This window comes from Streptomyces macrolidinus (genome assembly GCF_023887685.1).
In the GTDB taxonomy this organism is placed as follows: domain Bacteria; phylum Actinomycetota; class Actinomycetes; order Streptomycetales; family Streptomycetaceae; genus Streptomyces; species Streptomyces macrolidinus.
The window spans coordinates 57,672-115,342 of record NZ_JAMWMR010000010.1 but is presented as its reverse complement, the minus strand read 5'-3'; the positions used below and the strand labels follow the sequence as shown (position 1 = coordinate 115,342).

51 protein-coding genes and 1 tRNA gene (1 of these 52 only partly in view) are annotated in these 57,671 nt (G+C 70.1%); 23 read left to right on the top strand and 29 right to left on the bottom strand.

Translation table 11 applies throughout. From position 1 onward, the window contains the following. The 9 genes from NGF19_RS14385 to NGF19_RS14345 form a co-directional block, all read right to left on the bottom strand. A protein-coding gene (locus tag NGF19_RS14385; protein ID WP_252425266.1) for an NAD(P)-dependent oxidoreductase crosses the window boundary here: on the bottom strand, positions 1-657 show its 5' portion. It extends 234 nt beyond the left edge of the window; only the first 657 of its 891 coding nucleotides appear in the window; its start codon is at positions 655-657; the stop codon falls past the left edge of the window. A gap of 124 nt (positions 658-781) precedes the next feature. Continuing rightward, positions 782-1,627, bottom strand: coding sequence for an EamA family transporter (locus NGF19_RS14380; RefSeq protein WP_252425265.1), 846 nt, complete (start codon positions 1,625-1,627; stop codon positions 782-784). Then, positions 1,624-2,130: a YbaK/EbsC family protein gene (locus tag NGF19_RS14375; protein WP_252425264.1), complete on the bottom strand. Its 507-nt coding sequence runs from the start codon at positions 2,128-2,130 to the stop codon at positions 1,624-1,626. Before NGF19_RS14375 ends, NGF19_RS14380 begins: the two co-directional genes overlap by 4 nt. A gap of 312 nt (positions 2,131-2,442) precedes the next feature. Further along, a complete protein-coding gene (locus NGF19_RS14370) occupies positions 2,443-4,113 on the bottom strand; it encodes a penicillin-binding transpeptidase domain-containing protein (RefSeq protein ID WP_252425263.1) in 1,671 nt (556 codons plus the stop codon). 90 nt (positions 4,114-4,203) lie between these two features. Next, positions 4,204-5,832 (bottom strand): penicillin-binding transpeptidase domain-containing protein, encoded by a 1,629-nt coding sequence (locus tag NGF19_RS14365; protein ID WP_252425262.1) that lies wholly within the window; start codon positions 5,830-5,832, stop codon positions 4,204-4,206. A gap of 63 nt (positions 5,833-5,895) precedes the next feature. Further along, positions 5,896-6,813 (bottom strand): GNAT family N-acetyltransferase, encoded by a 918-nt coding sequence (locus NGF19_RS14360; protein ID WP_252425261.1) that lies wholly within the window; start codon positions 6,811-6,813, stop codon positions 5,896-5,898. 87 nt (positions 6,814-6,900) lie between these two features. Next, on the bottom strand, positions 6,901-7,065 hold the full coding sequence (locus NGF19_RS14355) for a hypothetical protein (RefSeq protein ID WP_252425260.1): 165 nt from the start codon (positions 7,063-7,065) through the stop codon (positions 6,901-6,903). A 4-nt stretch (positions 7,066-7,069) separates the two neighbouring features. Then, positions 7,070-8,185, bottom strand: coding sequence for a radical SAM protein (locus tag NGF19_RS14350; RefSeq protein ID WP_252425259.1), 1,116 nt, complete (start codon positions 8,183-8,185; stop codon positions 7,070-7,072). Between the two features lie 238 nt (positions 8,186-8,423). Then, on the bottom strand, positions 8,424-8,756 hold the full coding sequence (locus tag NGF19_RS14345; protein WP_252425258.1) for a hypothetical protein: 333 nt from the start codon (positions 8,754-8,756) through the stop codon (positions 8,424-8,426). Between the two features lie 413 nt (positions 8,757-9,169). Here NGF19_RS14345 and NGF19_RS14340 point away from each other — a divergent pair, with 413 nt between their 5' ends. The 3 genes from NGF19_RS14340 (at position 9,170) to NGF19_RS14330 (ending at position 14,133) form a co-directional block, all read left to right on the top strand. After that, a complete protein-coding gene (locus NGF19_RS14340) occupies positions 9,170-10,423 on the top strand; it encodes a helix-turn-helix domain-containing protein (RefSeq protein WP_252425257.1) in 1,254 nt (417 codons plus the stop codon). Positions 10,424-10,437: 14 nt separating this feature from the next. Further along, entirely contained in the window at positions 10,438-10,803 is a 366-nt protein-coding gene (locus NGF19_RS14335) for a hypothetical protein (RefSeq protein ID WP_252425256.1), read from the top strand. A 228-nt stretch (positions 10,804-11,031) separates the two neighbouring features. Then, complete coding sequence (locus NGF19_RS14330; RefSeq protein WP_252425255.1) at positions 11,032-14,133, top strand: NACHT domain-containing protein; 3,102 nt, start codon at positions 11,032-11,034, stop codon at positions 14,131-14,133. 144 nt (positions 14,134-14,277) lie between these two features. On the opposite strand, the gene NGF19_RS14325 is transcribed toward NGF19_RS14330, so the two are convergent. After that, positions 14,278-16,017 (bottom strand): dolichyl-phosphate-mannose--protein mannosyltransferase, encoded by a 1,740-nt coding sequence (locus NGF19_RS14325; RefSeq protein ID WP_252425254.1) that lies wholly within the window; start codon positions 16,015-16,017, stop codon positions 14,278-14,280. A gap of 62 nt (positions 16,018-16,079) precedes the next feature. Between NGF19_RS14325 and rsmI the strand changes: the two genes are divergently transcribed. The 10 genes from rsmI to NGF19_RS14275 all read left to right on the top strand — a co-directional run bounded on the left by rsmI (position 16,080) and on the right by NGF19_RS14275 (position 28,663). After that, on the top strand, positions 16,080-16,970 hold the full coding sequence (gene rsmI, locus NGF19_RS14320) for a 16S rRNA (cytidine(1402)-2'-O)-methyltransferase (RefSeq protein ID WP_252425253.1): 891 nt from the start codon (positions 16,080-16,082) through the stop codon (positions 16,968-16,970). A gap of 208 nt (positions 16,971-17,178) precedes the next feature. Beyond that, on the top strand, positions 17,179-17,526 hold the full coding sequence (locus NGF19_RS14315; protein ID WP_252425252.1) for a hypothetical protein: 348 nt from the start codon (positions 17,179-17,181) through the stop codon (positions 17,524-17,526). A gap of 65 nt (positions 17,527-17,591) precedes the next feature. Next, on the top strand, positions 17,592-18,473 hold the full coding sequence (locus NGF19_RS14310) for a TatD family hydrolase (RefSeq protein WP_252425251.1): 882 nt from the start codon (positions 17,592-17,594) through the stop codon (positions 18,471-18,473). Positions 18,474-18,631: 158 nt separating this feature from the next. Further along, positions 18,632-19,951: a resuscitation-promoting factor gene (locus NGF19_RS14305; protein WP_289734854.1), complete on the top strand. Its 1,320-nt coding sequence runs from the start codon at positions 18,632-18,634 to the stop codon at positions 19,949-19,951. A 73-nt stretch (positions 19,952-20,024) separates the two neighbouring features. Then, the gene (gene rsmA, locus NGF19_RS14300) at positions 20,025-20,936 is read left to right on the top strand and encodes a 16S rRNA (adenine(1518)-N(6)/adenine(1519)-N(6))-dimethyltransferase RsmA (protein WP_252425250.1); all 912 of its coding nucleotides are present in this window, start codon (positions 20,025-20,027) and stop codon (positions 20,934-20,936) included. Then, positions 20,933-21,826: a 4-(cytidine 5'-diphospho)-2-C-methyl-D-erythritol kinase gene (locus tag NGF19_RS14295; RefSeq protein ID WP_252425249.1), complete on the top strand. Its 894-nt coding sequence runs from the start codon at positions 20,933-20,935 to the stop codon at positions 21,824-21,826. The genes rsmA and NGF19_RS14295 overlap by 4 nt, the downstream gene beginning before the upstream one ends. A gap of 133 nt (positions 21,827-21,959) precedes the next feature. Further along, positions 21,960-23,771: an ABC-F family ATP-binding cassette domain-containing protein gene (locus NGF19_RS14290; protein WP_252425248.1), complete on the top strand. Its 1,812-nt coding sequence runs from the start codon at positions 21,960-21,962 to the stop codon at positions 23,769-23,771. A 254-nt stretch (positions 23,772-24,025) separates the two neighbouring features. Then, positions 24,026-25,738 carry an outer membrane protein assembly factor BamB family protein gene (locus NGF19_RS14285; RefSeq protein ID WP_252425247.1) on the top strand — a complete coding sequence of 571 codons (1,713 nt, stop codon included), beginning with the start codon at positions 24,026-24,028 and terminating at the stop codon, positions 25,736-25,738. Between the two features lie 61 nt (positions 25,739-25,799). After that, the gene (locus tag NGF19_RS14280; RefSeq protein WP_252425246.1) at positions 25,800-27,731 is read left to right on the top strand and encodes an outer membrane protein assembly factor BamB; all 1,932 of its coding nucleotides are present in this window, start codon (positions 25,800-25,802) and stop codon (positions 27,729-27,731) included. 245 nt (positions 27,732-27,976) lie between these two features. Then, a complete protein-coding gene (locus tag NGF19_RS14275) occupies positions 27,977-28,663 on the top strand; it encodes a helix-turn-helix transcriptional regulator (protein ID WP_252425245.1) in 687 nt (228 codons plus the stop codon). 64 nt (positions 28,664-28,727) lie between these two features. On the opposite strand, the gene NGF19_RS14270 is transcribed toward NGF19_RS14275, so the two are convergent. Together NGF19_RS14270 and NGF19_RS14265 are read right to left on the bottom strand one after the other, a co-directional pair. After that, positions 28,728-29,048, bottom strand: a complete 321-nt coding sequence (locus NGF19_RS14270; protein WP_252425244.1) for a hypothetical protein — start codon at positions 29,046-29,048, stop codon at positions 28,728-28,730. Positions 29,049-29,068: 20 nt separating this feature from the next. Continuing rightward, positions 29,069-30,748 (bottom strand): sodium:solute symporter family protein, encoded by a 1,680-nt coding sequence (locus tag NGF19_RS14265; protein ID WP_252425243.1) that lies wholly within the window; start codon positions 30,746-30,748, stop codon positions 29,069-29,071. A gap of 193 nt (positions 30,749-30,941) precedes the next feature. Here NGF19_RS14265 and galT point away from each other — a divergent pair, with 193 nt between their 5' ends. Genes galT through galK form a run of 3 tightly spaced genes read left to right on the top strand, consistent with a single transcriptional unit; the run spans position 30,942 to position 34,120 of the window. Next, a complete protein-coding gene (gene galT / locus NGF19_RS14260) occupies positions 30,942-32,003 on the top strand; it encodes a galactose-1-phosphate uridylyltransferase (RefSeq protein WP_252425242.1) in 1,062 nt (353 codons plus the stop codon). Further along, entirely contained in the window at positions 32,000-32,968 is a 969-nt protein-coding gene (galE, locus tag NGF19_RS14255) for a UDP-glucose 4-epimerase GalE (protein ID WP_252425241.1), read from the top strand. Before galT ends, galE begins: the two co-directional genes overlap by 4 nt. Positions 32,969-32,971: 3 nt before the next feature. Next, entirely contained in the window at positions 32,972-34,120 is a 1,149-nt protein-coding gene (galK, locus tag NGF19_RS14250; RefSeq protein ID WP_252425240.1) for a galactokinase, read from the top strand. A gap of 34 nt (positions 34,121-34,154) precedes the next feature. Here galK and NGF19_RS14245 read toward each other — a convergent pair whose 3' ends face one another. The 4 genes from NGF19_RS14245 to NGF19_RS14230 form a co-directional block, all read right to left on the bottom strand. After that, positions 34,155-34,301 carry a hypothetical protein gene (locus NGF19_RS14245; RefSeq protein ID WP_252425239.1) on the bottom strand — a complete coding sequence of 49 codons (147 nt, stop codon included), beginning with the start codon at positions 34,299-34,301 and terminating at the stop codon, positions 34,155-34,157. Then, complete coding sequence (locus tag NGF19_RS14240) at positions 34,298-34,459, bottom strand: hypothetical protein (protein WP_252425238.1); 162 nt, start codon at positions 34,457-34,459, stop codon at positions 34,298-34,300. The genes NGF19_RS14245 and NGF19_RS14240 overlap by 4 nt, the downstream gene beginning before the upstream one ends. Then, positions 34,456-34,746, bottom strand: coding sequence for a hypothetical protein (locus NGF19_RS14235; RefSeq protein WP_252425237.1), 291 nt, complete (start codon positions 34,744-34,746; stop codon positions 34,456-34,458). Before NGF19_RS14235 ends, NGF19_RS14240 begins: the two co-directional genes overlap by 4 nt. Positions 34,747-34,822: 76 nt before the next feature. Then, positions 34,823-35,278, bottom strand: coding sequence for a GNAT family N-acetyltransferase (locus NGF19_RS14230; RefSeq protein WP_252425236.1), 456 nt, complete (start codon positions 35,276-35,278; stop codon positions 34,823-34,825). Positions 35,279-35,529: 251 nt separating this feature from the next. On the opposite strand from NGF19_RS14230, the gene NGF19_RS14225 reads away from it, so the two are divergent. Continuing rightward, positions 35,530-36,291 carry a LuxR C-terminal-related transcriptional regulator gene (locus NGF19_RS14225; protein ID WP_252425235.1) on the top strand — a complete coding sequence of 254 codons (762 nt, stop codon included), beginning with the start codon at positions 35,530-35,532 and terminating at the stop codon, positions 36,289-36,291. Positions 36,292-36,307: 16 nt separating this feature from the next. On the opposite strand, the gene NGF19_RS14220 is transcribed toward NGF19_RS14225, so the two are convergent. Continuing rightward, on the bottom strand, positions 36,308-36,805 hold the full coding sequence (locus NGF19_RS14220; RefSeq protein ID WP_252425234.1) for a MarR family winged helix-turn-helix transcriptional regulator: 498 nt from the start codon (positions 36,803-36,805) through the stop codon (positions 36,308-36,310). A gap of 157 nt (positions 36,806-36,962) precedes the next feature. On the opposite strand from NGF19_RS14220, the gene NGF19_RS14215 reads away from it, so the two are divergent. Together NGF19_RS14215 and NGF19_RS14210 are read left to right on the top strand one after the other, a co-directional pair. Beyond that, a complete protein-coding gene (locus NGF19_RS14215) occupies positions 36,963-37,769 on the top strand; it encodes a trans-aconitate 2-methyltransferase (RefSeq protein WP_252425233.1) in 807 nt (268 codons plus the stop codon). Positions 37,770-37,772: 3 nt separating this feature from the next. Beyond that, positions 37,773-38,144: a VOC family protein gene (locus NGF19_RS14210; RefSeq protein ID WP_252425232.1), complete on the top strand. Its 372-nt coding sequence runs from the start codon at positions 37,773-37,775 to the stop codon at positions 38,142-38,144. Here NGF19_RS14210 and NGF19_RS14205 read toward each other — a convergent pair. From NGF19_RS14205 to NGF19_RS14195, 3 genes are all read right to left on the bottom strand, one after another. Beyond that, entirely contained in the window at positions 38,141-38,743 is a 603-nt protein-coding gene (locus NGF19_RS14205; protein WP_372505656.1) for a Uma2 family endonuclease, read from the bottom strand. The genes NGF19_RS14210 and NGF19_RS14205 overlap by 4 nt on opposite strands. A gap of 97 nt (positions 38,744-38,840) precedes the next feature. Next, positions 38,841-39,515, bottom strand: a complete 675-nt coding sequence (locus NGF19_RS14200; RefSeq protein WP_252425230.1) for a TetR/AcrR family transcriptional regulator — start codon at positions 39,513-39,515, stop codon at positions 38,841-38,843. Beyond that, entirely contained in the window at positions 39,512-40,522 is a 1,011-nt protein-coding gene (locus NGF19_RS14195; protein WP_252425229.1) for an acyl-CoA desaturase, read from the bottom strand. Before NGF19_RS14195 ends, NGF19_RS14200 begins: the two co-directional genes overlap by 4 nt. Before the next feature lie 310 nt (positions 40,523-40,832). On the opposite strand from NGF19_RS14195, the gene ppc reads away from it, so the two are divergent. Next, positions 40,833-43,565 (top strand): phosphoenolpyruvate carboxylase, encoded by a 2,733-nt coding sequence (ppc, locus tag NGF19_RS14190; RefSeq protein ID WP_252425228.1) that lies wholly within the window; start codon positions 40,833-40,835, stop codon positions 43,563-43,565. A 69-nt stretch (positions 43,566-43,634) separates the two neighbouring features. On the opposite strand, the gene NGF19_RS14185 is transcribed toward ppc, so the two are convergent. Then, positions 43,635-44,126, bottom strand: a complete 492-nt coding sequence (locus NGF19_RS14185; protein ID WP_252425227.1) for a hypothetical protein — start codon at positions 44,124-44,126, stop codon at positions 43,635-43,637. A gap of 133 nt (positions 44,127-44,259) precedes the next feature. Between NGF19_RS14185 and NGF19_RS14180 the strand changes: the two genes are divergently transcribed. Both NGF19_RS14180 and NGF19_RS30680 read left to right on the top strand, forming a co-directional pair. Beyond that, complete coding sequence (locus NGF19_RS14180) at positions 44,260-45,447, top strand: lipase family protein (RefSeq protein WP_252425226.1); 1,188 nt, start codon at positions 44,260-44,262, stop codon at positions 45,445-45,447. Beyond that, positions 45,444-49,925 (top strand): caspase family protein, encoded by a 4,482-nt coding sequence (locus NGF19_RS30680; protein ID WP_308288484.1) that lies wholly within the window; start codon positions 45,444-45,446, stop codon positions 49,923-49,925. Before NGF19_RS14180 ends, NGF19_RS30680 begins: the two co-directional genes overlap by 4 nt. A 21-nt stretch (positions 49,926-49,946) precedes the next feature. On the opposite strand, the gene pth is transcribed toward NGF19_RS30680, so the two are convergent. The 6 genes from pth to NGF19_RS14145 all read right to left on the bottom strand — a co-directional run bounded on the left by pth (position 49,947) and on the right by NGF19_RS14145 (position 55,053). After that, complete coding sequence (pth, locus tag NGF19_RS14170) at positions 49,947-50,552, bottom strand: aminoacyl-tRNA hydrolase (RefSeq protein WP_252425225.1); 606 nt, start codon at positions 50,550-50,552, stop codon at positions 49,947-49,949. A 69-nt stretch (positions 50,553-50,621) separates the two neighbouring features. Continuing rightward, on the bottom strand, positions 50,622-51,218 hold the full coding sequence (locus tag NGF19_RS14165; protein WP_252425224.1) for a 50S ribosomal protein L25/general stress protein Ctc: 597 nt from the start codon (positions 51,216-51,218) through the stop codon (positions 50,622-50,624). Between the two features lie 188 nt (positions 51,219-51,406). After that, positions 51,407-52,381 (bottom strand): ribose-phosphate diphosphokinase, encoded by a 975-nt coding sequence (locus NGF19_RS14160; protein WP_252425223.1) that lies wholly within the window; start codon positions 52,379-52,381, stop codon positions 51,407-51,409. Between the two features lie 143 nt (positions 52,382-52,524). Continuing rightward, entirely contained in the window at positions 52,525-53,973 is a 1,449-nt protein-coding gene (gene glmU, locus NGF19_RS14155) for a bifunctional UDP-N-acetylglucosamine diphosphorylase/glucosamine-1-phosphate N-acetyltransferase GlmU (protein ID WP_252425317.1), read from the bottom strand. A gap of 122 nt (positions 53,974-54,095) precedes the next feature. Further along, positions 54,096-54,169 (bottom strand) — tRNA-Gln (locus tag NGF19_RS14150). 11 nt (positions 54,170-54,180) lie between these two features. Further along, a complete protein-coding gene (locus NGF19_RS14145; protein ID WP_252425222.1) occupies positions 54,181-55,053 on the bottom strand; it encodes a hypothetical protein in 873 nt (290 codons plus the stop codon). 167 nt (positions 55,054-55,220) lie between these two features. Here NGF19_RS14145 and NGF19_RS14140 point away from each other — a divergent pair, with 167 nt between their 5' ends. Continuing rightward, a complete protein-coding gene (locus tag NGF19_RS14140; protein WP_252425221.1) occupies positions 55,221-56,537 on the top strand; it encodes a sensor histidine kinase in 1,317 nt (438 codons plus the stop codon). Between the two features lie 15 nt (positions 56,538-56,552). On the opposite strand, the gene NGF19_RS14135 is transcribed toward NGF19_RS14140, so the two are convergent. Next, the gene (locus NGF19_RS14135) at positions 56,553-57,053 is read right to left on the bottom strand and encodes an SUKH-3 domain-containing protein (protein WP_252425220.1); all 501 of its coding nucleotides are present in this window, start codon (positions 57,051-57,053) and stop codon (positions 56,553-56,555) included. 64 nt (positions 57,054-57,117) lie between these two features. After that, entirely contained in the window at positions 57,118-57,636 is a 519-nt protein-coding gene (locus NGF19_RS14130) for a YwqJ-related putative deaminase (RefSeq protein ID WP_252425219.1), read from the bottom strand. Positions 57,637-57,671 lie beyond the last annotated feature (35 nt).

The following is a 57,671-nucleotide window of genomic DNA, read 5'->3' as shown; positions in this document are numbered from 1 at the left end:
CAGATAGCCCATGTCGAGCCCGCCCCCGGCGATGATGTCCAGGAAGTTCTGCGGGTCGACACCGAGGCCCCGCGCCAGGGCCAGCACCTCGCCGGTCGCGGCGGTGACCGCGAGGACCCAACTGTTGGCCACCAGCTTCAGCCGGGTGCCACCGGCCTCGGCGCCGTCCTCACCGGCCCAGACCGTACGGCTGCCGACGGCGTCGAAGACCGGCGTCACCACCGCCCGGCCGCTCGACGGGCCCGCGGCGAGGACGGTGAGCTGTCCGGCCTCAGCGGGCTGGCGGGTGCCGAGCACGGGGGCGTCGTAGAAGACCAGACCGTGGTCGCGGGCGAACCCGGCCAGCTCGCCGACGCCCTCGATCCCGGCGGTGGTCGACTGCACCCAGGCGGCACCGGTCCGCAGGGCGGGGGCGGCCTCCCGCATGACCTCCAGGGTGGCCGGGCCGTCGTACAGCATGGTCAGTACGACATCGGCGCCCTGCACGGCCTCGGCGGGGGTGTCCGCGATCTGTGCGCCGTTGGCGGCGAGGGGCTCGGCCTTGGCGCGGGTGCGGTTCCAGGCGCGGACGGTGTGTCCGGCACGGGCGAGGCTGCGGGCCATCGCGGCCCCCATGATCCCGGTGCCCAGGACACTCACGGTGAGCTGGTCGGTCATCTCGTCCCCTTCTTGATCCATGGTCGGTGGTGGTGCGCTGCGACGCGCCCGCCCAGGATGCTCGCTCGCGGAGCGAGGTATGCGAGGCCACCGGACGCCCGGCGCGCCGCGTCCGACCGACCCGCTAACCGGTGTGCAGCATCAGGCCGATGCCGACGACCAGCAGACCGGCCGCCGCGATCCGCGGGAGACCGAACCGCTCCTTGAAGAAGACCGCGCCGATGGCCGCGCCGACGATGATCGAGGACTCCCGCAGGGCGGCCACGGGGGCCAGCTCCGCACGGGTCTGCGCCCACAGGACCAGGGTGTACGCCGCCACCGACAGGGCCGCGCCCAGCAGGCCCAGCTTCGCGTACGGCCGCAGGACGCCGATGAGTTCGCCCTTCCACCGGTGGGCGGCGTACACGGGGATCACGATTCCCTGGGCCGCCATCAGCCACGCGATGTACCCGAACGAGGACCCCGACGCCCGGACGCCGAGCCCGTCCACCACCGTGTACGCCGCTATCGTCCCGCCCGTCGCGAGCGCGGCGCCGATGGCCGCCCAGTTCGGACGGCGCCCGCGCAGCCCCCACAGCGCCACGCCGGTCAGCCCCGCGCACGACACGGCGACGCCCGCCGCCGCCCAGCCGTCCGGCACCTCGTGCGCGAAGACCGCGGCCAGCACGGTGACCAGCAGGGGCGCGGTGCCGCGCGCGATCGGGTACGCCTGCCCGAAGTCACCGAGCTGGAACGAGCGCATCAGCAGCAGGTTGTACGCGATGTGGATGACGGCGGAGGCGAGGAGATACGGCCAGGCCCGCGCCGCCGGGAACGCCACGAACGGGGTCATCACCAGCCCGATGAGCAGCCCGCCGCCCGCGATCAGCGTGAAGCCGACCAGCTTGTCGGTGATGCGGTGGGCGATCGCGTTCCACCCGGCGTGCGTGAAGGCGGCGAGCAGAACCGCGGCGGTGACCGCCGGGGTCATGCGGACTGCTCGCGGACGTCCACCAGCGTGCCGCCCGCGTGGGCGATCAGCGTCTTCGGGTCCATCGGGAACACGGTGTGCGGCGTGCCCGCCGCGGCCCACACGGTGTCGTGGCCGAGCAGCGAACGGTCGGCGAGCACGCGCGTCTTCGTACGGTGCCCGAAGGGCGGCACCCCGCCGATCGCGTACCCGGTGGTCTCGCGCACGACCTCGGCCGCCGCCCGGGTCACCTTCTCGGCCCCGAGCACCTCCCGGACCCGCTCCACGTCCACCCGGGACGCCCCGTCCATGAGGACGAGCACCGGCACCTTGTCCGCCGCGAAGATCAGCGACTTGCAGATCTGGCTCAGCTCGCAGCCGATCGCCGCGGCGGCCTCGGCGGCGGTCCGCGTCGCGTCCGGGAAGCGGCGGATCCGCCCCCGCAGTTCACCGAGTCCCAACTCCTGAAGGGCTTCGGCGAAGCGGGGGTGAGCTGCGGAGTCTTGGGTGGGGGGCGTCGTCATCGGAACTCCTTGGCGGGGGAGACAGCGAGAACGCCACGCTAGTGCCCCGGCAGGCAACGCTCGCCCCGTCGCGACGCCCGGCACGTGCTCTCGCCGCACCGGACGAAAGCCCACGTACGTCCAGTACGAGGGCTTCCGTCCGGCACTCCCCCAAGCTCTGTGAGCAGGGGGTACCCCCAGAGCACGCACCGGACGCCGCTCCTGACGGGCAAACGTTGCCTGCCGGGGCACTAGCGAGGGGCACAGGAGCCACGCGAACCGATTCCGGATGCCGGTCAGCGCGCCCGCGTCACCCCCGGCCCCCGGCCCGCCTCAGCCCCCGGCCCGCAGCAGGGCCGCCACGATCGGGCCCGCCGAGTCGCCGCCGTGGCCGCCCTCCTGGACCACGCCCGCGCCGGCCAGGTCGCCCTTCCAGGCCGCGAACCACCCGTTCGGGTCCTCCTGGTTGTCGACCTCCGCCGAGCCGGTCTTCGCGCCGAAGTCCGGGCCGAGGCCCGCCATCGCCTTGGCGGCCGTGCCCGCCGCGGCCGTGTACTGGAGGACCTCCTTCAACTGGGCGTGGGCCGAGGCCGACATCGTGCGGCTCGCCTTCGCCAGTGTGCGGTGGTCCACCGACGGGGAGACCAGGTACGGCTGGTGGAAGACGCCCGTCTTCGCCGTCGAGACCACCGAGGCCATGTTCATCGGGTTCATCCGGACCCCGCCCTGGCCGATCAGGGACGCCGCCATCGGGGCCGCGCTCTGCACCGGCACCGCGCCGTCGAAGCTCGGTACGCCGATGGACCAGTTGTTCAGGCCCAGACCGTAGACCTGCTGGGCGACCTTGGTGAGATCGTCGTCGTCCAGCTTCTTCGCCTGGCTGATGAAGGCCGTGTTGCAGGACGCCGCGAAGCTCGCCTTGAACGTGCCCTTCTTGATCTGGAACTTGTTGACGTTCTGGAACTTCCAGCCCCCGTACGTCGAGTACTTGGGGCACGGATGCACCTTGTCCGCCGACGCCAGATGCTTCTCGAACAGCAGCGTCGACGTCACGATCTTCATCGTCGAGCCGGGGGCGAGAGAGCCCTGCAAGCCCACGTTGAAGCCATGGCCCGAGTTCGCCACCGCCAGGATCTCGCCCGTCGACGGACGCATGACGACCACGGACGCCTTGGGCGTCTTGGCCACCTGCTGCTCCGCCTTCGCCTGGAGCTTCGGGCTCAGCGTCGTCTTCACCGTGCCCGGCGTGCCCTTGCTCAGCGTGACCAGCGTCTTGTCGGGCGTCTTCTGCGTGCCCTTGGCCGGTGCCCTGCGGACGATCCGCAGCTCCACGCCCGCCGTGCCGCCGCCCGACTTGCCGTACTTCTCGCGCAGGCCGTCGAGGACCGCGCCGAGCGACGGGTAGGCGGCCGTGGTGAGTTCACCGCCGTCCCGGTCCAGGGCCTTGATCGGGGGCGCGCCCGCCTCACCCGTCACCAGCCGGTCCCCGTCGGCCAGATCAGGGTGCAGCACCGAGGACTGCCAGCGCACCAGCGGCACCCCGTCCTCCGCGCGGCGTACCACCGTCAGCTTCGACGCGTAGGCCAGCGGCTCGCTCTTGCCCTCGTACGACACCGTGCCCTTGACCGAGAACGGGACGGACGCCCCGGACGGCGTGCCACGCGTCAGGGTGACACCCTTGATGTGCGCGTCCTTGCCGTACCCGTTAAGGGCCCGGGTCGCCGCCGCCGTGTCGTCCGTGGTGGCCGCCGCCTTCGCGAGGTCGCCGTGCTGCCAGGCCGTCAGGAACGCCGTGGCCGCCGAGCGGACCTCGGACTTCGACAGCGGGCCCGTCGGCACGTCCTTGTGGTCGGCCGTGGCCGCCGTACGGTCGTCGGCCGCCGAGCCCCCCGTCACGCTGTAGCCGACGATCGCGCCCCCCACACCGATGGCGGCGATCGCTCCCCCGATCACCAGCGGCCGGTTCGTCCTACGACGCTCGGTGACGCGCCTTCTCTTGCCCACAGCTTTCGACCCTCCAAGTCCCCAGGCCCCCCGTGCCCCACGCTCCTCAACGCGAGCGACCAGCCTAAAGGCTGGACGACACAGGCGATTTCAGCCGCCCGCGCGCAGCACGGCCGCGACGATGGGCCCGGCCGCGTCACCGCCGTGGCCGCCCTCCTGGGTCATGGCCGCCGCCGCGATGTCGCCCCGGTAGCCGGTGAACCAACTGTTGGACTTCATCTGCCCGTCGACCTCCGCGGACCCGGTCTTCGCGCCGACGTCCCCGCCGAGCCCGGCCATCGCCTGCACGGCGGTGCCCTGGGTCGCCGTCAGCCGCATCATCGCCTTGAGCTGCGCGACGGTGCCCGGCGCGAGGCCCCGGGCGGTGGCCGGTTGACGGTCGTCGAGCCGTGGTGAGACCAGATAGGGCTGGCGGAACGTGCCGGTGATCGCGGTCGCCGTGACGGAGGCCATGTTCAGCGGGCTCATCTGGACCTGGCCCTGACCGATGGCGTTCGCCGCGCGGTCCGGCCCGGTGGAGGCGGGGACGCTGCCGTCGAAGGAGACGATGCCCGTCTTCCAGTTGTCCCGCCCGAGCCCGAACCGCTCCTCGGCCTCGGCCTTCAACGACGCGTCCGTGAGCGGCTTCTCGTCCACCAGCTTCACGAACGCCGTGTTGCACGACCGCATGAAGCTGTTGGCGAGGGAGGCGCTCTCATTGGGGGCCATGCCCGGGAGGTTGTGGAAGGTCTGGCTCTGCCACACCGCCGTGTCCGGGCAGGGCGCCGGGCCGTTCATCGAGCTGACGCCGTTGTCGATGAGCATCGCCGCCGTGATGATCTTCATCGTGGAGCCGGGGGCCAGCCGCCCCTCGAAGGCCGCGTTGAAGGCGTCCTTGCGGTGGTTGGCGACCGCGAGCACCTCACCCGTGCTCGGCTTCACGGCCACCACGGACGACTCCGCGTACTGCGCCACGGCCCGCTCGGCCGCCGCCTGCGCGCCCGCGCCGATCGTCGTCCGCAGCTTGCCGGGCTTGCCCTTGGCGAGGGTGACCAGCGTCTTGCCCGGGGTGTCGTCGGCGTGCACGACGGACAGTTCGATGCCTGGACTGCCACCGGCCGCGTCACCGTACTTCGCGCGCAGCGAGTCGAGGATCGGGCCGAGGGAGGGGTACTTCTTGCCCGTCAGCACCACGCCGTTGCGGTCCACCGCCTCGATGGGCGGGGCCTTGGCCTCACCGGTGGCGAGCGTATCGCCCTTCTGCAGATCCGGATGGACCACGGACGGCTGCCAGTCGACCAGCGCGCGCCCCGTGCTCACCCCGCGGACGACGGTCAGCGTGCTGTCGTACGCGAGCGGCTCGGACCTGCCCTTGTACGACACCGTCGCCTTCACCGAGAACGGCACCGAGCCCCCGCTCCGCACGCCCGGCGTGATGTGCACGTCCTTGATGCGCGCGTCGGTGCCGTACGCGGTCAACACCCGCTCCGCGTCCTGGGAGTTGTTCGTGAGAGACGCCGCGGTCGCCGCGTCGCCCTTCGCCCAGGCGGCGAAGAACTTCTCCTCTACATCCTTGACCTCGTCCGCGGACGGCGGCCCGGTCCTGTGCGCCGCGGGCTCACTGCTGGCCGCGGGACCGCTGTTCAGCGCACTGAGGATGTTGTACGCCCCGTACCCGGCACCCCCCACCAGCACCGCGAACACTCCACCGATGACCCCGACCCTGACCCCCGCGCGCATGACGCCCCCTCCAGGTAGGCCTCGCACTGTAGGCGGAGTGAGGGGATCCGATGGAGACTGTGATCAGTTGTTGTCCGAACAGTGACCACCGGTGACCAAAGGCCGAGGCGCCCGCTGGGCCTGCGTGGTGTGGCTGAAGCCGAGGGAGGTCAGCCCTTCGATCTGGCACAGCCTGTCGGAAGGACCGCCGACCTCGGTCTGGAGCAGTTGGTAGGAGGCGCCGTAGGACTGACCCCAGTGCATCGCGGCCCGCCACAGGACGCGGCCCAGGCCCTGCCCTCGGGCCTCGGGCAGGACGGCGAAGTACTGGGGCATGAGCTGGGGGCGTCCGATCGCGTCGGGTCGTACTTCCAGAGAGCCGATCGCACCCACGATGCGGTCCTCGACGGCGACGGCGAGAACCGGGCCGCACCGGCCGACCTGCATCTGGGTGTGCAGGAAGGCCAGGCCGTCGGCGGCCATGGCAGCGGCGAACGGGGCGAAGGTCTCCTGTACGGCGGCCGGCCAGTCGGGCAGGGGGCGGACCGGGCCGTCAGGGGCGGGGCAGGGGCCGGTGGTGAAGTCCTTGAGCTGGATGCGGGTACCGCGCGGGTGTGCGGTCTCGGGGCCGAGGGGGCGTACGACCCGGGCGTTGGCCGCGTCATGCGCGGCTGCGAGCTTCGCGGCCAGTTCGGCTGCTTCGTCCACGACGCGGCGGTGGTGCCCGTAGGCGAATACCTTGACGGTGCCGCGTCCACGCCGGGTCAGGGTGGGGACGAGGGTCTGCTCGGGTTGGTGAACCACGTACCCGCGGAGGACAGTCTCGTTCTTCTCCCCGCCCCAGCGCCGGTCCTTGTCGTAGGGCAAGAAGTCCCCGGTGACGGCCGCTCGCATGACGTCCTCGAAGACATCGACGGTCAGTGCGTCGGGATGGACGGGACCGAGGGTCGGCACGATCGGCGCGGTCAGTACGGGCCGGAGCCAGTCCCAACGGAAGAACATGACCGGCACCCTAACGGTCGCCCGGCAGGGCTCAGGCCCCGACGCGAAGCACGCCAGGGCCTGAACGGAACCGATTGGTTCTGTCGGTCAGTGGGGGTTGTCGTCTCCGGCATCGCAGGAGCACTCCGCGCTCTCCACGACATCGTCCAGATCCAGGACGGCGGTCACCGTGAGGGCTGCGACGGGCGGCGCCGCAAGGCGGGCCGAGGTCGGTGGGCCGGGCAGAAGGTCCACCGGTACAGGTGCGGCCATGCATTCACTCCTTGTCTCCGTGTTGGCAGTAGCTGTGCAGCGGCGCCTTCGCCTCCTGGTAGTGCTTGGCCAGGGGGCGGCAGACCCGGCAGGTGCCGGACAGGGCGCAGCCTTCGCACCCTCCGGTGCGAAGCATGAGGCGGTCGGCGATGACGCCGAGCCGGGTGAGGCCGTTGATTCCTTCGGCCATGAGGTCGATCTGCTCGTCCCGGCCGACCTTGCAGATCGACACCTTGGCGTGCGGGTCGGCGTGGAAAAAGGTGTGCCCCGCGTTGCAGCCGGCGAACGGCTTGCGCTGTCGTAGGTGGGCGGCGGACTGGGCGAGCAGCGGCTCACCGCCGCCATAGATCGTGGGCGTCATGTTCGTGTACGCGTGGTTCTCGACGTTCCACTCCTTGGCGAGGGCAGTCATCTCGTCGGCCTCAGAGGCGTTGTCCTCGGTCACGACGACATTGATGCGCAGTGGCAGACCCGCCTCGCGTGCGGCGGCCATGCCGCGCCGGAACGCCTTCCACGCGCCACGGCGCCGGGTGAGCGTGTCGAAGGACTCCTCGCTCGCCCCGTACATGCTGACGACCAGTCGGTAGGGCGGGCAGTCCCGGAAGAGCTCGAGAAGGTCCGGCCGCCAGAGCAGCGAGCCGTTGGTGGAGAGGGTGAGCATCATTCCGGCCTGCCAGGCGTACCGGTAGGCGCCCCGGAAGTGCGGGTCCATGGTGGGCTCACCGCCGGTGATCTGGAGCCAGAGGACACCGGCCTCGCGCATGATGTCCAGCAGCCGCACCTTGTCCTCCCAGCCGAGGCCGGAGAAAGGGCGCTCGCCCAGGTAGCAGTGCTTGCAGCCGAAATTGCAGCCGAGGTTGACCTCCCAGGAGGCACGGCAGTAGCCGTACGAGGACGGCTCGCGCACCAGCACCGTGCCCTGCGCGGGCCGACCGTTCAGGTCGACGCCCCAGACGTCAGCGGCGGTCTGCACCGCCCAGGCAGGCAGCGCCTCGCCATCGGCGACCGCCTGCCGAACGCCCTCGTAGTGGCCGACAGGGATGCGGGCGCCCGCCCTCGCCCCGGGCTTGAGGAGAAGGTATCCGTCGAGGAACGGAGACGCGATCAGCGCGTGGGCCATCAGCGGCCCTCCTTCCGGATCACGAAGCGGGTGGGCGTGCGGAAGCTCCGACGGCCGACGCGGCAGTGGATCTCACCGAGTCCGTTGCAGGTGCCGCAGCTCTTACCGGACGAGTCGGCGCCGCTGCCATCGCAGTCCCCACAGCTCTCGTTGCGAGGAGAGCGAAGGCGCCTGGTCTGCATTCCGCCGCAAGAGTCGGGGCGGGCGATGAGGAACGTGCGGTTGCGTGGGCTTGTGATCAGCTTGTGCACGAGGCTTCCTCCGAAGCGTCTTCCCAAGTGTGTTGCTCGCTGTGGTCGGCGAACAGGCAGCAGCCGTCACCGTCGAGCCCCGGGGCGACCACAGGGCAGTCCGGCAACACGACCAGGTCCGCTTCGGTCCTCTCCCGCCAGCGCAGCCACAGCGCGGTGCCGTACTCGCCGAGGTCACCGAGGAGGCCGTAGTGCTCACCGTCGTGGTGCGCGGACAACTGGCAGTGCGCGGCCCTGTCGACGCAATCCGTGGCCGACCTGTCCAGTGCTTCCTGCGCCAGATCCAGCGGCACCCGGCGCCAGTGAGTGCACCGCGTCACGACTCCGCCCGAGGGGGCGGCAGCGGAGCGTGAGGAGCAGTCTGTGCAGCGCGGGCACGTGCATGACGGGAAGCCGAGAGGGTTGTCGGGGATTCTCGGATTCTCGTCCTCTCGCACTTCCGTCACTCGACCCCAAGTCCGGCCGGAGTCAAGGGAGACCCTGATCGTCATCCGGATTCGCTTCTCAGCGCCGAGACTCTGCGCCCGCGTATCGCCGTCCGGCTCGCGCGCCAGAGCCTCGCCTCGCGTGGTCATGAACGAACTCCTCTGTGAATTCCGAATCCCGCTGCTCGTTCGAAGCAACATCCAGAAAACCGCCAGGAGTCGGCGGTCTCCACGGCATCGATGCGGCAGTCTTGAGGCAGGTCTGTGCACGAGCGCCGACGGGGCTGAGGCTGCGGAGAGGGGGTGCCATGGGACTGGCGGGACGACGCAGGGCCCTGGGCTACAGTCAGGAGAAGCTGGCCGAGTTACTTGGTGTGGACCGCACAACGGTCGGACGCTGGGAAAGCGGCAAAGTCGCTCCTCAGCCGCCTCAGCGACGGGGCTTGGCCGCTGCCCTCGAAGTCAGCCTCCAAGAGCTGGACATCCTCCTGAAGCCGCTACGAGCCGCAGGCCAGGAGAGCGCAGGGCACCAGCCCAGTGACCCCTTGAACGCGGGAGACCCCGACGACATGATCCGCCGCGAGTTCCTCCGCATACTGACTGTCAGCGGGGCCTTGACCGCCTTGCCGGTCGAAGAAGCCGAAGCTCTCACCGACGGTGTCCGCAGGGGAGTGCCTGCTGACTTCGCACGCATGAACAGACACCTCTGGCAGGTCTACCAACTGGCTCGTTCCAAGGGCTCCGTCTATCCCGTCGTCCGGGACCATCTGACGACGCTGAACGAGGCGTTGGCGAGCAACAGCGGAAGTGCGCAACCTCTGTTGAACGCTGCGGCTGACCTCTTCCAGCTCGCGGGCGAGGTGGCGTTCGACAGTAATCGGTACTCCGACGCGGCCGCTTCGTACGCGCTCGCCGCGTCGGTCAGCAAGGACGCCGAGGTGTACGACCTGTGGGCCTGCGCGCTCGTTCGTCACGCCTACGTGGACATGTCCGAGCAGCGCTACCGTCAGGCCGCACAGATGCTTGGCGCGGCCGAGCGACTGGCCGACCGCGGGGACAGCGGCCTCTCGACCCGGCAGTGGGTCGCTTCCGTCCAGGCCGAGGCATACGCAGGGCTCGGCGAACTGGACGCGTGCGAGCGCGCGATGGACCGGGCAGAGACCGTTCGCGATCTCGGTACGGACAGCGTCAATGTCGGATGGCTCCGGTTCGACGGCGCGCGTCTGGCCGAGGAGCGGGGATCGTGCTACGTACAGCTCGGCCGTTTCGACCTGGCGGAGAACGCTCTGCGGGATGCCCTGAAGCAGACAGCTCTGGCGTTCGGGCAGTCGTACCGGCGGCGCGGTGCAGTACTCACAGACCTGGCGGTCATCGGTGCGAAGCGGCGGGACGCCGACCAGGTCGTGGAGTTCGGCAGGGAAGCCATCGAGCTTGCACGATCCTCCGGGTCCGGGTACGTCGCCCGTAGACTCCGAGCCCTGTGCGAGGAGTTCGGCCCCTTGAGCCGCGACCACCGCGTGGCGGAACTGGGGGCGGAGATCATCGCTCTGAGCACGCCGTGACGAGAGGGGTAGGAATGTCGCAGGCTGAGGGTGCACGACTGTTCCGGGAAGCCTGGATCGCAGGAGTCCATCAGCACTTCCCGGGAGAGCCGAAGGCCGGCTACGTCACGCCGTGGGACGACACCCCACAGTGGGAGCGCGAGGCAGCGGGCTCCGTCTACGAGCAGGTCCGTCACTTCATCGAGATCAGCGGCGGCACCACGGCGCGGCTGTCCCGGGAGCAGAAGAGCCGCTTCGTCGCGACATGCTGGACGGCGCAGATGTTCAAACACTTCGAGGACCCGAAGCCTGGCTACGTGGCTGACTGGCCCGACCTGCCCGGCTGGCAGCAGGAGACCGACGCCGACATCTTCGAGGCCATCGAGAAGGCGCTGAACTGACTCCACTGGAACGCCTCTTCCCCTCCCCCTGCGCCGTCAGGCGGGGCCCCCTCACGCGAGCAAGTCACTAGAACTGACGCCTCCGGTCAAGGCCGTAATCCTGACTGAGCCAGGTAGCTGAGGCTGGCGCGGTGGTGGCTTGCCGCGGTAGCAAGCGTTAGCGAAGGCATCCTCGTCCAAGTTGCCTGCTGCCACAATGCCTGGGTTGGCGTGAAGGAGGGGCTTTCCATGCTTGCGGAGACGGCGGCGTTACGACTGGGCACGACCGTGGCCAACGCAGCGGGGCGGTTGTGGTTGGGAGGCAAGCAGCGGGAGCAGGAACGCTTGCTGTCGATGGAGGAACTGGTCCGGGTACGGGTGCCTGGCTTGCGTCTCCAGCGCGAGGTCAGGCAGCAGTTTGAGCAGATCACCAACTCGGTGTTCGACCGGCTGGAACCGTTCCTGAAGCACGCGTTCCAGCGATTGGAGGAAGGCGGTCGTCAAGCGGTGATCGACGCTGTCTCCGACACGTTCACCCAGGCGGATCTCTCAGACGATTCCCTTCTTGCCGCTGATGCTCAGCCAGCCGCGCTCATCCGCTCCATTGCTGCTTCCGTGCGAGCTCCGGTCGGCCTGAACGAGGCGGAGACCCGCCTGTATGAGGTTCTCCTCGCGGAGTGCGTCGAGTACTACGTCCGTATCGTGCGAAGCTTGCCGGTCTTCGAGGAGCGGGCAGCGGGGGAGTTGCTGGCGCGGACGACCACGTTGGGTGCCGAGGTAGCACGAATCCTGGAACGACTTCCGGACCGCTCACTGTTCGCGCCCGAGGGGGCGGACCACGACACGGCCTTCCGGCGTACATACCTGGAACTGGTCATCAGGGACCTCGACGAAGTGGAGCTGTTTCGCCGTACGTCGGACCAGGCAACTGCACCCCGCGTACGGCTGTCAGTCGCATACGTCAGCCTGCGCGCTACAGGGGACGATGGGAAGCGCCGTCGCACGGCCCGCTCCTCCCTACCACTCCTCAGGCCCGATATGAGCTACTGGGAAGAAGCTGGCAGCGAGAGCTCCGGCATGCGGGTCGAGGCTGCGTTGAGCCGTGCGTCCCGGGTATTGCTGCGGGGTGAAGCCGGCTCAGGCAAAACGACTATGCTGCGTTGGCTGGCGGTCACGGCGGCGCGTGGAGCTTTCAAAGGCGAGCTGGCCGACTGGAACGGACTCACCCCTATATTTGTCAAACTGCGTGAGTACAGCGGCCGCACGCTGCCCAGTCCGGAGGCGATGCTCGATGGAATCGCCGGGCACATTACCGGAATCATGCCCAGAGGATGGGTGGAGCGACAGCTCAATGACGGCAAGGCGCTGCTCCTGATCGATGGCGTGGACGAACTGCTCGACCGGGAACGCCGAGCAGTGCGGGAGTGGCTCCACAAGCTCCTGGGGCAGTACGAGGGAGTACGGGTGGTCGTCACCTCACGGCCTGCGGCGGCCAGCGCGGACTGGTTGCGTCGTGAAGGCTTCACAGCCCTTCACCTGGACCGGATGACGCCTCCGGACCTGGCGGCGTTCGTACGGCAGTGGCACCACGCCGTAAGAGAGCTGGGCGGCGAACTACCCTGCTCGGTAGAGGAACTTCCGCAGTACGAGCAGTCCCTGCTCACCAGTCTCAAGGATCGCGCACATCTCCAAGCACTGGCGGGTACGCCACTGTTGGCAGCCATGCTGTGCGCTATGCATTTGAACAGGGGACGTCAGCTTCCGCGTGACCGCATGGAGTTGTATCGCAACGCCCTCCACACCCTGGTCCACGATCGGGACGCAGACCGGAATGTTCCAAGTGCGGTGGACAGCAAACTCAGCTTGGGCGACAAACTCGTCATACTGAGGGATCTCGCATGGCGGTTGTCGGACAACAACCGCAGCGAGATCGACTTGGAGAGGGGAGCCGGGTATGTCGCAGCGAAGCTGAGAGCGATGCGCCACCTGGATGCTTCGGACGGCGGTCAAGTTCTGGAACAGCTACGGCACCGCTCCGGGCTCCTTCGATCCCCTGCCGAGGGGCGCATGAACTTCGTGCACCGTACCTTCCAGGAGTACCTCGCCGCCGAGGAAGCCGCGGAAGAGGATCGCATCGGCAACCTGGTCAGCCGCGCGCATCTGGATCTGTGGCGGGAGACGATCATCATGGCTGCGGGCCATGCCAACACTCGGCAACGGGAAGAACTGCTCGGTGGGATCCTCGATCGTGCCGAAGAGGAGCCTCGGTACGCGCGCACGCTACGGCTGCTGGCGGCAGCCTGTCAGGAGACGCTTCCTTCTGTGTCGGACGGGCTCGCGAGCCGTCTGGACGAGGCCGTGAACAAGTTGCTTCCGCCACGACGCCAGACGGATCCGCCCGCGCTGGCGGCGGTGGGGACCAACCTGCTGCGTTGGTTGCCACGGTCCTTGGGACAGTTGACCGAGAAGGCCGCAGTGCAGACGGTACGGACCGTGGCGCTGATCGGTGGCGAGGAGTCCCTCGAACTGCTGGCGGGGTACGTGGGAGACAAGCGCGATGCCGTCATCAACGAACTCATCCGCGCATGGAACTACTACGATGCAGACTCCTACGCCGACGACGTTCTGTCGCATCTGCCATTGGCCGGGCGAGAGGTGTCGATCAGTCATCCTGGTCAACTACGCGCGGCAAGACGGTTCCGCTCACTGACGGACATCCATATCCAACACCCCGTACGGGAATTCAGCTTTCTGGCTGAATTGTCGGGCCTGCAGCGTATATCGGTAGTCGACATGCGTGAAGGATTGGATCTCTCCGTTCTTCGGGGTCATCCCAAACTGAGGCAACTCTTGCTGATGGGCAGTGGGAGAGTAACAGGAACATCGGTCCTGTCAGAACTCGCGGAATTGAATTGGCTGGGGCTCCCTGTCGCCGAGGACTTGGACCTGAACACCTTGCGTTCACTTCCCCGCCTGAGTGGAATTTGGTTGTCTCACCTGGCAGATTTTGACCTGAGCCCGCTGACCACCTTCTCTGGCCTGTGCACCGTGCAACTGGAAGCGAAGGGAGGTACCTCATCGCGAGGCTTCGAGGATCTCGCGGGAATGACCAGTCTCAATGCTCTATGGCTTTACGACTACGACGTGAATGCCTGGCTCGCTGCACTCAAGAGTGCCCCACCCTCCTTGGCAAGGCTGCATCTGACCGATTGTGTTGTGCCCTCCGGCCATCACGCCTTCGCAAGACTTGGCAACCTTGAAAGTGTGACCCTCTCTAATTGCAGAACCCTTGACGGTGCGGTTATCGATTCCTCGGAAATTCGAGGGGTTCTCACCTTGGCGTCCGACTGAAAAACGAAAGTCCCGCCCTCCCGAAGGAAGTGCCGAGGTGCCAGTGTGGGGCCGTCCGAGAGTGGCCCGCGACAACCGCTGACGACCAACAACGACCAAGGAGGGCGCGGCCCCCGGCCGCACCCTCCCGGGGTGTCTGCCCGGCTACACCCACGTATCCAGCCACATCCGAGCCCGCCACGAATCGATCGGGATCGCCCGCCCCGTGTACAGCGGCCAGAAGTAGATGAAGTTCCAGGCGATCAGCAGGACCAGGACGCCCGCGCCCGCCGCTCCCACGACCCGGCGGCGTTCGTCCGCGTTCGGTGGGCCGAGGACGGCGCCGATCAGCATCGCGACCGCCAGGCACAGGAACGGGACGAAGACGACGGCGTAGAAGTAGAAGATCGTCCGTTCCTGGTACAGGAACCAGGGCAGATAGCCGGCCGCGACGCCGCACGCGATCGCGCCCGCCCGCCAGTCGCGGCGGAACGCCCAGCGCCACAGGACGTAGAGGAGGGCGAGGCAGGCCGCCCACCACAGCAGCGGGGTGCCGAGCGCCAGGACCTCGCGGGCGCACTTCCCGCCCGCGTTCGCGGGGCAGCCGTCCTGGCCGGGGGAGGGGGACTCGTAGAAGTACGAGACCGGGCGGCTCGTCACGAGCCAGCTCCACGGGTTCGACTGGTACGTGTGCGGGGACGACAGGCCCACGTGGAACTCGAAGACCTCGTGCTCGTAGTGCCACAGGCTGCGCAGCCAATCGGGCAGGAAGGACCAGAAGCCGCCCTTGCCGTCGGTGGCGGCCCAGTCGCGGAAGTAGCCGCCGGTGCCGTCGGTGGGAGAGAGGAGCCAGCCGGTCCAGGAGGCGAGGTAGGTCACCAGCGCGACCGGGACCGTCGCGAGGAACGCGAGGCCGGTGTCCCGCTTGAGGACTGTCAGATACGGGAGGCGGGCGCCCGCGACCCGGCGCGCGCCCACGTCCCACAGGACCGTCATCACACAGAACGCGGCCAGGACGTAGAGGCCGTTCCACTTGGTGCCGATGGCGAGGCCCAGCATCAGGCCCGCCGCCCAGCGCCAGGGGCGCCACCCGAGGCGCGTCGTGTCCGCCGTGTGGGCGTCGGGCCTGACCCGGCCGTCCGCGTCCTCGGGGAGCGCCGCCGCGAGCCTCGCCCGGCTGCGGTCCCGGTCGAGCAGCAGACAGCCGAAGGCCGCCAGGACGAAGAACTGGAGCACGCCGTCCAGCAGCGATGTGCGGCTCATCACGAAGTGCAGCCCGTCCACCGCCAGCAGCGCGCCGGCCAGGCAGCCCAGGAACGTCGAGCGGAACAGTCGGCGGCCGATCCGGCACAGCAGCAGCACCGACAGCGTGCCGAGCAGCGCCGTCATGAAGCGCCAGCCGAACGGATCGAAGCCGAAGATCAGCTCCCCGAGCCCGATGACGTACTTGCCGACCGGCGGATGCACCACGTACGCGGCGTCCGTGGGGATCGGCACATGGCCGTGGTGCTGGATGATCAGGTCGTTGGCGTCCTTCGCCCAGTTCGCCTCGTACCCGTGGTGGACGATCGCCCAGGCGTCCTTGGCGTAGTACGTCTCGTCGAATATCACCGCCTTGGGGCTGCCCAGGTTCCAGAACCGCAGCAGCCCGGCCAGCAGGGTCACGAGCAGCGGGCCGCCCCACGCCGACCAGCGCACCAGACGGTCGGCGACTGCCGGACGCAGTCCGATCGCCGTCCACAGCCGGGGACCCGGCTCGCTGAACGGCGGCACCAGCCGGTCACGGACGTCACTCGCCGGGCGCGCCGTGTAGCCGAAGTCGCGCAGCCGCTGCTGCCACGACGGCTGCTGGTCTTCGGTGGCCTGGCCTTGCCGGGTGTCCGTGGAGGACGCGGTACTGGTCACCGCGCCATCGTAGGGAACACGTCCGTGTGAGTCCCGCGGACGGCGCCTGCGAGGATGGAAACGTGACAGTCACACCCGCCACCACGCCCGCAACTCCGACCGGTGACCAGCCCGGCATCCTGGTGCTCGCCGGCACCCCCATCGGGGACATCGAGGACGCGCCGCCGCGGCTCGCGCAGGAGCTGGCCACCGCCGATGTGATCGCCGCCGAGGACACCCGCAGGCTGCGCCGGCTCACCCAGGCGCTGGGCGTGCAGCCCGCGGGGCGGGTGGTGTCGTACTTCGAGGGCAACGAGTCCGCGCGGACGCCGGAGCTGGTCGAGGCCCTGGCGGACGGGGCGCGCGTGCTGCTCGTGACCGACGCGGGCATGCCCTCCGTGTCCGACCCCGGGTACCGGCTGGTCGCCGCCGCCGTGGAGCGGGACATCAAGGTCACCGCCGTGCCGGGCCCGTCCGCCGTGCTCACCGCGGTCGCCCTGTCCGGGCTGCCCGTCGACCGGTTCTGCTTCGAGGGGTTCCTGCCGCGCAAGGCCGGCGAGCGGCTGTCCCGGCTGCGCGAGGTCGCCGAGGAGCGGCGCACGCTCGTCTACTTCGAGGCCCCGCACCGCCTGCAGGCCACCCTCGCCGCCATGGCCGAGGCGTTCGGCGCCGACCGCCGGGCGGCCGTCTGCCGCGAGCTGACCAAGACGTACGAGGAGGTCAGGCGCGGCCCGCTGGGCGAGCTGACGGTGTGGGCCGCGGAGGGCGTACGCGGCGAGATCACCGTCGTCGTGGAGGGTGCCGCGGAGAAGGCGGAGGAGCTGGACGCGGACGAGCTGGTGCGCCGGGTGCGGGTGCGGGAAGAGGCGGGGGAACGCCGCAAGGAGGCGATCGCGGCGGTCGCCGCGGAAGCCGGAGTTCCCAAACGCGACGTGTTCGACGCGGTCGTGGCGGCGAAGAACGCGGCCCGCTGAGGCTCATGGAGAGGCAAAGGGGAGGCGTCGAAAGCAAAGCTCAGGACCTGTTCTGAGAGCGTTCTGACAACGACTGCCCAAATCGACTCCAACAGTGCACAGAATGCGTGCATTCGCGTCGGCAGAGGAGTCCACTGGAGGAAGGGACGCATCCGTCCCGGGGAACCCCGCCCGCCGGGGCTCCTGTCCAGCGGACCGAGGAGCCGGCATGGCCGAGATCGCAGGGCAGACCGATCACAGCGCGACGGACACCGTCGTCAACGAGGCCTATTCCTTCGCCTGCATGCGCTGCGGGCACGGCTGGGAGCAGGCCTACGAGATAGAGCACCACTTCGACACGGACGGCACCGAGTTCGTGCTGTACGTGGTCGGTGGACAGGTCGTCCCGTCGCCGCTGACCCGCCCCGCCTGCCCGAACTGCGAGAGCCGCGTGGTGCGCATCATGCGCCCCGGCCGGGTGTCCTCCGCCCAGAACCGGCTGCACCACGAGCACCACGAGCACCACTGGCACCTGTCGGATCTGCTGAACCCGTTCCACCACCGCAAGGCGGTCTGAGCGGGCACGGCGGCCAGGGGGAATCGGCGGACCGGGCGGGAAGCACCCTTTCGTAGGATCGGAACATGCCTTCCCAAGCGTCCGACAAGAACGCGCCGCCGCCGCTCCCCGCACCCCTCGGCGTGCCCGTCGCCGACTCGCACACCCACCTCGACATGCAGTCCGCCACCGTCGAGGAGACCCTCGCCAAGGCCGCGTCGGTCGGTGTCACGACGGTCGTCCAGGTCGGCTGCGACGTGGCGGGCTCGCGCTGGGCCGCCGAGACGGCCGCCGCGTACGAGGCCGTGCACGCGGCGGTGGCGCTGCATCCGAACGAGGCCCCGCGCATCGTCCACGGCGACCCCGACGGCTGGTCCCGCCAGGGCGCGCGCGAGCCCGGCGGCGACGCGGCGCTGGAGACGGCGCTCGCCGAGATCGACCGCCTCGCCGCCCTGCCGCACGTCAAGGGCGTCGGCGAGACCGGCCTCGACTTCTTCCGCACCGGACCCGAGGGCAAGGCCGCCCAGGAACACTCCTTCCGCGCCCATATCGAGATCGCCAAGCGGCACGGCAAGACCCTGGTCATCCACGACCGCGAGGCCCACGCCGACGTGCTGCGCGTCCTCAAGGAGGAGGGCGCGCCGGAGCGGACCGTCTTCCACTGCTACTCGGGCGACGCGGCGATGGCCGAGGTGTGCGCACGCGCCGGGTACTTCATGTCGTTCGCCGGCAACGTGACCTTCAAGAACGCGCAGCCGCTGCGCGACGCGCTCGCCGTGGCCCCCCTCGATCTGGTCCTCGTGGAGACCGACGCGCCGTTCCTGACCCCCGCGCCCTACCGCGGTCGGCCCAACGCGCCGTACCTCGTTCCGGTCACGGTCCGCGCCATGGCCGCCGTGAAGGGCATCGAGGAGGACGCCCTGGCGGCGGCCCTCGCGGAGAACACGGCACGCGCCTTCGACTACTGATACTGGCTGATAATCGCCCCTGTCGGACGAGTCCCGCGTCTCGTTCGCGGCGCCGCCGACCGTGTCGCCACACCGACTCACCGCGTTGCTTTGGAGAGTGACGACCAGCCGTTACGTTCTGGTCTCCCTTTCGGACCCCTCTGTCTGGAGCGTGTCGCATGAGCAACCGGCAGCACTCGCCGTACGGGGCGTACGGCCCGGTTCCGTCCTACGAGGACCGGGCGTCGTACGGCCACGCGTACCTGTACGTGGCCCCGTGCCGGCCCCCGTACGAGATGCGGGCGCGCATGGCGCGTGCCGCGGAACCCCGAGGGCCGGAACCCGCCCCACCCCCCGAGGGGCGCGGCCAGGCCCGGCACGCCGCGCGGCCCCGTAGGGGCACCCGCCACGACCCGGTGCGCCGCCTGCTCCCGCAGGCCCTGGTGATCGCCTTCCTCGCCGGGGGCACCACCGCGTTCGTCGCCCAGGACAAGGTCGTCGAGCTGACCGTGGACGGCAGCCCGCGCACGCTGCACACCTTCGCCGACGACGTGGGCGAGCTGCTGCTGGAGGAGGGCGTGACCGTGGGCGGCCACGACCTCGTCGTACCGGGCCGCCCTGCGCGGCTCACGAGCGGCGACACGGTCGTCGTGCGCTACGGCCGCCCGCTGGACCTCACCCTCGACGGGCACCGGAAGCGGGTGTGGACGACGGCCACCACAGTGGACGGCGCGCTCCAGGAGCTGGGGGTGCGCGGGGCGGGCGCGTACGTCTCGACCTCGCGCTTGCGGCGGATCGGCCGCGACGGGCTGGCCCTGGACGTGCGCACCGAGCGCACGGTGACGGTCCTGGCGGACGGGCGGGCGCGGACGATCCGTACGAACGCGGCGACCGTCGGCGAGGCCGTCGCCCAGGCCGGGGCCGGGTTGCGCGGGCAGGACACGGCCTCCGTGGCGCCGGGGAGCTTCCCGCGCGAGGGGCAGACGGTGACCGTGCTGCGGGTGTCGCGCGCGAAGAAGGTCCGCGACGAACCCATCCCGTTCGACGTACGGCGGACGAAGGACCCGACGCTGCTGAAGGGGACGCAGGTGGTGGCGCGCGCGGGACGGCCGGGGACGCGCCGGGTGACGTACGTCGTGCGCTCCGTCAACGGGGTCATGGAGAGACCGCGCCACCTCGACACCGAGATCCTGCGCAGACCCCGGGCCCAGCTCGTGCGCATCGGCACCAAGCGGCGGCCGGGCGCGGTGTCCGGCGCCGAGGGCCTGAACTGGCGGGGGCTCGCGGCGTGCGAGTCCGGCGGCCGACCGGACGCGGTGGACCGCTCCGGCACCTACGGCGGCCTCTACCAGTTCGACCGCCGCACCTGGCGCAGCCTCGGCGGCACGGGCCGCCCGCAGGACGCCCCGACCGACGAGCAGACCTACCGGGCGAAGAAGCTGTACGTACGCCACGGGCCGACCCCCTGGCCGTACTGCGGACGGCGGCTGTACGGCTGAGCGGGCGCGGCCGTGCGTCGTAGGAGCGGGGAGGGCGGCCGACCGCCCTCCCCGCGCCCCGTACCCTTGGTCCGTGAGCAGCAGCCCCGCCCCCGACGCCCTCCTGGGCCCCGCCGACGTCCGTGAACTGGCGGCAGCCCTCGGCGTACGCCCCACCAAACAGCGCGGTCAGAACTTCGTCATCGACGCCAACACCGTGCGCCGTATCGTGCGCACCGCCGAGGTGCGGCCCGACGACACCGTGGTGGAGGTGGGCCCGGGGCTCGGGTCCCTGACGCTCGCGCTCCTCGAGGTCGCCGAGCGGGTCACGGCCGTCGAGATCGACGACGTCCTCGCGGCGGCGCTGCCCACGACCGTCGCGGCCCGGATGCCCGAGCGCGCCGACCGGTTCACGCTGGTGCACTCCGACGCCATGCAGGTCACGGAGTTGCCGGGACCCGCACCCACCGCGCTGGTGGCGAACCTGCCGTACAACGTCGCCGTGCCCGTCCTGCTCCATATGCTCGCCACCTTCCCGAGCATCGAGCGCACCCTCGTCATGGTGCAGTCGGAGGTCGCCGACCGGCTCGCGGCCACCCCCGGGTCCAAGGTCTACGGGGTGCCGTCCGTCAAGGCGAACTGGTACGCCCACGTCAAGCGGGCCGGAGCCATCGGCCGCAATGTCTTCTGGCCCGCGCCGAACGTCGACAGCGGCCTCGTCTCGCTGGTGCGCCGGACCGAGCCGATCGCGACCACGGCCTCCAGGAGCGAGGTCTTCGCCGTCGTCGACGCGGCCTTCGCCCAGCGGCGCAAGACCCTGCGGGCCGCGCTCGCGGGCTGGGCCGGTTCGGCGGCTGCGGCCGAGGAGGCGCTCGTCGCCGCCGGGGTCTCGCCGAAGGCACGCGGTGAGTCGCTGACCGTGGAAGAGTTCGCGCGTATCGCCGAAGCCGCGCCGCGGTCGCAGACGGCCCCCGCGGCCACGACAGAGGAGCCCGACCACCAGTGAGCGTCACCGTCCGCGTCCCGGCCAAGGTCAACGTCCAGCTCGCGGTGGGCGCCGCCCGCCCCGACGGCTTCCACGACCTCGCCAATGTCTTCCTCGCCGTGGGCCTGTACGACGAGGTCACCGTCACCGAGGCCGACGAGCTGCGCGTGACCTGCTCGGGCCCGTACGCCGACCAGGTCCCGCTGGACCGGACGAACCTGGCCGCCCGCGCGGCCCTCGCGCTCGCCGAACGCCATGGCCGCACCCCCGCCGTGCACGTGCACATCGCAAAGGACATCCCGGTCGCCGGGGGCATGGCGGGCGGCAGCGCGGACGGCGCGGGCGCGCTGCTGGCCTGTGACGCGCTGTGGGGCACGCACGCCTCCCGTGAGGAACTCCTCGACATCTGCGCCGAGTTGGGCAGCGATGTGCCGTTCAGCCTGGTGGGCGGGGCGGCGCTGGGCACCGGGCGGGGTGAGAAGCTCACGGCGCTGGAGGTCGGCGGGACCTTCCACTGGGTGTTCGCGACGGCCGGGCGGGGGCTGTCCACCCCCGCGGTGTTCCGGGAGTTCGACCGCCTCACCGACGGCGTACGGGTCCCCGAGCCCGTCGCCTCACAGGATCTGCTCGACGCCCTGGCCAAGGGCGATGCCACGGCGCTCGCGGCGACGGTCTCCAACGACCTCCAGCCGGCCGCGCTCTCCCTGTTCCCGGAGCTGGCACAGACCCTGGCCGAGGGCCGCGCGGCGGGCGCCCTGACGGGCCTGGTCTCGGGCTCGGGCCCGACGACAGCCTTCCTGGCCCCGGACCCCGAGTCCGCGGAACGGATCGCGCAGGCCCTGCCGGCATCCGGCACCTGCCGCTCGGCACGGGTGGCGCACTCCCCGGCACCGGGGGCGACGGTGCTCTGAGCGGCGGCTTCGAAGCGTGGCCCGCCACGGTGGTCGCCGGTTCCTGATCCGGGTGACGCCGCACACACGCCCCGCCCCCTCCCCCGGAGGGCCTACGCTTGAAGGCTGATCGATCCTTCCGGGCAGGAGTGAAATGGCCGTCAACCTGGTCAATGTCGAGAACGTGAGCAAGGTGTACGGCACGCGTGCCCTGCTCGACGGTGTCTCGCTCGGTGTGTCCGAAGGGGACCGCATCGGGGTCGTCGGGCGCAACGGCGACGGCAAGACCACCCTGATCCGTATGCTCGCCAAGCTGGAGGAGGCCGACACCGGCCGCGTCACCCACTGCGGGGGGCTGCGCCTCGGCGTCCTCACCCAGCACGACTCCCTCGACCCGGCCGCCACCGTCCGCCACGAGGTCATCCGGGACATGGCCGACCACGAGTGGGCGGGCAACGCCAAGATCCGGGACGTGCTCACCGGGCTGTTCGGTGGGCTCGACCTGCCCGGCTTCCCCAAGGGGCTCGACACCGTCATCGGCCCCCTCTCCGGTGGCGAGCGCCGCCGTATCGCCCTCGCCAAGCTGCTCATCGCCGACCCGGACCTGATCGTCCTCGACGAGCCCACCAACCACCTCGACGTCGAGGGCATCGCCTGGCTCGCGCAGCACCTGCGCGAGCGGCGCTCCGCGCTCGTGTGCGTCACCCACGACCGGTGGTTCCTCGACCAGGTCTGCACGCGGATGTGGGACGTCCAGCGCGGTGTGGTCCACGAGTACGAGGGCGGCTACTCCGACTACGTCTTCGCCCGCGCCGAGCGCGAGCGCATCGCCGCCACCGAAGAGGCCAAGCGGCAGAACCTGGTCCGCAAGGAACTGGCCTGGCTGCGGCGCGGCGCCCCCGCGCGCACGTCCAAGCCCCGCTTCCGGGTCGAGGCCGCCAACGAACTCATCAAGGACGTGCCGCCGCCCCGGGACAGCAGCGAGCTGATGAAGTTCGCCTCCTCGCGGCTCGGCAGGACCGTCTTCGACCTGGAGGACGTCACCGTCCAGGCCGGGCCCAAGGTGCTCCTCGAGCACGTCACCTGGCATCTCGGCCCCGGCGACCGGATCGGCCTCGTCGGCGTGAACGGCGCGGGCAAGACCTCCCTGCTGCGGGCCATGGCCGAGGCCGCGCGCAGCGAGGGGGAGCGGCAGCCCGCCGGCGGCCGGATCGTCACCGGCAAGACCGTCAAGCTCGCCTATCTCTCGCAGGAGGTCACCGAACTCGACCCCGACTGGCGGGTCCTGGAGGCCGTGCAGCGCGTGCGCGAACGCGTCGACCTCGGCAAGGGGCGCGAGATGACCGCCGGGCAGCTCTGCGAGACCTTCGGCTTCACCAAGGAGAAGCAGTGGACGCCGGTGGGCGACCTGTCCGGCGGTGAGCGCCGCAGGCTGCAACTGCTGCGCCTGCTCATGGACGAGCCCAACGTCCTCTTCCTCGACGAGCCCACCAACGACCTCGACATCGAGACCCTCACCCAGCTCGAGGACCTCCTCGACGGCTGGCCCGGCTCGATGATCGTGATCTCCCACGACCGGTTCTTCGTCGAGCGCACCACGGACCGGGTCTTCGCCCTCCTCGGCGACCGCACTCTGCGGATGCTGCCCCGCGGCATCGACGAGTACCTGGAGCGGCGCCACCGGATGGAGGAGACCGCCGCCGCGGCCACCCCCGTCGCCGCCGCGCCCGTGGCGGACAAGCCCGCCGTCTCCGCCGCCGACGCCCGCGCCGCCAAGAAGGAACTCCAGCGGATCGAGCGGCAGTTGGACAAGATCTCCGCGCGGGAGACCAAGCTGCACGAGCAGATCGCCGAGAACGCCACGGACTTCGAGAAGGTGGCCAAGATGGACGCCGAGTTGCGTGAACTCGTCGGCGAGCGCGAGGAGCTGGAACTGCGCTGGCTCGAACTCGCCGACGCCGCCTGACGGTTCGGCGTGGCGCGTTCCGCTGCCGGCCGCGTGAACGGCTCGTGAAGTCGCGTGAAGGTGCGCGAAGTCGCGTAACGAGGGCATCACAGGCCGGTCCTCCCTTGGGAACAGGGGGAGGACCGGCTCCCTGTTCGAAGGGTTCCCAGTGATAGAAAGGGCCGTCTGAGAAGAATCTTGACGTACCGCCGGTGTGGCGGAAACCAAGCACCACGGGCGTGGCGACACATCAGTCACAGAGGGGGAACGCGCTGATGACCCAGCCGCCGAACCAGCCACCGCAGGGCGGCTTCGGAGCACCACAGAACCCACCGCAGCAACCGCCGCAGACCGGCCCGTACGCCCCGCAGCCCGGCCCCTACGGTCAACAGCCCGGCCCGTACACCACGCCCCAACCCGGCCCGTACGCCCCGCAGTCCGGCCCCTACGCCACACCCGCCCCTCAGCCCGGCTACGGCTACCCGCAGCAACCGCAGCCGCCCGCGCCCCAGTTCTCCGGCGCGCCCACCCCGCCCCCCGGCGGCGGCTCCAAGAACCCCTTCAAGGGCAGGCCCGCGCTGGTCGTGGCCGCCGCCGCAGCCGCGCTGGCCGTCATAGGCGGGACGGTGTACGCCGTCAGTTCGGGCGACGAGGAGAAGAAGCCGCCGGTCGCCGAGAAGAGCAAGGACCCCCAGCCGACCGCCACGTCCTCCGTCCCCGTCAACCCGGGTGACGGGGACGGCGACGGCCGCAAGGAGATCAGGGACCTCAACGAGGGCCGCAAGCCGGGCGAGGACAAGGTCCTCTGGTTCAAGCAGGCGCCGGCCGCGCCGGGTTCGGGCGCCGACGCCCCCGGTATGTGGATCACCGGAAAGACGGCGGTGAAGGCCGCCTACAAGCAGGTCTTCGCCTACGACGTCGACGGTGGCGCCCCGACGTGGGAGCCGATCACCCTCCCACAGAAGATATGCGCGGCCACCGCGCAGAAGACCGCCGACGACAAGGTCGTCGTCGCCTACATGAGCGGCGTCAGCGACCGGGCCAAGTGCAACCAGCTCCAGGAGATCGACCTCGACACGGGTAAGAAGGGCTGGAGCATGAAGGTCGACGACGGCGACCTGTTCGACGACACGCTGAACCTCGCCCTCACCCTCACCGGCAAGACCCTGGTGGTCGCCCGCTCGCAGTCCGGCATCGCCTTCGACGTCGACAGCGGCAAGAAGCTGTGGGAGAAGGGCACGTACGGAGCCTCCTGTTACCCGGAGTCGTTCACGGGCGGCAGCAGGCTGATATCCGTCTCCTCCTGCGCGGTGACCACCGCCAAGGAGCACGACGAGCTCCAGGAGCTCGACCCCGCGACCGGCCGGGCCAAGTGGACGAAGAAGATCCCCAAGGGCTGGAAGGTCGCGCACACCTATTCCCTGAACCCGCTCGTCCTCCACCTCACCAACGAGGACGAGAACAAGTGGAACATCTCCGCGTTCAAGAACAACAGCCCGACGGTGCGCTCCCAACTCGATGTGAACGAGTCCTTCGGGCCCGCGTGTGACGACTGGTCCCTCCGTAACCGTGACCTCCAGGGCTGCACGGGCGTCGTGGCGGACGTGAACACCGTCTATCTGCCGACCGAGGCGAAGACGGGCACCAACGAGGTCGTCGCCGTGAGCCTCGAGAGCGGCAAGGAGAGGTGGCGGGTGAAGTCCCCCGGGGACGCGGCGATGCTCCCGCTGAAGATGGACGGCACCCGTCTCATCGCCTATGTCGGGGCGTCGTCCGGCACCGGTGGTCGGGTCGTCTCCATCGAGACCAACGGCAGCAACCACAGCCCGACCACGTTGCTGCGCAATCCGTCGAGCGCCGCCGCGATCGAGCGGGGCTTCTACGGCAAGGCGATCGACTACGTGGACGGGCGCTTCTACATCTCCGCGACGCATCTGTCGGGCACCAAGGAGTCCAAGGAGAAGCTGATGCTGGCCTACGGCAAGTGAGCCGGCTCCTGACGCGCCCGTCCCCATTCACCACTCTCCCGTTCTTCGAGGTACCCACGTCATGAGTCAGCCGCCTCCACCCCCGAACCAGCCGCCGTCGGGCGGTTCCGGCGCCCCCCAGGACCAGCCGCCGAAGGGCTTCGGCGCGCCGCAGAGCCCGCCGCCGGGTGGTTTCGGTGCCCCGCAGAGCCCCCCGCCGGGCGGTTTCGGTGCGCCCCGGACGCCGCCCCCGCCGCAGACGTCCCCCCAGGCGCCCCCGCCGCCCGCGCAGGGTCCGGGCTACGGCTACCCGCAGCCGCAGACGCCGCCGCAGGCACCCCCGCAGGCGCCCCCGCCCGCGCAGGGCCCGGGGTACGGCTACCTGCAGCCGCCGACCGCGCCGCAGCAGCCGTACGGACATCCGCAGACGCCGCCCGGCTATCCGCAGCAGCAGCCCGGTTACGGCTTCCCGCAGCCGCCGACCATGCCCATGCAGCCGCAGGGCTCCCAGGGCGGTGGCCGCAAGGGCCTGAGCACGCAGGCGTGGATCATCGTCGCGGCGGTCACGGCCATCGCGCTGATCGTCGGCGGCGGGGTCTGGTACGCGAAGGGCAGCGGGGACGACCACAAGGACGAGGCTCAGACGAGCGACAGCAAGGACAAGGGCAAGGGCGGCAAGGGCGAGAAGGGCGGCGGGACGGGCAAGGCCGGCGCGACCATCGGCTACGCCGGATCCGGCGGCACCGGCACCGAGGCCAAGGAGAAGGCGCCGGGCAACACCAGCGCCAAGGTCCTCTTCCAGGTGCCCGGCCCCCAGATCAAGGACCGGGACCAGATCGACAGCGTCCAGGGCTCCTGGGTCAGCGGCTCGGTCTACGCCAAGGCCGCCGTCGGCAAGATCATCGGCTATGACGCGGACACCGGCGCGACCAAGTGGACGCTGCCGCTGCCCGGCCAGACCTGCGCGGGCTCGGGCCAGATCACGTCCACCGGGATCGCCGCGGTGGTGAGCGAGGCGGCCCCGCGTCCGGCCAAACGCCAGCACCAGCCCTGCAGCAAGATCACGGCCTTCGAGGTCGCCACCGGCAAGAAGCTGTGGACCAAGTCGGTCGAGTCCAACGGCACCCCGGTCACCTTCGGCGAGCTGGAGATCAGCGGCGACACGCTCGCCCTCGGCGGCGGCTTCTCGTACGGCGGCGCCGCCCTCGACATCACCACCGGCAAGGTCCTGTGGGCGCCCAAGGTCGGCGCGTGCACGGACGTCGGCTACGCGGGCGGCGACCAGCTCGTCGCGGTGCGCAAGTGCGGTGACTACGGCAACGAGACGTACGAGGTCCAGCTCCTCGACCCGACGACGGGCAAGGACAAGTGGAGCTACAAGCTCCCCCAGGGCATCGACAACGCCAAGGTGATCTCCACCGACCCCGTCGTCTTCGGCGTCGACGCGGGCGACATCACCTCCTCCGGAGTCACGGACGTCTTCGCGCTGGACGACGAGGGCAAGCTGCGCAGCAAGATCGTGCTGGAGGACGGCAAGTACGAGCACGACTGCGAGGTCAACAAGGTCCACCAGTGCCACGCGATCGCGGTCGGCAACGACAAGCTGTACGTGCCGACCAAGGAGCACGACGGCAAGGCCGACTACAGCCAGACCAACGAGATCATCTCGTTCTCGCTGGCCACCGGGAAGACGACCGGTGAGCGGATCGACGCAGGCGACGACTACGAGATGTGGCCGATCCGTATGGACGGCGGGAACGTCATCGCGTACAAGGACGGCCCGTACGACAAGGGCTCCCAGGTCGTCTCGATCGACGGCAAGTCGCTGAAGGAGACCAAGCTCCTCGAGACCCCGGCCTCCGAGGCGGTGCACAGCGCGATCAGCTCCATGGTCCCGAAGGACTCCGAGATGCTGTACACCGACGGGCGGCTGTTCTTCGGCCAGGACCTGGTCAGCAAGCCGTGGTCGACGCGCGACAAGTCGTACACGGCGCTCGCCTTCGGCGCGAAGTAGCGCGTAGCGCGCGGTGTGAAAGGCCTCGCTCCCGTTCGGGGGCGGGGCCTTTCGCGCGCCTCTCATCAGGCACGATGGGCGGAATTTCGGGAATCCGAGGTGGTTCTCCGGCGGAGGGGCAGCGCGAGGTCCTACGAGCGTGTAGCTTCCGGGGGCATGAAGGGCGGGGGTGCGCCGGGAGCGTCTGCCCGTGCGGATCCGTGGGCATCCATAAGGGCATCCATGGGGGGACTGGGGGTTGCTCGATGGGAGTGCGGCTCATGGTGGTCGACGACCACCGACTGCTCGCCGAGGCGCTGGCCTCGGCGTTGAAGCTACGCGGGCACCGGGTGCTCGCCGCGGCGGCACCCGTCGCGGGCGCGGCGGACGTGGTGATCACCAGAGCGCCCGAGGTGTGTCTGCTGGGCACGGCGGCGCCCGCCGAGCCGGGGGTCTTCGACCCGGTGGTGCGCATCAAGCGGGAGCGCCCGCAGGTGGCGGTGCTGGTCCTCGGGCCGGTGCCGAACCCCCGCGGGATCGCGGCGGCGTTCGCCGCGGGCGCCTCGGGCTATGTGCGCCACGACGAGCGCATCGAGGGCGTCGAGCGGGCGATCATGAAGGCGCGGGCGGGGGAGACGGCCGTGGCGCCGCAACTGCTGCAGGGCGCGTTCAGCGAGCTGCTGAACCCGACGGCGCAGCCGGACGACGAGGGCCAGCGGCTGCTGCGGATGCTCACCCCGCGCGAGGTGGAGGTCCTGGTGCGGGTCGCGGACGGCGAGGACACCCGGCTGATCGCGGCCGGTATGGGCATCGCCCCGTCGACGGCCCGTACGCATGTGCAGCGGGTCCTGATGAAGCTGGGCGTGGGCTCCCGGCTGGAGGCGGCGGCCCTGGCCGCCCGCACGGGCCTGCTGGACCGCGCGGGCCCACCGCGCCACGCCGAGCAGTACTGAGCCCCGTACCCCCGGTGCGGCGGGGTACGGGGCTCGGGCCCGCAAGAGCGGTGCGGCAGGTCCGTCAGCGCGTCGGCTTCTCGTCGTCCGCCGGGGTGTCGGCGTCCGCGGTCGGCGGTGTCGTCGGGCGCAGCTTCAGCCAGACGAGGAAGAACAGGCCGAGCAGCAGCATGCCCAGGCCGGTCCACAGGTTGATGTTGACGCCCACCGCCTTGTCGATCGCGGCGTCCGAGGCCATGAGGCCCGCGATCGTCATGATGACGCCGTAGAGGGCGAACAGGCCGCCGATGACGCGGCGGATGTCGAAGAGACGGGCGGCGGTCGCCGACCTGGTCTCCAGCTCGGTGACTTCGCGCTGGACCTCGTGCTCGGAGTACTCGGACATGGTCTCTCAATCCTCCGGCGTCAGAACGAGAACGGGATGTAGCAGGCGGCGGCCAGGACGACCGCACCCCAGCCGAGCAGGGCGGGCTTGCGGTACCAGGCGTCGTCACCGGCGGACGGCGGTTCGGCCATGCCGGGCGACCTGGTGCCGTAGACGAGGCCCTGGAGTTCCGCCACCGGCTTCGGCTCGGTGAACAGCGAGACGGCGACCATGACCACCGCACCGGCGACGAATCCGGCGATCGCCGAGACGAAGTTGGCGCCCTGGTCGGTGGGGATATCGATGATCCCCTGCTTGTAGATCACGAAGTAGTTCACCATCGCCGCGGTGGTACCGGCGAGCAGGCCCCAGAAGCCGGACTTCATGGACGCGCGCTTCCAGAACATGCCGATGATGAAGACCACGAACATCGGGACGTTGAAGAACGAGAAGAGCGTCTGGAGGTAGCTCATGATGTTCGAGAACGACGACGCGAGGAACGCGGTGCCCATCGACGCGAGCACACCGATCGCGGTGATGAGACGGCCGAAGCGCACGTAGTAGGAGTCCTCGCGGTCCTTGGCCACGTACTTCGCCCAGATGTCCGTGGTGAACACGGTGTTGAAGGACGAGATGTTGGCCGCCATACCGGCCATGAACGCGGCGAGCAGACCGGTCACGGCGATGCCGAGCACACCGTTGGGCAGCAACTCCTGCATCAGGTACGGGATCGCGTCGTTGTACTGGAGGTCCGAGGCGGAGGTGCCGATCTTCGGGACCAGGACGGCGGCGGCCAGGCCCGGGATCATCACCAGGAAGACGATGAAGATCTTCGGGAAGGCGGCGATCAGCGGGGTGCGCTTGGCGGCGGAGAGGTTCTTCGCGGACAGGGCGCGCTGCACCTCGGCGAAGTTGGTCGTCCAGTAGCCGAAGGACAGCACGAAGCCGAGGCCGAGGACGATCGTCAGCCAGTTGGCGCCCAGCGGGTTGGCGCTGCCGATGCCGGTGCCGCCCCACGCGGTGACGAAGTCGTCCCCGTGGCTCTTGGCGAGGGAGTCGGTCAGACCGTCCCAGCCGCCGACCTTCTTCAGGCTGAGGACGGTGATCGGGATGAGGGCCGCCAGGATCACGAAGAACTGGAGCACCTCGTTGTAGATCGCGGACGACAGACCACCGATGGTGATGTACGCGAGCACGAAGAACCCGGCGACGACGATCGCCACCCACTGCGGCCAGCCCAGCAGCGCCTCGACGACGAGCGCGAGGGCGTAGAGGTTCACGCCGGCGACCAGGATCGCGGCGAAGGCGAACAGGATCGAACTCAGCAGGTGTGCTGACTTGTCGAAGCGCAGCAGCAGGAACTCGGGGACCGAGCGGACCTTGGAGCCGTAGTAGAACGGCATCATCACGAGGCCGAGGAAGACCATGGCCGGGATCGCGCCGATCCAGTACCAGTGCACGGTGTAGGCGCCGTACTGGGCGCTGTTGGCGGCCATACCGAGGATCTCGGTGGCGGCCAGGTTGGCCGAGATGAACGCCAGGCCCGTGATCCACGCCGGGAGCGAGCGCCCGGAGAGGAAGAAGTCCAGGCTGGTCTTCACGGAGCGGCGGGCGGCGAAGCCGATGCCGAGGACGACGGCGAAGTAGATCCCGAGGATCGCGTAATCGAGGCCGTTCGTCGGCAACCGCAGCGCCGATGCCAGATAGGTGGGGGTCTGCATGAGTACTCGCTTCGTTGCGTGAACCGTCGGAGCGGAATCTACGCGTCCGTGTTCGATATTTAAACACGATCCTTCATGGTCTTTGTTCGATTGTGATGTTGACGATAGGGAAAGGTTGTGTTTGGGTGTGTTGGCTTATGTTTGAAGCGTGACGCGGTTCGCGGGCCCGACCGCAGGAGAAAGGTGAGGTGTGGTGAAGAAGACCTCGACCAAGCTGGCCGACGGTCGTGAGCTCATCTACTACGACCTGCACGACGACGCCGTACGCGACGCGGCCGACCGCAGGCCGCTGGAGCGGACCCTCACGACCTCCGAGATCCGCCACGACGCGCTGCTCGGCGACCGGGTCGCCATCGCCTCGCACCGCCAGGGCCGTACGTATCTCCCGCCGGCCGACCAGTGCCCCCTGTGTCCCTCGCAGGGCGAGCGGCTGAGCGAGATCCCGGACTCCGCCTACGACGTGGTGGTCTTCGAGAACCGCTTCCCCTCGCTGGCGGGCGACGCCGGCCGCTGCGAGGTGGTGTGCTTCACCTCCGACCACCAGGCGTCCTTCGCCGACCTGACCGAGGAACAGGCCGCGCTGGTCCTGGCCGCCTGGACCGACCGCACCGCGGAACTGTCCGCGCTCCCCGCCGTCGAGCAGGTCTTCTGCTTCGAGAACCGCGGCCAGGAGATCGGCGTGACCCTCGGCCACCCCCACGGCCAGATCTACGCCTACCCGTTCACCACCCCGCGCACGGCGCTGATGCTCCGCTCGCTCGCCGCCCACAAGGAGACGACCGGCGGGGAGAACCTCTTCGACGCGATCCTGCGCCGCGAACTCACCGACGAGCGGGTCGTCCTGGAGAGTGAACACTGGGTGGCCTTCGTGCCGTACGCGGCGCACTGGCCGTACGAGGTCCACCTCTACCCGCGCCGCCGCGTCCCCGACCTGCTCGCCCTCGACGACGCGGCCCGCGCCGAGTTCCCCGCCGTCTACCTGGAGCTTCTGCGGCGCTTCGACCGGATCTTCGGCGCAGGCGAACCCCCCACGCCGTACATCGCCGCCTGGCACCAGGCCCCGTTCGGGCAGCTTCCCGACTTCGACGGCGTCACCCGCGACGACTTCGCGCTCCACCTCGAGCTTTTCACCATCCGCCGCACTTCCGGCAAGCTGAAGTTCCTCGCGGGTTCCGAATCCGGCATGAACGTGTTCATCAACGACGTGCCGCCGGAAGTCGCGGCTCGGCGACTGCGAGAGGTAGCGAGTTCATGAGTGCGAAGTACCTGGTCACGGGCGGCGCGGGCTATGTGGGCAGCGTGGTCGCGCGGCATCTGCTCCAGGCGGGCCACGAGGTCGTCGTCCTCGACAACCTCTCCACCGGCTTCCGCGCGGGTGTCCCCGAGGGCGCGTCCTTCATCGAGGGCGACATCCGTGACGCCGCCGAGTGGCTGGACGCCTCGTTCGACGCCGTGCTGCACTTCGCCGCGTTCTCGCAGGTCGGCGAGTCCGTCGTGCAGCCCGAGAAGTACTGGGAGAACAACGTCGGCGGCACGATGGCGCTGCTGGCCGCGATGCGCGAGGCGGGCGTGAAGAGGCTCGTCTTCTCCTCCACCGCGGCGACCTACGGCGAGCCGGTCCACACCCCGATCACCGAGACCGACCCGACCGCGCCGACCTCCCCGTACGGCGCCTCCAAGCTCGCCGTCGACCACATGATCACCGGCGAGGCGACGGCGCACGGCCTGGCCGCGGTCTCGCTGCGCTACTTCAACGTGGCGGGCGCGTACGGCAGTTGCGGCGAGCGGCACGACCCCGAGTCCCATCTCATCCCGCTCGTCCTCCAGGTCGCGCAGGGCCGACGCGAGGCGATCTCGGTCTTCGGTGACGACTACCCGACGCCGGACGGCACCTGCGTCCGCGACTACATCCACGTCGCCGACCTGGCCGAGGCGCACCTGCTGGCGCTGACCGCCGCCCGCCCCGGCGAGCATCTGATCTGCAACCTCGGCAACGGCAACGGCTTCTCCGTGCGCGAGGTCATCGAGACCGTGCGGAAGGTCACCGGGCATCCGATCCCGGAGGTCGTCGCCCCGCGCCGCGGCGGTGACCCGGCGGTCCTGGTCGCCTCCGCGGCCACGGCCCACGAGCGGCTCGGCTGGCGCCCCTCCCGCGCGGACCTGGCCGACATCGTCGCGGACGCCTGGGAGTTCACGCAGCATCTCGCGAAGGAGCGGTAGACGGTGACAGAGCGGGTCCGCGAAGGCTTCACGCGGTTGTACGGCACGGTCCCCGAAGGCGTCTGGGCGGCGCCGGGCCGGGTCAACCTCATCGGCGAGTACACGGACTTCAACGAGGGCTTCGTGATGCCGCTCGCCCTGCCGCACACCGCGGTCGCGGCGGTCTCCCGCCGCAGCGACGGCGTCCTGCGCCTGCACTCGGCGGACATCGAGGGCCCGGTGGTCGAACTGCGCGTGGACGCGCTGAACCCGCTGACGGACACGAGTTGGGCCGCGTACCCGGCGGGTGTCGTCTGGGCATTGCGCCAGGCCGGGCACGCGATCACCGGCGCGGACCTCCACCTCTCCTCGACGGTGCCGACGGGCGCGGGCCTGTCGTCGTCGGCGGCCCTGGAAGTGGTCACCGCGCTGGCCCTGAACGACCTGTACGACCTCGGTCTCACCCGCCCCGAACTGGCCCGGCTCGCCCAGCGCGCGGAGAACGACTTCGTCGGCGTGCCGTGCGGCGTCATGGACCAGACGGCCTCGGCATGCTGCGTCGACGGCCACGCCCTGCATCTCGACTGCCGGGACCTGTCGATCCGTCAGGTCCCCTTCGACCTGGCCGCGCGGGGCCTCGCGCTCCTGGTGGTCGACACCCGCGTGAAGCACGCGCTGGGCGACGGGGCGTACGCCGAGCGGCGCGCGGGCTGCGAGGAGGGCGCACGCCGGCTGGGCGTCTCCCATCTGCGGGACGTGCCGTACGAGGACCTGGACGCGGCGCTCGCCCGCCTGTCCGACGAGCGGGTACGCCGCTACGTACGGCATGTCGTCTCCGACGACCACCGCGTCCAGCGGGTCATCGACCTGCTGGACGTCGGCGAGGTCCGCGCGATCGGCCCGGTGCTGACCGAGGGGCATGCCTCCCTGCGGGACGATCTGCGCATCTCCTGCCCCGAGTTGGACCTCGTGGTGGACACGGCGAACGCGTCCGGCGCGCTCGGCGCCCGGATGACGGGCGGCGGCTTCGGCGGCTCGGCCGTCGTGCTGGCGGAGGCCTCCGCCACGGACACGATCACCAAGGCGATCGAAGAGGCCTTCACCGCGGCGGGCTTCACGGCACCCCGGGTGTTCCCGGCGATCCCCTCGGCGGGGGCCCGCCGACTGAGCTGAGCCGGCACGGCTTCGAACGGCGGCGGCGCCGATGTCAGACGTCGCCGCCCGCGAAGCGCACGGGGGAGACGAGCGCGATACGGATCAGGCCGGGCTCGGGCGGCGGGGCGTCGTAGACGTAGGTGACGGTGAGCGCCGACCGCGCGTGCGTGCCTTCGAGGCGGGTCGTGTAGATCTTCATGCCCCCACAGCGCTGCGGGCTCGCCGCCCGAGCGTCGGGTTCTTCTCCAGCTCGGCACGCAGCGCCTCGACGGCTTCGAGGGAGCCCCCTCCGATGGCCTCACAGCGGCTGCGCGCCTCACGCGTGATCTCGGCGATCGCCGGCTGCTCCTCGGTCACCGGCTGTTCCTCCGGGTCGCGTGGATCTCCGCGACGGCCGCAGCGACAGCGGAGTCGAACTCAGGATCCCGGCGGGCGATGATCCGGCCGCGGAACTCCTCCACCAGGCGGACCACACCGGAGAGGTCGGCGGGGTCGGCGTGGTTGATCTCGCGGGCCAACTCGGCCTCGAAATCGTCGGCATCGCCGGGGAAGCCGTACCCCATGGTGAGTGCGGCACGGAGCTCGCCGATGGTGCGCATGGAGGGGAGGTCGGGTGTGCCGGACTCTGCCGGGTGTGCGGTCATGGCGGCCTGGCTCCTTTCACGGTGAGGTTTCACGGCACCGGGACGCGGCGTGCCGCGTCCCTCTCGCTGGATCGGATCACCGCAGGCGCTTCGTCAGGATGTACTCCGTGATCCCCGGAGGGTAGTCGGGGATCACGGACACCACCTCGTAGCCCTGCTTGCGGTAGAACTCCGGGGCCTGGAAGTCCCAGGTCTCCACGCGCGCGGCCAGGCAGTCGCGTTCCGTGCGCGCGACGCGCTCCGCCTCGGCCAGCAGGCGTGTACCGAGGCCCGTCCCCCGATGGGGTGCGTCCACCCACAGATACGTGACGTGCAGCCACTCCGCCCAGGTGTGACAGACCACCCCGCCCGCCAGTTCCCCCGCCGCGTCCAACGCCCAGACATGGAGCGGGACTTCGCGTTCGCGAGGGGTTCCGCGCAACGCGCGCAGCTCCGGTGACGCCGCCGTGTTCGTGTCGCGCAGCCGGGAGTGGAGCAGATCCCGCCGTTCCTTGTCGACTTCTGTCTCTATCCGAAACATGCGGCTCACCATAAACGGGTCAGTCCATCAGTTCTGCAAATTTCCTTCCGCTCCCGGCTCGCGGCCCTACGCTGTGAGGAGCACCGGTGGGGGCCGGTGCCGATCAGGGGGCGAGACAGTCGGGTACGACGCCCGGGGTGGGGGTACCAGTTCCAGCGCGGCGGCGGCCGTGCGGCTGTGTCGCCCCGTCCCAGGTGACCAACCGGGGGCGCACCGGGCGCCGTACCCGCGCCGGCCGTCCCCCGAGCAGTGTGGGGGTTTCAGTGGTGCGTATCCGAGTCCTGGTCGTCGACGACCACCGCATCTTCGCCGAGTCGCTCGCCGCCGCCCTGGCCGCCGAGCCCGATGTGGACGTGTCCGCGGCCGGCAGCGGTCCGGCCGCCCTGCGCTGTCTGGAGCGGGCGGCGTCGGACGGCCGCGGCTTCGACGTGATGCTCGTGGACGCGGACCTCGGGGGCCATGTCCCCGGCCCGCGCCCGGCGGTTCCCGTCCAGGAGGGCAACGAGGACGGGCTGGTCGACGGCATCTCGCTCGTCGCCGGGGTGCGCACCGGGCAGCCGGGCGTGCGTACCGTCGTCCTCGCCGAGAAGGACGATCCGCGGCGCGCGGCCCTCGCGTTGCAGGCGGGCGCCTCGGGCTGGGTCGCCAAGGACTGCTCGCTCTCCCGGCTGCTCACGGTCATCCGGGGCGTACTGCGGGAGGAGACCCACCTTCCGCCCGCCCTGCTCACCGGGGTGCTGCGCGAACTGACCGCGGCCCGCAAGCACCGCACCGAGAGCGAGCGGCTGGTGGAGTCCCTGACGCCGCGGGAGCGGGAGGTGCTGCGCTGCATGGTCGCCGGGCTCGGCCGGAAGGCCGTGGCCGAGCGGCTGTTCCTCTCTCCGCACACCGTCCGCACGCATATGCAGAACGTGCTCGGCAAGCTGGGCGTCCACTCCACGCTCGCCGCCGTCGCCCTTGCCCGCCGCGCCGGGATCGGCCCGGCCGACCTGGCATCCGGACAGGCGACCCTCGCGTCGTCGTGACGCGCCCCGACAGGCCCTAGCTGGGGATGTTGTCGAACGGTGCCGTCAACTGTCGTAGCAGCGCGGCCAGTTCACCGCGCTGGGCCGGACTCAGCTCCGAGAGGATCGCGCGCTCCTGCTCCAGCAGCCCGGAGAGCGCCTGGTCCGCCCGGTCCTGGCCTTCCTCGGTGAGGCGCACCAGGACGCCCCGGCGGTCGCTCGGGTCCGGGAGCCGCTCGACCAGGCCCTTCTTCGCCAGGCGGTCGATACGGTTCGTCATCGTGCCGGAGGTGACCAGCGTCTGCGTCAGCAGTTGACCGGGGGAGAGCTGGTAGGGGCTGCCGGCCCGCCGCAGCGCGGTGAGGACGTCGAACTCCCAGGGCTCCAGGCTGTGCTCGGAGAACGCCAGTCGGCGCGCGCGGTCCAGATGCCGGGCCAGCCTGCTGACCCGGCTGAGCACCTCGAGTGGTTCCACGTCGAGGTCCGGGCGCTCCCGGCGCCACGCTGCGACCAGCCGATCGACCTCGTCCTCCATGGCGATCAGTGTAGTGGTTGTGTCGACATGAAGTCTCTTGATGTGCAGTCTCTTGATATCAACTCTCTTGACGTGGAGATATTTGGGGTGTGAGGCTGGACCCATGCAGACCGCACCCCGGACCCGACATCCGGTGAGCACGAGGAGGACCACACCCATGGCTGCCACCCCGACCTGGGACCCCGGTCAGTACCTGCGCCACGCGGACCACCGTGCCCGCCCCTTCCTCGATCTGCTCGCCCGCGTCCCCGAGCTGCCCGGCGACCGGCCCCGCATCGCCGACCTCGGCTGCGGCCCCGGCAATGTCACCACCCTGCTGGCCGACCGCTGGCCCACCGCGCACATCACCGGTTACGACAACTCACCCGAGATGCTCGACGCGGCCCACACCCGCCACGAGGGCCCGACCGCGGGCGGTGGCCGCCTCGACTTCGCCGACGCCGACGTCCGTACCTGGACGCCGTCCGTGCCGCACGACCTGATCTTCAGCAACGCCACGCTGCACTGGGCGCCCGGCCACGCCGACCGCTTCCCCGACTGGATCGCGGGCCTCGCCCCCGGCGGCACGTTCGCCTTCCAGGTCCCCGCGAACTTCGACTCCCCGAGCCATCTGCTGATGCGGGAACTGGCCGAATCGGCCCGCTGGAAGGACCGCCTCGGGCACACCCTGGTCCACGACGACGCCGTCCTCAGCCCCGAGGCCTATGTGGCACGCCTGGTCGAGCTCGGCTGCACGGCCGACGTCTGGGAGACGACGTACCTGCATCTGCTGCAGGGCGAGGACCCGGTCCTCGACTGGGTGAAGGGCACCGGACTGCGCCCGGTCCTCACCGAACTGGGCGACGACGCGGAGGAGTTCGTCGCCGAGTACCGGGCGGTCCTGCGCGAGGCGTACCCGTCGACCCCGCACGGCACGGTGTTCCCGTTCCGCCGCATCTTCGCCGTGGCGACGAAGCGGGGCTGAGTGATGCTGAGCGCCGTCGACCATGTCCAGCTCGCGGCCCCGCCGGGCTCGGAGGACCTGCTGCGCACGTACTACGTCGGCGCTCTCGGCATGACCGAGATCCCCAAACCGCCCGTACTGGCGGCCAACGGGGGCTGCTGGTTCCGGGCCGGGGCCGTCCAGCTCCACCTGGGCATCGAGAGGGACTTCAGGCCCGCGAAGAAGGCCCACCCCGGCCTGCGCGTCACGGACATCGAGACATACGCCGCGCGCCTCGCCGCTCACGGGGCGGCCGTGGCCTGGGACACCGACCTCCCGGGTCACCGCCGCTTCTACTCCGAGGACCCGGTGGGCAACCGCCTGGAGTTCCTGGAGCCGGTCGCGGTCGCTCGCTAGAGCGCTTTGAGCGCCTCCAGCGTGATGTCGATGTCGATGGCGTACGGCACGGACACGTTGAGCTTGTCGTGGTGGATACCGGTCAGCGCGTACGTCCTGCTGACCGGGTCGATCTCATAGGTCCTGACCACCGGGTGCTGGTCGCCCTCCGCCATCTCGACCAGCCAGAAGTACGGGATACCTGCCGCGGCGTACTTGCGTGGTTTGGTGTCGTGGTCGCGGGCCTCGGAGTCGGGAGAGACGACTTCGACGGCGAGCACCACGTCCTCCGCCTGGAACCTCGTCTGATCGAGGCCGGTGAGGGCTTCCGCGCGGACGATGCTGATGTCCGGTTCCGGGCCGTTGCGGCGGTCCAGGACGACGGTCATCTCCCGCTCGACGCTGAAGCTCCCCGGGGCTGTCGCATGCAGCCCGTTCACCAGGAGTTGCATCATCTTGCTGTGGAATCGTCGCTGAGGACTCACGAAGACGAGGCTCCCGTCGAGCAATTCGGTGTGCGGCGGGAGATCAGGCAGCGTGAACAGGTCGTCCACGGTGTATCCGTCCTGGGGCGGGACAGGCCAGTGGCAGCCCGTTTCCGCGCTCGGCTCGGCAATCATGGTTCCTCCCATGGAGGGGATTCTCGGCCTGCTGTTCCACGGTAGCCGCCGGAACGCACAAGCGTCATCACAATGCGTGACCAGGCAGGCGTGGCCCTCAGTTCTTGCGGTGGCCTATCAGGCGCGGCTTCGGCTCCAGGCCGTCCAGGCCGTGCCACGCGAGGTTCACCAGGTGCGCGGCGACCTCGGCCTTCTTCGGGCGGCGTACGTCCAGCCACCACTGGCCCGTCAGCGCGACCATGCCGACCAACGCCTGGGCGTACAGCGGGGCGAGCTTCGGGTCGAAGCCGCGGCTCTTGAACTCGCGCCCCAGAATGTCCTCCACCTGGGTGGCGATGTCCGAGATCAGTGATGCGAAGGACCCCGTCGACTGCGGGATCGGGGAGTCGCGGACCAGGATGCGGAAGCCGTCCGTGTACTCCTCGATGTAGTCCAGGAGAGCGAAGGCCGCCTGCTCGCACAGCTCACGCGGGTGCCCGGCGGTGAGCGAGCCGGTCACCATGTCCAGCAGGCGCCGCATCTCGCGGTCCACCACCACGGCGTACAACCCCTCCTTGCCGCCGAAGTGCTCGTACACCACCGGCTTGGACACCCCGGCCTTCGCCGCGATCTCCTCCACCGACGTGGCCTCGAAGCCCTTGGCGGCGAACAGTGTGCGGCCGATCTCCAGCAACTGCTGGCGGCGCTCCGCACCGGTCATCCGGGTACGGCGGGTGCGCCGCGGCTTCTCGCTGCTGGGGGTACTCGAGTCGGTCGCCACACCGTCCATCATGCCGCGTCGGCGCCGACCTTCCCGCGCCGGGAGCCCTTCGGGTCCGCGCTGCGGCGGGAATCGATACGCGAGCGTGACGGCCAGCGCACGTCGTACGCCCAGCCGAGCCGCTCGAAGATGCGGATGAACCGCGCCGAGGAGTCCAGTTGGCCGCGCTCCACGCCGTGCCGCGCCGACGTCGGGTCCGCGTGGTGCAGGTTGTGCCACGACTCGCCGCACGACAGTACGGCCAGCCACCACACGTTCCCGGAGCGGTCCCGCGACTTGAACGGCCGCTTGCCCACCGCGTGGCAGATCGAGTTGATCGACCAGGTCACATGGTGCAGCAACGCCACCCGGACGAGGGACCCCCAGAACAGCGCCGTGACCGCACCCCACCAGGACATCGTCACCAGCCCGCCGATCAGCGGCGGCAGCAGCAGGGACACCGCGGTCCACAGCACGAACTGGCGGGAGATCATCCGCAGGTCCCGGTCCTTGATCAGATCCGGTGCGTACTTGTCCTGGGGCGTCTGCTCCTCGTCGAACATCCAGCCGATATGGGCCCACCACAGGCCCTTCAGCAGCGCGGGAACCGTCTCGCCGTACCGCCACGGGGAGTGCGGATCGCCCTGTGCGTCCGAGAACTTGTGGTGCTTGCGGTGGTCGGCCACCCAGCGCACCAGGGGGCCTTCGACGGCCATCGACCCGGCGATCGCCAGCGCGATCTTCAAGGGCCGCTTGGCCTTGAAGGAACCGTGCGTGAAGTGGCGGTGGAAGCCGATCGTGATGCCGTGGCAGCCCAGGAAGTAGAAGAAGACCAGCAGGCCCACATCGAGCCAGCTCACCCCCCAGCCCCACGCCAGCGGCACCGCCGCGACGAGCGCCAGGAACGGGACGGTGATGAACAGCAGGAGAGTGATCTGCTCGAGCGAGCGCTTCTGCTCGCCGCCCAGCGTGGCGGAGGGCAGGGAAGTGCCCCTGGGCGCCTTGTCGGCGTCTTCGGACACATCGGAGCGCGTGGTCATGGGCGTCCCCTGTGGGGTCGAGGGTCGTGGCCGGGCGCAGGTACGGGCCGGGAACTCCCGGGATCGAACGATCGGACGAGAGACCCTACGGGTCCGTAACCTACGGAGTCGTAAGTATGGCAGCGCGCCGCCCGGCGGCAAGAGCCCGTGAGCCTGCGCGAACAGGCGGAGACCTATCCTGGGAAGCGGTCGGACAGCGCGGTCCGCTCTGTTTACTTCCCGGATGCCCGTTCCGTATGCGGCACCCCCCGTGCACGGCACCCGTCCGGGCCCCTCCCGGAGAGCTTCCCCACTGCAAGGAGCCGTACCTGTGAGCAGTGCCGACGACCAGACCACGACGACCAGCAGTGCGTTGCGCGCCGACATCCGCCGATTGGGTGACCTGCTCGGTGAGACCCTCGTCCGGCAGGAGGGACCCGAACTCCTGGAACTGGTCGAGCGCGTCCGCCGGCTGACCCGCGAGGACGGGGAGGCCGCCGCCGAACTGCTGCGTGGTACCGAACTGGAGACCGCGGCCAAGCTGGTCCGCGCCTTCTCCACCTACTTCCATCTGGCGAACGTCACCGAGCAGGTGCACCGCGGGCGCGAACTGCGCGCCAAGCGCGCCGCCGAGGGCGGTCTCATCGCCCGGACGGCCGACCGGCTCAAGGATGCCGACCCCGATCACCTGCGCGAGAGCGTCCGGAACCTCAATGTGCGCCCGGTGTTCACGGCGCACCCCACCGAGGCCGCCCGCCGCTCGGTCCTCAACAAGCTCCGGCGTATCGCCGAACTCCTGGAGATGCCCGTCCTCCAGAGCGACCGGCGCCGCCACGACATCCGCCTGGCGGAGAACATCGACCTTGTCTGGCAGACCGACGAACTGCGCGTCACCCGCCCCGAACCCGCCGACGAGGCCCGCAACGCCGTCTACTACCTGGACGAACTGCACGCAGGCGCCGTCGGCGACGTCCTGGAGGACCTCACCGCGGAACTGGAACGCGTCGGCGTCAAGGTGCCCGACGAGACCCGCCCGCTCACCTTCGGTACCTGGATCGGCGGCGACCGCGACGGCAACCCCAACGTCACCCCCGAGGTCACCTGGGAGGTGCTGATCCTCCAGCACGAGCACGGCATCAACGACGCGCTGGAGATGATCGACGAACTGCGCGGCCTGCTCTCCCCGTCGATCCGCTACACCGGCGCCACCGAGGACCTCCTGTCCTCCCTCCAGGCCGACCTCGACCTGCTGCCCGAGATCAGCCCCCGCTACAAGCGCCTCAACGCCGAAGAGCCCTACCGCCTGAAGGCCACCTGCGTCCGCCAGAAGCTGCTCAACACCAAGGAGCGCCTGGCCCGAAGCACCCGGCACGAACCGGGACGGGACTACCTCGGCACCCGCGAACTGCTGCACGACCTGCGCATCATCCAGACCTCGCTGCGCGCCCACCGCGGCGGCCTGTTCGCCGACGGCCGCCTCGCCCGCACCATCCGCACCCTCGCCGCCTTCGGCCTCCAGCTCGCCACCATGGACGTCCGCGAGCACGCCGACGCCCACCACCACGCCCTCGGCCAGCTCTTCGACCGGCTCGGCGAGGAGTCCTGGCGCTACGACGACATGCCGCGCGCCTACCGGCACAAGCTGCTCGCCAAGGAACTGCGCTCCCGGCGCCCGCTGGCCCCCACCCCGGCCCCGCTGGACGCGGCCGGTGCCAGGACCCTCGGCGTGTTCGAGACGGTCAAGCGGGCGCTCGAGGCGTTCGGGCCCGAGGTCATCGAGTCGTACATCATCTCCATGTGCCAGGGCGCGGACGACGTGTTCGCCGCCGCCGTCCTCGCCCGTGAGGCCGGTCTCGTCGACCTGCACGCCGGCTGGGCGAAGATCGGCATCGTGCCGCTGCTGGAGACCACCGACGAGCTGAAGGCCGCCGACACGATCCTGGAGGACATGCTCGCCGACCCCTCCTACCGCCGTCTGGTCGCGCTGCGCGGCGATGTGCAGGAGGTCATGCTCGGCTACAGCGACTCCTCCAAGTTCGGCGGCATCACCACCTCGCAGTGGGAGATCCACCGCGCCCAGCGCCGCCTGCGCGACGTCGCCCACCGCTACGGCGTACGCCTCAGGCTCTTCCACGGCCGTGGCGGCACCGTCGGCCGCGGCGGCGGCCCCACCCACGACGCCATCCTCGCCCAGCCCTGGGGCACCCTGGAGGGCGAGATCAAGGTGACCGAACAGGGCGAGGTCATCTCCGACAAGTACCTCATCCCGTCGCTGGCCCGGGAGAACCTGGAACTCACCGTCGCCGCCACCCTCCAGGCCTCCGCGCTGCACACGGCCCCCCGCCAGTCCGACGAGGCGCTGGCCCGCTGGGACGCCGCGATGGACCTCGTCTCCGACGCCGCCCACGACGCCTACCGCAAGCTGGTCGAGGACCCCGACCTGCCCGCGTACTTCTTCGCCTCCACCCCGGTCGACCAGCTCGCCGACCTCCACCTCGGCTCCCGGCCCTCCCGGCGCCCCGACTCCGGCGCGGGCCTCGACGGCCTGCGCGCCATCCCCTGGGTCTTCGGCTGGACCCAGTCCCGGCAGATCGTGCCCGGCTGGTACGGCGTCGGCTCCGGCCTCAAGGCGCTGCACGAGGCCGGACTCGACAGCGTCCTCGCCGAGATGCACGAACAGTGGCACTTCTTCCGCAACTTCATCTCCAACGTCGAGATGACCCTCGCCAAGACGGACCTGCGGATCGCCCGCCACTACGTCGACACCCTCGTCCCCGACGACCTCCGGCACGTCTTCACCGCCATCGAGGCCGAACACGACCTGACGGTCCGTCAGATCCTGCGGGTGACCGGCGAGAAGGGCCTGCTCGACCACAACCCCGTCCTCCAGCAGACCTTCGCCATCCGCGACGCCTACCTCGACCCGATCTCCTACCTCCAGGTCGCCCTGCTGGGCCGCCAACGCGAAGCCGCAGCCGCGGGCGGCGAAGCCGACCCGCTGCTGTCCCGAGCCCTGCTGCTGACCGTCAACGGTGTGGCAGCGGGCCTGCGCAACACCGGTTGACCGACACCCCTGCGCGACGGTGCCCCCGTACTCCTCCTGCGGGTACGGGGGCACCACTCGCTCACCCGCCTACCGCACCGCCAGGAACGTCACCGTCACCCACGCGAACCCCGCGGCCCCGATCACCCAGCCCGCGCGTGGCCTGCGCAGCCCGCCCGCCACCACGACCGAGGCCAGCAGCAGTGCGCCCGCGAGGGGGAGCCAGGCATACAGCACGCCCGACGGGCCGCTGCGGACCACCTCGTCGGAGCCCGGCTTCACGACCACGGTGAGGACCTCGCCCCGGCGCACACCCACCGCGTCGTCGATCACCACCCGGTCGCGGGCCGTCGAGCCCGTGGACATCGGGTGGTACGGGCCGCTGCAGGTGCCGTCCGCACACCGGGCGACCGTGATCGTGCCCTGCTCGCGGCCCTTCGTCAGCATCACATGGTGGGCGGTGCCCCAGGAGGCCCAGACGCCGGCGACGAGGATCAGCGCGGCGACCGTACCCATCGCCGCACGCCGCCCGAACCGCACGACCGCGACCGTGCCCTGAGAGAGGGAGAGGGCAGAAGGCATGGCGGCGATCCTTCGCCATGCGGTCGCGCGAAGTCAATCCGGCAGCTCCGGGAACCTCTCGGACGACTCCCCAAGTTCCTTAAGATGAACGCACGTTGACGCATGGGGCGCCTGCGGCCCCGGGGGAGTGGTGATGGCCGACCTTCTGTTCGTCCACGGAACCGGTGTGAGACAGCCCGCCTACGGGGACACCCTCGCCCTGCTGCGCGCCTCCCTCCCGGCCCAGGTCCACGACTGCTACTGGGGGGACGCGTGCGGAGTGCCGCAGGACGTCGGCCGGGCCGCGCTTCCCGGAGCGGGCACGCCGACCGAGGACCCGGCGCCGCCCTCCCCCGAGGAGCCGTTCTCCGACGACGACCGCGACGTCGTCCTGTGGGGCACCCTCTACGAGGACCCCCTCGCCCCGCTCCGCGGCGGCCCGCGCAAGGGCACCCGGCTCGGCGACCGTTCCGGACCCCAGGTCGAGTCCCGGGCCCGCGCCCTGGCCGCCGAACCCCCCGAGGAACTCCGGCAGTTGCTCGGTCCCGCCGAGGAACCCTTCCGCACCGCCCTGACCGCCGTCCTCGACAGCGCCGCCGCCCAGGAGGCCCTCACCCACGGACTCGGCCCCGGCGAACTGCCCGGCGCGATCGCCACCGCCGCCGTCGCCCAGTTCCTCGGCGAAGCCCTGCGCCGCGGCGAACCCGTCCTGTGGACGACCGGGCAACGCGACCAGGCCGTCGCGATCGTCACCGGCCGACTCGGCGGCCAGCCGCGCGGCGTGGGCCGCACCGTGCTGCGCGCCTCCTGGTGGACCGCGCAGCGCTTCGGCGTGATGCGGGCCGCCGACAAGAACCGCGGCGCCATGATGGCGGACCACGTCCACCCCAAACTCGGCGACGTCCTCAAGTACTTGGCCCGCGGCGACCAACTGCGCACGTTCATCAGGGACCGCGTCGCCGAGGTCGGCCGACGCCACGGCCCCGTCGTCCTGCTCGCCCACAGCCTCGGCGGCATCGCCGCCGTCGACCTCCTCGTCCACGAGGAACTCCCCGGCGTCCACCACCTGGTGACCATCGGATCGCAAGCGGCCCACCTCTACGAGATCGGCGCCCTGCCCAGCCTCGCCCCCGGCAAGCCACTGCCCGAACACTTCCCCGCCTGGACCAACATCTACGACCGCCGCGACCTCCTCGGCTTCACCGCCGCACCCCTCTTCCCCGGACGCGTCACCGACGTCGAACTGAACAGCGGCCAGCCCTTCCCCGCCGCCCACAGCGCCTACTTCCCCAACCCCGAGGTCCACCGCACGCTCTCCGGCCTCCTCCAGGAGACCGTGTGAGCAGAGCACCCGGGCACGGGGACATCGACCCGGCCCGTACGCACGCGCTGCTCGTCGGCGTGGAGACGTACGGCGACCTCCTCGACCCCCTGCACGGTCCCGCGGATGACGCCCTGCACCACGCGGCCTGGCTGCGCGACGCGGGCGTCCCCGCGCGGAACATACGCCTGTGCGTCACACCCGCGCCCCACCGCGCGCAGACCGTCACGGAGCGCGCCCGCACCCTCGGCATCGACCCGCTCGACGCCACCCACGACATCCTGCGACAACTCCTCGACGACGAACTGCCGGGCACCGAAGCCGACCTGCTGTGGTTCGCCTGGAGCGGCCACGGCGTCCTCGCCCCCGGCACCCAGCACCACCTCCTCTTCTACGCCGACGCCACCCCCGGCCGCGAACTGACCCTCGACGCCGACAACCTCCGGCGCGCCCTGCTGTGCAGCCCCCGCTACGAACACATCGCGGCCAAGATCCTCCTCGTGGACGCCTGCCGCGTCCCCCTCGCCGAGGTCGAGGGCATCGACGGCTACGCCGGCTACCGCCTCTCCGAAGGACAGTTCGAGCGGTCCTCCGTGATGAGCGTGTACGCCACTCAGGACGGCGATGTCGCCTCCAACGGCCTCAGCGGCGAAGGCGCCGCGTTCACCTGCGCGCTCATCGAGGAACTCCGCGCCGCCACCCCACCCTGGCCACCGGACCCGGCCGACCTGATCGACAAGGTCCGCAGCCGGATGACCGACAACGGCGACCGACAGGTCCCCTGGATCGACACCCGCACCTGGACCGGCGACCTGCACCGCTACGCCGCCGTCCCCGGCCGCAGACGCCCCGCCTGGCTCCTGGACCACGGCGACAAGCTCCGCCGCTTCGGCGCCCGCGGCACCTACCTCAAGGACGACGGCCTGCCCTATCTGCTGCCCGAGGACCCCAAGCACCCGGCCCGGCCCGAGAACGTCCTCGCCCTGCTGTCCGACCCCGACCGCGGCGCCCTCGGCAAGCCACCGCGCGGCGCCCTGCTGACCGGAGTCGCGGGCGCCGGAAAGACCCGCACCTGCCTGGAGATCGCCGCCCTCGCCCACCGCAGCGGATGGAAGGTCCTCCACCTCGAACCCGCCGACGAGGTCACCCACCAGACCCTCACCGACGAACTCCGCGAAGAGATCGCCCAGCAGCCGGACGTCCCCGTCCTCGTCGTCCTCGACTACCTCGACAAGTACCAGCGCATCGACCTGCGCGAACTCGCCGACCTCCTGCACGGCGAACAGTACGAGGCCATCGACCGCTACGACAGCGCCGACCCCCGGGACCGCACCGAAGCACACGCCCGGATCGCCTGCCTCGCCTCCGTACGCCCCGGCGCCCTGCGCACCGTCCAGGACCGCGGCTCCCGCACCCTCTTCGAAGAGATCGAACTCCCCCAGGACGAAGCACACCAACGAGCCGTCGCCCAACGGATCTTCGAGAAGGTCGCCCCCGCCTCCCTCGCCACCCTCGGCCCCACCAAGCTCGCCGACATCTGCGGCACCCGCCCCGCCGTCGCCCTGATGCGCGGCCTCGCCCTCGAAGGCCAGGCCGACCGCGAGACCCTCGACGGCCAGACCCCCACCATCCCCTCCCTGCCCGCCTTCGCCGACTGGCTGCGCCGCCGCACCCGCGCCGACCTCGCCGTCGTCGGCAACAGCGACGGCACGGAACCGCACCGCACCGTCCTGCTCGCCAGCACCGTCGCCGCCCTCTCCTGCGCCCAGCCCCGCCACGCCGTCACCCACGCCGTCGACCGCTTCCTGACCGCGAGCGCCCACGGCACCCACGACAGCGCGGGCATCATCGGCGACCTCGAAACCCTCGGCTGGCTGCTGCCCGACGGCACCGACACCCTCGACACCTTCGTCGACATCGTCACCGACGACTTCCTCGGACAGAGCTGCCTCAGCCGCGTCGGCGGCCTCGACACGACCTCCCTCCACACCCTCCTCGACACCTTCCTCGGCGACACCCCCTCCTTCCGCCGCGCCGTCGAACACCTCGGCCGCTGGACCGCCGACCAGAACGACCGCCTGCGCACCGCCCTCGCCCAGGCCTGCGGCACCTGGCTCGACGCCCACGCCACCGACGTCCTCGCCATGCTGCTCGACTCACCCGCCGAAGGCCGCCGCGCCCTCGTCACGATGGTCTCCGCCGAGCCCTGGCGCCGGGCCGTCATCGACACCTGGGACACCGTGGCCGCCCCCTGGACCGCGCAGACCCCCGGCCACGCCGACCTCCGCTTCTTCCTCACCGACGCCATCCGCAACAGCGCCCAGCCCGTCCCCGAGATCCTGCTCACCCGCGCCCGCGCCTACCTCGACCAGCACACCGCCACGGACCCCGAGAGCCTGCTCCTCGTCACCACCCTCGCCCGCGTTCCCGGCCTGACCACCGCCTACCGGGAGTACCTGGAGACCGCCACCCTCGCCTGGCTCGACGCCCACGGCACCGACCGCACCTCCCGGCACAAGCTCCCGCACCTCTTCGGCCACCACACCCACAGCCCCGACATCGCCCGAGCCGCCAGCACCGCCGCCCTCGACCTCGCCGAACGACTCCGCGAAGACCTCGACACCGAACGCCTCCTCACCGCCCTGATGCGCACCGGCGACATCGACTCGGCGGACGACTGGCTGCGCCTGTCCAGAGCCACCCGCGACTGGCTCCTCGTCCACGGCAGCCGGGACTGCGCCTCCTTCGTCCTCACCGCCGTCCTCAACCGTCCCGAAGTCGCACCCCAACTCGCCGAACACATCGGGAAGATCGCCCTGAAGTGGCTCGCCGACCGCCGCCGCACGAAGTCCGCCTGCTTCGTCCTGACCGCCGTACTCGGCTCCTTCCGCTGGCACGACCACCACGACCGCATGATCCGCCAGGCCCTCTCCGACGCACGGGCCTGGCTCTCGCAGAACGGCACCACCCCCGACGCGTCCTTCGTCATGGACCGGCTGTTCGCACTCCTACGGAAGAAGAACCTCCCCTTCCTCCAAGAGGACATCGACCACGCCCTGAACTGGCTCGAACAGCACGGCACCACCCTCACCGCCGACTACGTCCTGCGCCACCTCATCAAACGCCGCGACCTGCCCACCGCCACCGACGACGACACCACCACCGTCACCGAGCGGATCATCGACGCCTCACTGAACTGGCTGGACCGGCACGGCACCACCGCCGAGAAGACCTTCGTCCACCAATACCTGCTCGCCCCCGGCACCCGCCTGACCGACGAACAGGCCCACCGCGCCGCACAAGCCGTCATCCAGCGCCTCGACACCCACCCCCCGACCCGCGACCGCGACCGGGACCACCTCACCGGACTCCTCCACCTCAAGCACCTGCCCCCACCGCTCGCCCAGCGGACCCTGCACCACACCGGAACCTGGCTACGCGAACACGGCACCCTCCAGGAAGCCAACGTCGTCCTCGGCCTCTACCTCCACCGGGCCCGGGAACTGCAAGACCACGACGCCGCCGCCCAAGGCATAGCCCAGGCCCTCCACTGGCTCGAACTCCACGGCAGCACCACCGACGCCGGAGCCGTCCTCGTACCGCTGCTCCACTTCCCCGTCAACGCGAGCCTGCTGCACTACCTGACCACTGGCAGCCTCGCCGAAGCCGACCTCGACACCACCACCGCGATCGACCACGCCCTGGACCGGCTGGAGAACACCGCCCCCCACCAGGACCCCGACACCCCGGACGACCACACCCGGCCCGGCACCACCGCCGCACTCGTCAACGTCCTCCTCGCCAGCCGCGACGACATGACCACCGAACAGCAGCGCCGCACCGCCACCGCCACCCTCGACCGGCTCGACCACCACCCCGGCCTGCCACTGACCGCCGACCACCCCGCCGTCCGCCTGCTCGACTGGCCCCCCCAGCCCCCCGGCACCGAAGAACGCATCCAACGACACGCACTCGCCCTGCTCGACCCCGACTTCACCGACTACCGGGAATACCGGCTCCTCAACGCCGTCCTGCGCCGCTGCCGCACCACCCACACCGCAGGCTCGAAGGCCGCCGCCGAGGCCACCCTGGCCTGGCTCGACCACCACCCCCGCCACCGCAAGGCCACCTGGGTGCTCTGCCACCTGCTGCAACTCGAGCAACTCCCCGCCCCCGTCCGGGAAGCGGCCCTCGCCCGCGCCACCGACTGGCTGGACGAACACGGCCGGACCAAGGACGCCGTCTACGTCATATCGCCCATGCTCAACGGCACACGCATGGCCGGAACACGTTCTCCCGAAGCCGTCAGACGCGCCCTCGACTGGCTCACCCTCCACAGCCTCAGCCGACCGGCCTGGAAGGTACTGTCCCGCCTCGCCGCCCACCCCGACGCGACACCCCACCACGACGCCATACGGCAGTACGCCACCACCTGGATGCACACCCACCCGGACGCCGGCAAGGACGAGGCACTGGAACCCTGCTTCCCGCCCCAGTGACCCACAACCACACTGCCGACGCTACGAGTTGTACGTACTCTGCGCCCGCTCCAACCCCTCGATGACCAGGCACTCCACCGCATCCGCCGCCCGGACCACGAAGTAGTCCAACTCCTTGCGCTCCGCCGACGAGAAGTCCCGCAACACGAAGTCCGCCACCGGCATACGCCCCGGCGGACGCCCGATCCCGAACCGCACCCGGTGATAGTCCGAACCCATCGCCTTCGTCATCGACTTCAGCCCGTTGTGGCCGTTGTCGCCCCCGCCCAGCTTCAGTCGCAGCGTGCCGTAGTCGATGTCCAACTCGTCATGCACCGCCACGATGTGCGCCACCGGCACCTTGTAGAAGTCACGCAACGCGTTCACCGGGCCACCCGACAGGTTCATGTACGACATCGGCTTCGCCAGGATCACCCGACGGTTCGCCGGACCCGGCGGACCGATCCGCCCCTCCACCACCTGCGCCTGCGCCTTGCCCGCACGCTTGAACTTCCCCCCGATCCGCGCGGCCAGCAGATCGGCCACCATGAACCCCACGTTGTGCCGGTTCATGGCGTACTCGGAACCAGGATTGCCGAGACCCGCGATCAACCAGGGAGCGTCGTCTGCCGGCGTAGTCACGTTCATGTCTCCTTGATACGCGCCAGCCGCTGCCCCACCAGGGAACAGCGGCTGACGAAACGACGACAGCGAGGATCAGGCCTCGGCGGCCTCTTCACCCTCGGCCTCGGCACCCTCCGGAGCCTCCTCCGCCTGCGCGGCCAGCACCTGAAGGACCACCGCGTCCTCCTCGACCGACAGGGAGACACCCGACGGCAGCGTGATGTCCTTGGCGAGGACCGAGGCACCGGCCTCAAGACCCTCGATCGAGACCGTCACGGCCTCCGGGATGTGCGTCGCCTCGGCCTCGACCGGCAGCGCCACCAGCACGTGCTCCAGCAGGTTGCCACCCGCCGCCAGCTCGCCCTCGGTCTGGACCGGAACCTCGACCGTGACCTTCTCGCCACGCTTGACCAGCAGCAGGTCGACGTGCTCCAGGAAGCCCTTCAGCGGGTCACGCTGCACCGCCTTCGGGATGGCCAGCTCGTTCGTCTTGCCGTCGATGTCCAGCGAGATCAGAACGTTCGGCGTACGCAGCGCCATCAGCAGCTCGTGACCCGGAAGCGTCAGGTGCAGCGGGTCCGAACCGTGGCCGTACAGCACACCCGGAACCTTGTTGTCACGACGGATACGACGGGCGGCACCCTTACCGAACTCGGTGCGCGACGCGGCGGAGATCTTCACCTCGGACATGGTCACTCCTCGTAGAAACCAGAGACATGGACGGTCACCCGGCCACGAACGGCCTGCTACGAAGAGCGCGTCGATAACGGACCGCCGTACACAACTGGTACGGCCTCCCTCGCCGAGCAACTGCAGCAGTCTACTCGGAGAGGGAGGCCGCACCCAAAACGATCTCCGCCGGCACTACCGGCGCACGCTCACTGCTCGTCGAACAGGCTCGTCACCGAGCCGTCCTCGAACACCTCACGCACCGCACGCGCGATCGTCGGCGCGATCGACAGCACCGTGATCTTGTCCAGCTCCAGCTCACCCGGCGTCGGCAGCGTGTTCGTGAACACGAACTCGCTCACCTTCGAGTTCTTCAGACGGTCCGCCGCCGGACCCGACAGCACACCGTGCGTCGCCGTCACGATGACGTCCTCCGCACCATGCGCGAACAGCGCATCCGCCGCCGCACAGATCGTGCCGCCCGTGTCCACCATGTCGTCGACCAGGACACACACCCGGCCCTTCACCTCACCGACGACCTCATGCACGGTGACCTGATTGGCCACGTCCTTGTCACGACGCTTGTGCACGATCGCCAGCGGCGCGCCCAGCCGGTCGCACCAACGGTCCGCGACCCGCACCCGGCCCGCGTCCGGCGACACGATGGTCAGCTTCTGCCGATCCACCTTCGCACCCACATAGTCCGCCAGCAGCGGCAACGCGAACAGGTGATCCACCGGGCCGTCGAAGAAGCCCTGGATCTGGTCCGTGTGCAGATCCACCGTGAGGATCCGGTCCGCACCGGCCGTCTTCATCAGATCCGCGATCAGACGCGCCGAGATCGGCTCACGCCCACGGTGCTTCTTGTCCTGGCGCGCATACCCGTAGAACGGCACGATCACCGTGATGGAACGGGCCGACGCACGCTTCAGCGCGTCGATCATGATGAGCTGCTCCATGACCCACTTGTTGATCGGAGCCGTGTGGCTCTGGATCAGGAAGCAGTCCGCACCACGCGCCGACTCCTGGTAACGGACATAGATCTCACCGTTGGCGAAGTCGAAGGCCTTCGTCGGGACGACCCCGACACCCAACTGGTGGGCGACCTCCTCGGCAAGCTCGGGGTGGGCGCGCCCGGAGAAGAACATCATCTTCTTCTCGCCGGTCGTCTTGATCCCGGTCACAGCACTGTCTCCTCAGAGGTGTTTCAGCCAGGTGTCCAGAAGCCGCAACAGCCGACTCGGCTGGATATGAGCGGCCGTATGAGCTGGTGGGGTGCGGATGTGCACCTATCACGGTACGCCGTGTCAGACGCACCTGTTTCCGGTCAGCCTTCGCCGTCCGGCTCCCGGGAAGCCGCCTCCGCCGCCTTCGCGGCAGCGCTCCCCGGACGCTTACGGGCCACCCAGCCCTCGATATTCCGCTGCTGACCACGGGCCACGGCCAGCGAACCGGGCGGCACATCCTTGGTGATCACGGAGCCGGCGGCGGTGTAGACGCCGTCCCCGATCGTGACAGGAGCCACAAACATGTTGTCCGAACCGGTACGGCAGTGAGACCCCACCGTGGTGTGATGTTTGTCCTGTCCGTCATAGTTCACGAAGACACTCGCCGCACCGATGTTCGTGTGCGAACCGATCGTCGCGTCCCCCACGTACGACAGATGCGGCACCTTCGTACCCTCACCGATCGACGCGTTCTTCGTCTCCACGTACGTCCCGATCTTCGACTTCACGCCGAGCCGGGTCCCCGGCCGCAGATACGCGAACGGACCGACCATGGCCTGCGGACCCACCACCGCGCCGTCCGAGACCGTGTTGTCCACCCGCGCCCCCGCACCCACCGTGGTGTCCTTCAGCCGAGAATTCGGGCCGACCTCCGCACCCTCTCCGAGGTGGGTCTCGCCCAGCAACTGCGTCCCCGGCTGCACGATCACATCCCGCTCGAAGGTCACCGTCACATCGACCCACGTGGTGGCCGGATCGACGATCGTGACCCCCGCGAGCATGGCGTCCGTCAGGAGCCGCTCGTTCAGGATGCGGCGCGCCTCGGCGAGCTGCACACGGTTGTTGATCCCGGCGATCTCCCGGTGGTCGCCCGCGACGGACGCCCCGACCCGGTGCCCGGCACCGCGCAGGATGCCGAGCACGTCGGTGAGGTACTCCTCGCCCTGGCTGTTGTCCGTACGGACCTTCTTCAGCGCGTCGGCGAGCAGAGCCCCGTCGAAGGCGAACACCCCGGAGTTGATCTCCCGGATCGCCCGCCGGCCCTCGTCGGCGTCCTTGTGCTCGACGATCGCGGTCACGGCCCCGGTGGCCTCGTCGCGCACGATCCGGCCGTAGCCGGTGGCGTCGGGGACCTCGGCGGTGAGCACCGTGACGGCGTTGCCGTCCGCGGCATGGGTGTCGGCGAGGCGCCGAAGCGTTTCGCCGGTGAGCAGCGGGGTGTCACCGCACACGACGACGACGGTGCCCTCGACGGCCCCGCCCAGCTCCTGCAGACCCATCCGGACGGCGTGCCCGGTCCCGCGCTGCTCGGCCTGGACGGCGGTGCGCACACCGGGCTCGACGAGGGCGAGGTGCTCGGTGACCTTCTCCCGGGCGTGACCCACGACGACGACGAGGTTCTCTGGCTCCAACTCACCGGCGGCGGCGAGCACATGCCCGACGAGGGAACGACCGCAGATCTCGTGCAGGACCTTGGGTGTGGCCGACTTCATACGGGTGCCCTCACCCGCTGCGAGAACGACGACGGCTGCCGGGCGATTGGCGCTCACGGGGATGCCCTTCGGCTTCTTGGGTGGGGTGGACATCCGCAGGATACCGGGGCGTTACCGGGGAGACATGAGAGCGGGCCCTGACCTTGGGGTCAGGGCCCGAACTTGGGACTTGTGTGCTGTGGCTCCCGGAGAAGGACTCGAACCCTCATTCAACGGACCAAAACCGTTTGTCCTACCTTTAGACGATCCGGGATGGATAGTCCGCTATGTCCGATTCGGTTGATCGGCTTCGCGCACGAACTCCACTATGCCGTACCAGGACCCTTCGATGCGACGGTACAAGTCGGCGCCTTTCAGGACTTTGATCACCAGGCAGCCTCGATAGTTGTCTCCGGTGTTCTTCCGAACTGTCTTCGGGTTGTGTTTCTTGAGGGTCGTCTTGTTGAAGGAAGAGTGGTCGGCGCCGACGAGGTCGGCCCAGTACTGCTCGGCGCCTGAGATGTCTGCCCTCTCATGGATCATGACGGTGTACCGCAGGCGCTCGCGTTCGACCCCGAGGAGGTCGAGCCAGGCGAGGAAGACCTCGATCATGCCCGGATCACTGTTGACGAACGCGACGGTCTCGCGGCGGGCGTACGGCTCGTCCTTGCCGCCTTCTGCCCAGTAGAGGCCTACGCCCAGCAGGAACAGTTCGCGGGCCGAGATGTCGCCGATCGCCCGCTTGGCCGCCTCCTTGGTTCGCTGTCGATCCTCGTCCCGGATGCGGAGCTTCTCCTCCCAGCCTCGCCGGGCGATGGCGGCGGCTTCTTCGCGGCTGCGCCTGCGCTCCGGCTTCGGCAGATCCCGTACCCACAGTGACACCGAACTCCGGGAGCACCCCAGCTCCACCTCGATCTGGTCGTACGTCCAGCCCTGGAGTCGTAGCTCCCGTGCCCTCGCTCGCAGGTCGTCCTTCGCGCGGGGGCGTTTCGTCCACTCCGGCGGTGGCTCTCCCTTCACCAACTGGTTGAGGATGTCGTTGTTGTAGACCTTCAGCTCGTCGCGGATCTGCCGCAGGCTGTAGCCCTCGCGTCGGAGCGCCACCGCCTGCTCTCTGAGCCCCTCGAAGTTCGCGTACTTGCCTGGTGCATGTGCCATGGGCACAGCCTCCGGGCGGAATCCGGGCTTCCGAGGTCGAACGGTGTGCGATTCAGCGGTTCGAGGGATACCGGACGGCTTCGCTTCTGTTCGATTACGGAGTGTGGTGTGACCCGGGCGTCGGAACTCGCCGGAATTCCCGCGGGGAGCGCCCGTAGGCTGGGGGCATGACCACGACGGGGGAAATCTGCAGGGAGGCCGGGGGCGGGCCCTGGTGGTGGGACCGTTGGCGCGGTGCCCTGCTCGATGTCTCGCTCGCTGCGGTGTCCGCCCTGGAGTGTGCGGTCGAGGGGGTCCAGTTCTCGCGGGACGCCGGTCTGCCCGTGCCCGTCGGGACGGTGTTCGGCCTGTTCGCGGGGGCCACGCTGGTGCTGCGGCGGCGTTCTCCGATCGCGGTGGTGCTCGTCTCGATCGCCATCACCCCGGCCCAGATGGGCTTCCTGATGGGCATCGTCGGGCTGTACACGCTCGCCGCCTCGGAGTTGCCCCGGCGGATCATCAGCGCGCTCGCGGGCATGTCGATCGTGGGCATGTTCATCGTCACGTATGTGCGGGCCCAACAGGGTGTGGTGCACGGGGATCTGTCGATCGCGGGTGGGTTCATTCCGTTCCTGTCCGTCACCACGGCGCTCGGGATGACCGCTCCTCCGGTGCTGCTCGGGCTGTACATCGGCGCTCGGCGGCGGCTGATGGAGAGCCTGCGGGAGCGTGCGGACTCGTTGGAGCGGGAGTTGATCCTGCTGGCCGAGCGGGCGGAGGAGCGCGCGGAGTGGGCGCGCAACGAGGAACGGACGCGTATCGCGCGGGAGATGCACGATGTCGTCGCCCACCGGGTGAGTCTGATGGTGGTGCATGCCGCGGCGTTGCAGGCCGTCGCCCGTAAGGATCCGGAGAAGGCCGTCAAGAACGCGGCGCTCGTCGGGGACATGGGGCGGCAGGCTCTGACGGAGTTGCGCGAGATGCTCGGGGTGCTGCGCAGCGGGGAGGGGCTCGTGGGCCGGGCGGACCGGTCGGTGCCGCTCGCCGCGGTGAAGGCGGCGGCTGCCGCGGCGGCGTCCCGGGCGGCCGACGATCCTGCCGAGGGGCCGTCGATCGCCGAGCTGGAGGAGCTGGTCGAGCAGTCGGCGGCGGCCGGGATGGTCGTGCGGCTGTCGGTGGAGGGGAAGGCGCGCGGGTATGCGCGTGCGGTGGAGCAGACGGCGTATCGCGTGGTGCAGGAGGCGTTGACCAACGTGCACAAGCATGCGGCGGGTGCGAAGACGCATGTGCGGTTGGCTCACCGTTCCGCGGAGATCGCGATGCAGGTGGAGAACGAGCCGCCGCCGGAGCAGGGTGCGGCGTCGGCCGCCGGGCTGCCCAGTGGGGGCAATGGTCTGGTGGGGATGAAGGAGCGGGTCAGCGCGTTGGGCGGGGTCTTCGTGTCGGGGCCGACGGACGCGGGTGGCTTCCGGGTGTCGGCGGTGATCCCGGCCGAGGTCGGCTGAGGGTCCCCTGGCCGGTCATCCCGCGGTCAGGCGTACGGGTTCGGTGCCTGTGAGCAGGGTGGTGAGGGCCTGGTCGATGTCGGGGCCCAGGTACCAGTCGCCGGTGTGGTCGAGGGCGTAGACGCGGCCCTCGGTGTCGATGGCGAGCAGGGCGCGGCTGTCGGGTTCCTCGCCGAGGGGGCAGACCTCGGTGTCGAGGGCGCGGCCGAGGTCGTTGAGGGTGCGGGCCATGTGGAGGCCGTGCAGGGGGTCGAGGTGTACGGCGGTGGGGGCGAGGCCGCGGCCGGGTCCTTGGGCGGTGATGTGCAGGCCGCCGAATTCGGCCCAGGCTTCGACGGCCGCGGCGCATACGGTGTGGCGGTGTCCGGCGGGGGAGGTGTGGTCGCGGAGGGTGTCGGCCCAGTGTTCCGCCTGGTGTATGTCGCGGCGGCCTGGCTGCCAGCCGGCGGCGCGCAGGGCGGTGTCCACGGTGGTGGCGAAGCGTGGGGTGGGGGCAGGGAAGCGGTCGGTGTGCATCGGCCTTCGTTCGTCGGGTGCGGGACCGGCGCGGACGGTGTCGTGCGGTCGTACGGGGTGGGGTTCAGCCCTGCGCGGTGGGGTCGACGATGCGGACGCCGAAGTGATGGCTGAGCGCGGTGCAGGCGCGGCAGGGTGCGGCGAAGCTGCCGTGCAGGGGGTCGCCGTCCTCGCGGATGTGACGGGCGGTGAGTTTGGCGTGTTTGAGCGCCTTGCGTGCCTCGCTGTTGGTCATCGGTTTGCGGGAGGCGCGTTTGCTGCGGGCGTTGTCGGCGGTGGTGATGTGGCGTGAGATGAGGATGGCTTCGGCGCAGCGGCCGGTGCAGCGGTCGCGCTGGGTGCTGGTGAGGGTGTCGAGGAAGTCCTGGACGAGTGGGTGCAGTGCGGGGGGTCGGTCGCCGCGGGCGGCGGTGCCGGTGAGGGTGGTGCCGCGGACGGAGAGTGCGGCGGCGATGGTGGGGAGTATGCCGTCGCGGCGGTGGCGGAGGGCGGGGACGGGTGTGGCGTCGGCGGTGCTCCAGCCGATGCGTGGGTCTCCGTGGGTGTCTGTCTGTGTCGCCTGTGTTGTCTGTGTCGCATTCATGATCGTTTCCCCTCCGTGCATCCCCCCGGTGGGAC

Bases quoted from the DNA above. Each gene is read 5' to 3' on its own strand.
- NGF19_RS14380 (WP_252425265.1), bottom strand. From the start codon at position 1,627: ATGACCCCGGCGGTCACCGCCGCGGTTCTGCTCGCCGCCTTCACGCAC.
- NGF19_RS14375 (WP_252425264.1), bottom strand. From the start codon at position 2,130: ATGACGACGCCCCCCACCCAAGACTCCGCAGCTCACCCCCGCTTCGCC.
- NGF19_RS14365 (WP_252425262.1), bottom strand. From the start codon at position 5,832: ATGCGCGCGGGGGTCAGGGTCGGGGTCATCGGTGGAGTGTTCGCGGTG.
- NGF19_RS14360 (WP_252425261.1), bottom strand. From the start codon at position 6,813: ATGTTCTTCCGTTGGGACTGGCTCCGGCCCGTACTGACCGCGCCGATC.
- NGF19_RS14355 (WP_252425260.1), bottom strand. From the start codon at position 7,065: ATGGCCGCACCTGTACCGGTGGACCTTCTGCCCGGCCCACCGACCTCG.
- NGF19_RS14350 (WP_252425259.1), bottom strand. From the start codon at position 8,185: ATGGCCCACGCGCTGATCGCGTCTCCGTTCCTCGACGGATACCTTCTC.
- NGF19_RS14340 (WP_252425257.1), top strand. From the start codon at position 9,170: ATGGGACTGGCGGGACGACGCAGGGCCCTGGGCTACAGTCAGGAGAAG.
- NGF19_RS14335 (WP_252425256.1), top strand. From the start codon at position 10,438: ATGTCGCAGGCTGAGGGTGCACGACTGTTCCGGGAAGCCTGGATCGCA.
- NGF19_RS14330 (WP_252425255.1), top strand. From the start codon at position 11,032: ATGCTTGCGGAGACGGCGGCGTTACGACTGGGCACGACCGTGGCCAAC.
- NGF19_RS14315 (WP_252425252.1), top strand. From the start codon at position 17,179: ATGGCCGAGATCGCAGGGCAGACCGATCACAGCGCGACGGACACCGTC.
- NGF19_RS14310 (WP_252425251.1), top strand. From the start codon at position 17,592: ATGCCTTCCCAAGCGTCCGACAAGAACGCGCCGCCGCCGCTCCCCGCA.
- NGF19_RS14305 (WP_289734854.1), top strand. From the start codon at position 18,632: ATGAGCAACCGGCAGCACTCGCCGTACGGGGCGTACGGCCCGGTTCCG.
- NGF19_RS14290 (WP_252425248.1), top strand. From the start codon at position 21,960: ATGGCCGTCAACCTGGTCAATGTCGAGAACGTGAGCAAGGTGTACGGC.
- NGF19_RS14285 (WP_252425247.1), top strand. From the start codon at position 24,026: ATGACCCAGCCGCCGAACCAGCCACCGCAGGGCGGCTTCGGAGCACCA.
- NGF19_RS14280 (WP_252425246.1), top strand. From the start codon at position 25,800: ATGAGTCAGCCGCCTCCACCCCCGAACCAGCCGCCGTCGGGCGGTTCC.
- NGF19_RS14275 (WP_252425245.1), top strand. From the start codon at position 27,977: ATGGGAGTGCGGCTCATGGTGGTCGACGACCACCGACTGCTCGCCGAG.
- NGF19_RS14270 (WP_252425244.1), bottom strand. From the start codon at position 29,048: ATGTCCGAGTACTCCGAGCACGAGGTCCAGCGCGAAGTCACCGAGCTG.
- NGF19_RS14265 (WP_252425243.1), bottom strand. From the start codon at position 30,748: ATGCAGACCCCCACCTATCTGGCATCGGCGCTGCGGTTGCCGACGAAC.
- galE (WP_252425241.1), top strand. From the start codon at position 32,000: ATGAGTGCGAAGTACCTGGTCACGGGCGGCGCGGGCTATGTGGGCAGC.
- NGF19_RS14245 (WP_252425239.1), bottom strand. From the start codon at position 34,301: ATGAAGATCTACACGACCCGCCTCGAAGGCACGCACGCGCGGTCGGCG.
- NGF19_RS14235 (WP_252425237.1), bottom strand. From the start codon at position 34,746: ATGACCGCACACCCGGCAGAGTCCGGCACACCCGACCTCCCCTCCATG.
- NGF19_RS14230 (WP_252425236.1), bottom strand. From the start codon at position 35,278: ATGGTGAGCCGCATGTTTCGGATAGAGACAGAAGTCGACAAGGAACGG.
- NGF19_RS14220 (WP_252425234.1), bottom strand. From the start codon at position 36,805: ATGGAGGACGAGGTCGATCGGCTGGTCGCAGCGTGGCGCCGGGAGCGC.
- NGF19_RS14215 (WP_252425233.1), top strand. From the start codon at position 36,963: ATGGCTGCCACCCCGACCTGGGACCCCGGTCAGTACCTGCGCCACGCG.
- NGF19_RS14210 (WP_252425232.1), top strand. From the start codon at position 37,773: ATGCTGAGCGCCGTCGACCATGTCCAGCTCGCGGCCCCGCCGGGCTCG.
- NGF19_RS14205 (WP_372505656.1), bottom strand. From the start codon at position 38,743: ATGATTGCCGAGCCGAGCGCGGAAACGGGCTGCCACTGGCCTGTCCCG.
- NGF19_RS14200 (WP_252425230.1), bottom strand. From the start codon at position 39,515: ATGATGGACGGTGTGGCGACCGACTCGAGTACCCCCAGCAGCGAGAAG.
- NGF19_RS14195 (WP_252425229.1), bottom strand. From the start codon at position 40,522: ATGACCACGCGCTCCGATGTGTCCGAAGACGCCGACAAGGCGCCCAGG.
- NGF19_RS14185 (WP_252425227.1), bottom strand. From the start codon at position 44,126: ATGCCTTCTGCCCTCTCCCTCTCTCAGGGCACGGTCGCGGTCGTGCGG.
- NGF19_RS14180 (WP_252425226.1), top strand. From the start codon at position 44,260: ATGGCCGACCTTCTGTTCGTCCACGGAACCGGTGTGAGACAGCCCGCC.
- pth (WP_252425225.1), bottom strand. From the start codon at position 50,552: ATGAACGTGACTACGCCGGCAGACGACGCTCCCTGGTTGATCGCGGGT.
- NGF19_RS14165 (WP_252425224.1), bottom strand. From the start codon at position 51,218: ATGTCCGAGGTGAAGATCTCCGCCGCGTCGCGCACCGAGTTCGGTAAG.
- NGF19_RS14145 (WP_252425222.1), bottom strand. From the start codon at position 55,053: ATGGCACATGCACCAGGCAAGTACGCGAACTTCGAGGGGCTCAGAGAG.
- NGF19_RS14140 (WP_252425221.1), top strand. From the start codon at position 55,221: ATGACCACGACGGGGGAAATCTGCAGGGAGGCCGGGGGCGGGCCCTGG.
- NGF19_RS14135 (WP_252425220.1), bottom strand. From the start codon at position 57,053: ATGCACACCGACCGCTTCCCTGCCCCCACCCCACGCTTCGCCACCACC.
- NGF19_RS14130 (WP_252425219.1), bottom strand. From the start codon at position 57,636: ATGAATGCGACACAGACAACACAGGCGACACAGACAGACACCCACGGA.